The 48,913-nt window shown below is 62.4% G+C and carries 44 protein-coding genes and 2 pseudogenes; 26 read left to right on the top strand and 20 right to left on the bottom strand.

Going from position 1 to position 48,913, the window contains the following annotated elements; genetic code table 11:
* The first annotated feature begins 45 nt into the window (after window positions 1-45).
* The gene (locus M3461_05700) at window positions 46-960 is read left to right on the top strand and encodes a pirin family protein (protein ID MDQ3773879.1); all 915 of its coding nucleotides are present in this window, start codon (window positions 46-48) and stop codon (window positions 958-960) included.
* 613 nt (window positions 961-1,573) lie between these two features.
* On the opposite strand, the gene M3461_05695 is transcribed toward M3461_05700, so the two are convergent.
* The 3 genes from M3461_05695 to M3461_05685 all read right to left on the bottom strand — a co-directional run bounded on the left by M3461_05695 (window position 1,574) and on the right by M3461_05685 (window position 3,837).
* On the bottom strand, window positions 1,574-2,635 hold the full coding sequence (locus tag M3461_05695; GenBank protein ID MDQ3773878.1) for a Gfo/Idh/MocA family oxidoreductase: 1,062 nt from the start codon (window positions 2,633-2,635) through the stop codon (window positions 1,574-1,576).
* Window positions 2,636-2,829: 194 nt separating this feature from the next.
* Window positions 2,830-3,282, bottom strand: a complete 453-nt coding sequence (locus M3461_05690) for a DUF421 domain-containing protein (protein ID MDQ3773877.1) — start codon at window positions 3,280-3,282, stop codon at window positions 2,830-2,832.
* A 69-nt stretch (window positions 3,283-3,351) separates the two neighbouring features.
* Window positions 3,352-3,837, bottom strand: a complete 486-nt coding sequence (locus tag M3461_05685) for a hypothetical protein (GenBank protein ID MDQ3773876.1) — start codon at window positions 3,835-3,837, stop codon at window positions 3,352-3,354.
* Window positions 3,838-4,286: 449 nt separating this feature from the next.
* On the opposite strand from M3461_05685, the gene M3461_05680 reads away from it, so the two are divergent.
* From M3461_05680 to M3461_05660, 5 genes are all read left to right on the top strand, one after another.
* Window positions 4,287-4,619, top strand: coding sequence for a hypothetical protein (locus M3461_05680; protein MDQ3773875.1), 333 nt, complete (start codon window positions 4,287-4,289; stop codon window positions 4,617-4,619).
* 114 nt (window positions 4,620-4,733) lie between these two features.
* Window positions 4,734-5,294 carry a DUF4390 domain-containing protein gene (locus M3461_05675; protein ID MDQ3773874.1) on the top strand — a complete coding sequence of 187 codons (561 nt, stop codon included), beginning with the start codon at window positions 4,734-4,736 and terminating at the stop codon, window positions 5,292-5,294.
* Window positions 5,291-7,585 carry an ATP-binding protein gene (locus M3461_05670; GenBank protein ID MDQ3773873.1) on the top strand — a complete coding sequence of 765 codons (2,295 nt, stop codon included), beginning with the start codon at window positions 5,291-5,293 and terminating at the stop codon, window positions 7,583-7,585. Before M3461_05675 ends, M3461_05670 begins: the two co-directional genes overlap by 4 nt.
* Window positions 7,582-8,949: a sigma-54 dependent transcriptional regulator gene (locus M3461_05665; GenBank protein MDQ3773872.1), complete on the top strand. Its 1,368-nt coding sequence runs from the start codon at window positions 7,582-7,584 to the stop codon at window positions 8,947-8,949. Before M3461_05670 ends, M3461_05665 begins: the two co-directional genes overlap by 4 nt.
* Window positions 8,950-8,978: 29 nt before the next feature.
* Window positions 8,979-9,320 (top strand): tetratricopeptide repeat protein, encoded by a 342-nt coding sequence (locus M3461_05660; GenBank protein ID MDQ3773871.1) that lies wholly within the window; start codon window positions 8,979-8,981, stop codon window positions 9,318-9,320.
* 294 nt (window positions 9,321-9,614) lie between these two features.
* On the opposite strand, the gene M3461_05655 is transcribed toward M3461_05660, so the two are convergent.
* The 3 genes from M3461_05655 to M3461_05645 form a co-directional block, all read right to left on the bottom strand.
* Window positions 9,615-10,037 (bottom strand): hypothetical protein, encoded by a 423-nt coding sequence (locus M3461_05655; protein MDQ3773870.1) that lies wholly within the window; start codon window positions 10,035-10,037, stop codon window positions 9,615-9,617.
* 3 nt (window positions 10,038-10,040) lie between these two features.
* Entirely contained in the window at window positions 10,041-10,514 is a 474-nt protein-coding gene (locus tag M3461_05650) for a hypothetical protein (protein ID MDQ3773869.1), read from the bottom strand.
* A 119-nt stretch (window positions 10,515-10,633) separates the two neighbouring features.
* Window positions 10,634-11,455 (bottom strand): sulfite exporter TauE/SafE family protein, encoded by an 822-nt coding sequence (locus M3461_05645; GenBank protein ID MDQ3773868.1) that lies wholly within the window; start codon window positions 11,453-11,455, stop codon window positions 10,634-10,636.
* A 483-nt stretch (window positions 11,456-11,938) separates the two neighbouring features.
* On the opposite strand from M3461_05645, the gene M3461_05640 reads away from it, so the two are divergent.
* Entirely contained in the window at window positions 11,939-12,097 is a 159-nt protein-coding gene (locus M3461_05640; protein ID MDQ3773867.1) for a CHAT domain-containing protein, read from the top strand.
* A gap of 18 nt (window positions 12,098-12,115) precedes the next feature.
* Window positions 12,116-12,991 carry a zinc metallopeptidase gene (locus M3461_05635; GenBank protein ID MDQ3773866.1) on the top strand — a complete coding sequence of 292 codons (876 nt, stop codon included), beginning with the start codon at window positions 12,116-12,118 and terminating at the stop codon, window positions 12,989-12,991.
* Between the two features lie 90 nt (window positions 12,992-13,081).
* Here M3461_05635 and M3461_05630 read toward each other — a convergent pair whose 3' ends face one another.
* Window positions 13,082-14,047, bottom strand: a complete 966-nt coding sequence (locus tag M3461_05630) for a dihydroorotate dehydrogenase (GenBank protein MDQ3773865.1) — start codon at window positions 14,045-14,047, stop codon at window positions 13,082-13,084.
* A gap of 44 nt (window positions 14,048-14,091) precedes the next feature.
* Between M3461_05630 and trmL the strand changes: the two genes are divergently transcribed.
* The 7 genes and pseudogenes from trmL (at window position 14,092) to M3461_05595 (ending at window position 20,323) form a co-directional block, all read left to right on the top strand.
* Window positions 14,092-14,565, top strand: a complete 474-nt coding sequence (gene trmL, locus M3461_05625) for a tRNA (uridine(34)/cytosine(34)/5-carboxymethylaminomethyluridine(34)-2'-O)-methyltransferase TrmL (protein ID MDQ3773864.1) — start codon at window positions 14,092-14,094, stop codon at window positions 14,563-14,565.
* Window positions 14,566-15,031: 466 nt separating this feature from the next.
* On the top strand, window positions 15,032-15,496 hold the full coding sequence (locus tag M3461_05620) for a BON domain-containing protein (protein ID MDQ3773863.1): 465 nt from the start codon (window positions 15,032-15,034) through the stop codon (window positions 15,494-15,496).
* Between the two features lie 30 nt (window positions 15,497-15,526).
* Entirely contained in the window at window positions 15,527-16,042 is a 516-nt protein-coding gene (locus M3461_05615) for a hypothetical protein (GenBank protein ID MDQ3773862.1), read from the top strand.
* Between the two features lie 84 nt (window positions 16,043-16,126).
* Window positions 16,127-16,354 (top strand): hypothetical protein, encoded by a 228-nt coding sequence (locus M3461_05610; GenBank protein ID MDQ3773861.1) that lies wholly within the window; start codon window positions 16,127-16,129, stop codon window positions 16,352-16,354.
* A gap of 35 nt (window positions 16,355-16,389) precedes the next feature.
* Window positions 16,390-16,500 (top strand): annotated as a pseudogene (locus M3461_05605) (hypothetical protein).
* 414 nt (window positions 16,501-16,914) lie between these two features.
* Window positions 16,915-19,344 carry a catalase gene (locus M3461_05600; protein MDQ3773860.1) on the top strand — a complete coding sequence of 810 codons (2,430 nt, stop codon included), beginning with the start codon at window positions 16,915-16,917 and terminating at the stop codon, window positions 19,342-19,344.
* 556 nt (window positions 19,345-19,900) lie between these two features.
* Window positions 19,901-20,323 (top strand): hypothetical protein, encoded by a 423-nt coding sequence (locus tag M3461_05595; GenBank protein ID MDQ3773859.1) that lies wholly within the window; start codon window positions 19,901-19,903, stop codon window positions 20,321-20,323.
* 551 nt (window positions 20,324-20,874) lie between these two features.
* Here the strand turns inward: M3461_05595 and M3461_05590 are convergent.
* Both M3461_05590 and phaE read right to left on the bottom strand, forming a co-directional pair.
* On the bottom strand, window positions 20,875-21,939 hold the full coding sequence (locus M3461_05590; GenBank protein MDQ3773858.1) for a class III poly(R)-hydroxyalkanoic acid synthase subunit PhaC: 1,065 nt from the start codon (window positions 21,937-21,939) through the stop codon (window positions 20,875-20,877).
* A 31-nt stretch (window positions 21,940-21,970) separates the two neighbouring features.
* Complete coding sequence (gene phaE, locus M3461_05585) at window positions 21,971-23,158, bottom strand: class III poly(R)-hydroxyalkanoic acid synthase subunit PhaE (GenBank protein MDQ3773857.1); 1,188 nt, start codon at window positions 23,156-23,158, stop codon at window positions 21,971-21,973.
* A gap of 1,066 nt (window positions 23,159-24,224) precedes the next feature.
* On the opposite strand from phaE, the gene M3461_05580 reads away from it, so the two are divergent.
* Together M3461_05580 and M3461_05575 are read left to right on the top strand one after the other, a co-directional pair.
* Window positions 24,225-25,274 carry a PHB depolymerase family esterase gene (locus tag M3461_05580; GenBank protein MDQ3773856.1) on the top strand — a complete coding sequence of 350 codons (1,050 nt, stop codon included), beginning with the start codon at window positions 24,225-24,227 and terminating at the stop codon, window positions 25,272-25,274.
* 240 nt (window positions 25,275-25,514) lie between these two features.
* Window positions 25,515-27,458, top strand: coding sequence for an AsmA family protein (locus tag M3461_05575; protein MDQ3773855.1), 1,944 nt, complete (start codon window positions 25,515-25,517; stop codon window positions 27,456-27,458).
* A 226-nt stretch (window positions 27,459-27,684) separates the two neighbouring features.
* Here the strand turns inward: M3461_05575 and M3461_05570 are convergent, their stop codons facing one another.
* The 3 genes from M3461_05570 to M3461_05560 all read right to left on the bottom strand — a co-directional run bounded on the left by M3461_05570 (window position 27,685) and on the right by M3461_05560 (window position 29,597).
* Window positions 27,685-28,071 (bottom strand): urea carboxylase-associated family protein, encoded by a 387-nt coding sequence (locus M3461_05570; protein MDQ3773854.1) that lies wholly within the window; start codon window positions 28,069-28,071, stop codon window positions 27,685-27,687.
* A 712-nt stretch (window positions 28,072-28,783) separates the two neighbouring features.
* Window positions 28,784-29,218, bottom strand: a complete 435-nt coding sequence (locus M3461_05565; GenBank protein ID MDQ3773853.1) for a PA2169 family four-helix-bundle protein — start codon at window positions 29,216-29,218, stop codon at window positions 28,784-28,786.
* Between the two features lie 19 nt (window positions 29,219-29,237).
* Window positions 29,238-29,597 (bottom strand): BON domain-containing protein, encoded by a 360-nt coding sequence (locus M3461_05560; protein ID MDQ3773852.1) that lies wholly within the window; start codon window positions 29,595-29,597, stop codon window positions 29,238-29,240.
* A 614-nt stretch (window positions 29,598-30,211) separates the two neighbouring features.
* On the opposite strand from M3461_05560, the gene ligD reads away from it, so the two are divergent.
* From ligD to M3461_05545, 3 genes are all read left to right on the top strand, one after another.
* The gene (gene ligD, locus M3461_05555; protein ID MDQ3773851.1) at window positions 30,212-32,956 is read left to right on the top strand and encodes a non-homologous end-joining DNA ligase; all 2,745 of its coding nucleotides are present in this window, start codon (window positions 30,212-30,214) and stop codon (window positions 32,954-32,956) included.
* A 25-nt stretch (window positions 32,957-32,981) separates the two neighbouring features.
* Window positions 32,982-33,893: a Ku protein gene (locus tag M3461_05550; protein MDQ3773850.1), complete on the top strand. Its 912-nt coding sequence runs from the start codon at window positions 32,982-32,984 to the stop codon at window positions 33,891-33,893.
* 67 nt (window positions 33,894-33,960) lie between these two features.
* Window positions 33,961-34,773 carry a tetratricopeptide repeat protein gene (locus M3461_05545; protein ID MDQ3773849.1) on the top strand — a complete coding sequence of 271 codons (813 nt, stop codon included), beginning with the start codon at window positions 33,961-33,963 and terminating at the stop codon, window positions 34,771-34,773.
* Window positions 34,774-34,864: 91 nt separating this feature from the next.
* Here the strand turns inward: M3461_05545 and M3461_05540 are convergent, their stop codons facing one another.
* Window positions 34,865-36,799 carry an MBL fold metallo-hydrolase gene (locus M3461_05540; GenBank protein MDQ3773848.1) on the bottom strand — a complete coding sequence of 645 codons (1,935 nt, stop codon included), beginning with the start codon at window positions 36,797-36,799 and terminating at the stop codon, window positions 34,865-34,867.
* Between the two features lie 99 nt (window positions 36,800-36,898).
* Between M3461_05540 and M3461_05535 the strand changes: the two genes are divergently transcribed.
* Window positions 36,899-37,216: a helix-turn-helix transcriptional regulator gene (locus M3461_05535; GenBank protein MDQ3773847.1), complete on the top strand. Its 318-nt coding sequence runs from the start codon at window positions 36,899-36,901 to the stop codon at window positions 37,214-37,216.
* Window positions 37,217-37,393: 177 nt separating this feature from the next.
* Window positions 37,394-37,798: a DoxX family protein gene (locus M3461_05530; protein ID MDQ3773846.1), complete on the top strand. Its 405-nt coding sequence runs from the start codon at window positions 37,394-37,396 to the stop codon at window positions 37,796-37,798.
* A gap of 54 nt (window positions 37,799-37,852) precedes the next feature.
* Here M3461_05530 and M3461_05525 read toward each other — a convergent pair whose 3' ends face one another.
* Window positions 37,853-38,404: a Uma2 family endonuclease gene (locus tag M3461_05525; GenBank protein MDQ3773845.1), complete on the bottom strand. Its 552-nt coding sequence runs from the start codon at window positions 38,402-38,404 to the stop codon at window positions 37,853-37,855.
* 45 nt (window positions 38,405-38,449) lie between these two features.
* Here M3461_05525 and M3461_05520 point away from each other — a divergent pair, with 45 nt between their 5' ends.
* Complete coding sequence (locus M3461_05520; protein ID MDQ3773844.1) at window positions 38,450-41,041, top strand: FtsX-like permease family protein; 2,592 nt, start codon at window positions 38,450-38,452, stop codon at window positions 41,039-41,041.
* The gene (locus M3461_05515; GenBank protein MDQ3773843.1) at window positions 41,034-42,224 is read left to right on the top strand and encodes a carotenoid 1,2-hydratase; all 1,191 of its coding nucleotides are present in this window, start codon (window positions 41,034-41,036) and stop codon (window positions 42,222-42,224) included. The genes M3461_05520 and M3461_05515 overlap by 8 nt, the downstream gene beginning before the upstream one ends.
* Window positions 42,225-43,115: 891 nt before the next feature.
* Here M3461_05515 and M3461_05510 read toward each other — a convergent pair.
* A complete protein-coding gene (locus M3461_05510; protein MDQ3773842.1) occupies window positions 43,116-43,280 on the bottom strand; it encodes a hypothetical protein in 165 nt (54 codons plus the stop codon).
* A gap of 150 nt (window positions 43,281-43,430) precedes the next feature.
* Here M3461_05510 and M3461_05505 point away from each other — a divergent pair, with 150 nt between their 5' ends.
* The gene (locus M3461_05505; protein MDQ3773841.1) at window positions 43,431-44,171 is read left to right on the top strand and encodes a 1-acyl-sn-glycerol-3-phosphate acyltransferase; all 741 of its coding nucleotides are present in this window, start codon (window positions 43,431-43,433) and stop codon (window positions 44,169-44,171) included.
* Between the two features lie 48 nt (window positions 44,172-44,219).
* On the opposite strand, the gene M3461_05500 is transcribed toward M3461_05505, so the two are convergent.
* The 5 genes and pseudogenes from M3461_05500 to M3461_05480 all read right to left on the bottom strand — a co-directional run bounded on the left by M3461_05500 (window position 44,220) and on the right by M3461_05480 (window position 48,131).
* Complete coding sequence (locus M3461_05500) at window positions 44,220-44,906, bottom strand: ABC transporter ATP-binding protein (protein ID MDQ3773840.1); 687 nt, start codon at window positions 44,904-44,906, stop codon at window positions 44,220-44,222.
* The gene (locus M3461_05495) at window positions 44,903-46,168 is read right to left on the bottom strand and encodes an efflux RND transporter periplasmic adaptor subunit (GenBank protein MDQ3773839.1); all 1,266 of its coding nucleotides are present in this window, start codon (window positions 46,166-46,168) and stop codon (window positions 44,903-44,905) included. Before M3461_05495 ends, M3461_05500 begins: the two co-directional genes overlap by 4 nt.
* Window positions 46,169-46,905: 737 nt before the next feature.
* Window positions 46,906-47,139 carry a hypothetical protein gene (locus M3461_05490; GenBank protein MDQ3773838.1) on the bottom strand — a complete coding sequence of 78 codons (234 nt, stop codon included), beginning with the start codon at window positions 47,137-47,139 and terminating at the stop codon, window positions 46,906-46,908.
* 593 nt (window positions 47,140-47,732) lie between these two features.
* Entirely contained in the window at window positions 47,733-47,852 is a 120-nt protein-coding gene (locus M3461_05485; GenBank protein ID MDQ3773837.1) for a tyrosine-type recombinase/integrase, read from the bottom strand.
* Window positions 47,853-47,859: 7 nt separating this feature from the next.
* Window positions 47,860-48,131, bottom strand: a pseudogene (locus M3461_05480) (phage integrase N-terminal SAM-like domain-containing protein).
* Between the two features lie 279 nt (window positions 48,132-48,410).
* On the opposite strand from M3461_05480, the gene M3461_05475 reads away from it, so the two are divergent.
* On the top strand, window positions 48,411-48,752 hold the full coding sequence (locus M3461_05475) for a hypothetical protein (GenBank protein MDQ3773836.1): 342 nt from the start codon (window positions 48,411-48,413) through the stop codon (window positions 48,750-48,752).
* Window positions 48,753-48,913: the final 161 nt, after the last annotated feature.

Genomic DNA, 48,913 nt, shown 5'->3' with positions numbered 1-48,913 from the left:
TATCGGCGGTAAAATAGGTTTCGCAGCCCCCCTGGAGCGAGGACGATGAGTTGGACCGAAGCCGATGCCCCCATCTGCACGAGCTGTGCATCGACCCCCGCTATCGAGACGATCATCGAAGCGAGGAAGCGGGACCTCGGTGGTTTCACCGTGGCCCGGTTGCTGCCCTCTAGCGCTCGACGACTGGTCGGGCCCTTCATCTTCTTCGATCACATGGGGCCGGCCGAGCTGGCACCAGCGCAAGGGATCGACGTTCGCCCGCATCCGCACATCAACCTCGCTACGGTGACCTACCTCGTTGAAGGGGAGATCGTGCACCGGGATAGCCTCGGCTCGCATCAGCCGATCCGGCCTGGGGCCATCAACTGGATGACCGCTGGAAGAGGCATCGTGCACTCGGAGCGTACCGGGCCTGATCTGAGAAAGACCGGGTCGAGATTGCACGGCGTCCAGCTCTGGGTCGCGCTGCCGAAGGCCTACGAGGAACTGGAACCGGACTTCCGTCACTATGCAGGGCCTACGCTCCCAGCGCTCGAAGAGCAGGGCGTACGTATTCGGGTCCTCGCCGGCATGGCCTATGGCGCCACCTCGCCCGTCCAGACGCTCTCGCCGCTCTTGTATGTCGAGGTGACGATGCCCAAGGGAGGAGAGTTGCCACTGCCTACTGAGCACGAGGAGCGAGCGGCCTATGTCACCGAAGGTGTGATCTGGTGCGGCGAGGAGCGGGTCGAGGCATTGCGCATGGTCGTGTTTGCACCGGGCTCAATGCCCGTACTGCGGGCAGAATCACCCGCGCGCGTTATGCTCCTGGGCGGCGCTCCAATGGATGGAGAGCGACACATCTGGTGGAACTTCGTGTCCAGCTCGAAGGCAAGGATCGAGCAGGCCAAGCGCGACTGGAAGGAGGGCCGCTTTCCGAAGGTGCCCGGTGAGACGGAGTTTATTCCACTCCCTGAGTAGTACGAGGATAGGCGAACCTGGAGTCCGTTTGGATGCCCGTCTGGTCGAGGCCGAAACGTGATCCCGCACGCGCACTCGTAGCGCTCCAGGCCGAGCTGGCTTCGCTCGGGGCCGAGCCCGAGGTTCGCGTGCGCGTGCCCATCGCAGTTCCCAAGACGTCCGCCGAGAAGGTCAAGCTGTTCCGTTCGCTGTTTCGTGGGCGCGACGAGGTCTTCTCGACGCGGTTCGTAAGCAAGAGGACCGGGAAGCCCGGTTACGCGCGCGGTCCGAGCGGGGCTCGACGTTATATCTTGATGCGCCTTAGCAGATTCGTAGCCCGATGCAGCGTCACGAGATCCGCATGGAGTTCAAGGCGGGGCTAAAGGCGCCGGGATTAAAGGAGGATTAAAGGAGCCACCCTCGATTTGTTTCCTGCGCAGAGTGACCCGGGACATCGGTGGTTCACTCGATCGGAGTGATTCTCCGTAGCGCCTCAACTGCGTTGACGATCTCGATACCCTGGTGGCGTTTGAGATCGAACAGGTGTTTGTCGCCAACTCGATCCGCTAAGCCGGGACCGTTCATCCAGCTCCTGCTGAGCGCTTCGCTTGCTTTCGTGTATGAATGACACCAGTCACTTCTCCCGCGTTGGCGTTGCCGCGCGCACGAGCCGAGGCTTCTTGAGCGGCGGCTGGTGGATCTCCTGCTTGATCGTCGGTCTCTGGTCCCGGTCAAACTCGTCGAGCTTGACCGGTTCTCCGCTCGCCGCCGAATGATAGAGGGCCCGAATTATCCGCACGTCGGCGAGCCCTTCCCTGCCGGATGGTTCCGGCTCCTCTCCGTTGATGACGCAATCTGAAAAGTAGAGCAGCTCCGGCGCGAACTGGTCTCGCTTCGAGAACGTGCGCTCTCGCGTCTTGCCTTTGATTGTGAGCCGATGCTTCAGGTCACCCGCGAACTCATAGGCCGGATCGACGCGCAGATCCGCTTCGCTGCCGACTATCTGGTATGCCGATACGGCAGACCCTCCAAAGCTACTGGTAAACGACGCTAGGCGCTCGTCCGGGAAGCGGAGTATCGCACTGGTCATCTCGTCGACTTCTTCGAATCGCTTTTCACCGTTGTTCGCGCTCCAGGCGAAGACTTCGACAGGCTCGGCCTGGAAGATGTAGCGCGCCGCATTGATGCAATAGACGCCGATGTCGTATAGCGTTCCTCCGCCCAGGTCCTTTTGCAGCCTAATATCTCCTTCCTTGACCTGCATCGTGAACAAGGAGTTGAAAGCCCTCAGGTCACCCAGCTTCCCTGACCTGGCGATCTCGACCGCCTTCATGTTCGCTTCTTCAAAGTGGAGGCGGTAGGCGATCATCAGTCTGGTTCGATTCTCCTTGGCGGCGGCGATCATCGCCTCGCAGTCCGACTCCGTAACCGCCATCGGCTTCTCGCACAGCACATGGACCCGGGCGCGGCAAGCCCGAACCGTATATTCGCGATGCAAGTTGTTCGGCAGCGCGATGTAGACAGCATCAACCTCGCCGCTGCAGAGACACGCGTCGTACTCGTCATAGGAGTACCGGAAGGGAACGTTGTACTTCTTGCCGAGTTTCGCGAGCTTTTTTGGATCGTCTGAGACGAGCGCGACAAGCTCGGCGTTCTTCGCCTTGGCGAAGGCGGGCAGTACCGCGATCTGCGCGATATATCCAAGCCCGACTACCGCGTATCGGACCTTCTGGTTGCCGGCCGATGCCGAAGAGGTTCGCTTCGTCGTCCTTTCCCGTGGTGTCGCTTTTTCGCTCGATGGTGATGGCACGACTCTTACGCCTATCGTTGATAACCCGTTGCGCCCGACCGGAGCTAGCGATGGGACTTACGCAGGCCGACTGTACCGGCTTATCCGCTGCTTCGCTTTGGGATGATCGAGATGCTGCCGTTGCGTTCCAGCACCGCGTACTTGATCTGGTCCATCCGTTCCAATCCGTACCCTGTGCGCGCGGCCGACAAGATGTCCCGCTCATCGATCCGCGCCTTCTCCATCCTATCCTTGAGGGGACGACCGTCCTCGATAATGATACTGGGGACGCCATCTATCAATTTCGCGATGCGTGCCGATCGCCGTTTCAGCGCAGTGAGGGCGATCTCGATCCCGATCAGCGTGATGATCACCAGAAAGGCGTTCGTGACCGAGGAGTCATTGCCGAGAAGACCTTGCTGGGTAGCCTCTGCGACGATCAAGAGCAGCACGAAGTCGAACGTCGTCATCTCCGATAGCATACGCCGCCCAGCGATCCGGAAGAGCAGCAATAGAAAGAGATAAACAACCGTGGCACGCAGGACTGCATCCATCGTGATCTCCTTTAAACGTCGTTGGCCGAGACCCGTCGCTGCTCGCGCGGCGTGATCACAGGGACATGGTCAGGGGTAAATAAACTGATCGAAACGGAGCGGCTTGTGACCTGCGACGCCGATCTGGCCTGAAAGCGAACCGACCCGGTCTGGCTCTAGATGGATCGTCACGGCCGTGGGCCGGCCCGCATCCGAGACCCGCAACACATAGGTCAGGCGATCCGCTCCGGCCTCGACAGCGTCCGGCTGCGGGAGAATGTGCTGTACCTGAGCAGCTTCAATATAGTCCCGGTTAAGCCAGAGCGACACCCGGCCTTCGTGTATAACGTCCGGCCCCAGATGAATCCGAAGCGTCATCGGCGCCAGAAAGCGTCCAAAACGGCTGTACTCGAGACGCAGTGCCCCCTCCGGCGCGCCGACGCTGGCCTCGCTGAGCCAGCCGGACCCGAACAGCCCGAGCAGGGCGGCCAGGATCACCAGCGTGATGACCGTCCATCCGACGCGCTCGGCGATCCAGTGATGGCGTTGAGCATCCGGGTCTTGATCGATCTGCAAGTCGCCGGTTCGATGCGTATCCATGGTCTAAAGCCCTCGGGAACTTCCGGACCTATGGACCGTCTGTCCGCTGATAGACCCTTTCCGAGCACGTGGTGGCGGAAAACGGCGCCGTATCGTATCGACGAGCATAGGAATTTCAACGCGATTTTGCAACAGGCATTGTTGCATCGGACCGGCCGGCCGGTGATTGGGTGGTCCGCGCGGTGGCGGTTCTCCACGGGTACACCGGGACTGCGGGTTGCGCCGGTCCTCGAGCACGCGGTACACCACCGTTTTGCTCGGGCCGTCGGGACCGGAGACCGTGGTGGCGGGACGTGCGACGTGGGGAAGGCGCACGCCGGTATGGCCGACATCCGTGTCGCAGCTGTGAAGTGAGCGCCCGGCCGCAAATCCATCCCCGGCTGCAGTAGTGATAGGATAGGCCAACTCGGACGCTAGCGCACGGCGTGGCGATGCGGCTGGATCTCGTGCGGGCACAGGCCAAAAGCCACCATCACCTCACCGTAAAAGACCGCATCACGGTCGTGGTGATCTACCAGGTCTGGCAAGGACCTGGAGGTCGCGCGACCGCCGGTTCCGTTCTTCCCTCGAAAAATGTTCATCGCATCACGCCATTTCTGGACACACACCGGGACGCCCGGCTGGTGCCCATCGAGCCACCCTGGGGCCGCGATACCGGCGCCGGTCGGCAGATCCTCCCGGGCGAGGACGGGATGGACGGGTTTTTCTATGTCCCGCTGCAGAAGGCCGAAGGCCCCAACTTTTATTCTCATAGGTAGCTCCAGGCCGCGTCTCGCCGAGCAGCGGGACCTCGTGGCATGGCCATCGCTCGCCCAGGACGACCTGGACGCTGCCGGTTGCGTAGATGTGGTCCGGGCCGCGTGAACCGGGCGATGCCGCCTCGCTCCGCCACAGGCCTCTTCGCCCTGCTCCTGGTATTGGCCTCAGCGGCCCGGGCGGCGCCTTCCCTGATCACGATCGAAAATGCCACCTTGCGCCGCTCCCACGGCCTCTATGTGCTCGACGCGACGCTGCGCTTCGGTATCGCCGGCGAGCCGCTCAAGGCGCTCCGGAGCGGCGTGCCCGTGACGCTCCTCGTCGAGGTCGAGATAGAGGAGTTGCGCGAATTCCTCTGGGACAAACGCATCGGTAGGCTCCGGCAGCGCTATCGGGTCGAACACCATGCGCTCTCCGGCCGCTACCTCGTCACCAACGTGGTCACCGGTGAGCAGGACAGCTTTCCTTCCATCGAGGACGCCGCCGATGCCCTCGGCGAGCTCAAGGAGATCCCGGTGATCGACGAGCGTTCTCTCCGGCCCGGGTACCGCTACGAGGCGGCCGTCCGGGCGCGCCTCGACCTCGCTGCCCTGCCGGGCCCGTTACGCCTGGTCGCCTACCTGTCATCCGAGTGGCGGATCGGAACCCCCTGGCACCGGTGGGGATTGAAGCCATGAGCGGGCCTATGTCTTCTTTCCCTTCTGGCCGGCGCTCGCGCGGGACCCTGGCCGCGGGGATCGCGCTCACCCTGCTGTTGCTCGCCTCGCTGATCCTCCTGAGCGACGTCACCCACGACGCGGCGACCTTCGGCGAGCTGTACGTCGTCCTGCTCGCCATCAATGCGGTGGGACTGGTGCTCTTCGTCGTGCTCATCGGAGTACAGCTCCGGCGCCTGTATCGCGATCTGCGCGAGCACCAGCCGGGGGCGCGGTTGCGGGCCCGCCTCCTGGCCCTGTTCGTCGCGCTGGCGTTGCTGCCGGCGCTCGTCGTATTCGTGTTCTCCCGTGACTTTTTACGATGGGGCATCGACAGTTGGTTCGATCTGCGCATCGAGCGCGCCTTCGAAGAGGTCCTCAAGCTCAGCCGCAATACCATCGACCAGCGCACCCGCAAGCTCCTGCGCCAGACCGAGGAGCTGGCCGAACAACTGGCCGAAGGTCCCCCGGACGGCAACCGCCTCGACCTCCGCGAGCTGCGCGACCCGGACAGCACCATCGTCGCCAACCCGAGCCTGCCCATCGGCCTCGACCACCTGCGTGCGCAGCACGGCGCCGACGAGTTGCTCCTGCTGTCCCGGCGCGGCGCCATCGTCGCTATCAGCAGCGCCAGCCCCGAAATGATCCCCGAGGTCCCGAGCGCGTCCATCCTGCTCCAGCTTCGCCAGGGTCAGTCCTATATCGGGCTCGACCCGATCCGCAGCGGCAAACTGGCGGTAAGGGTCGTGGTGCCGGTCGAGGAGCTCGGTCCGGGCGGCGACCCGGGCTATCTGCAGGCACTCTACCCCGCGTCCCGCGATGTCAATGCGCTGGCCGAAAACGTGGAACGCGCCTATGACAAATACAAAGAGCTGGCCTATCTGCGCAAACAGCTCAAGCTGAGCTTCGCGATGACCCTCACCCTGGTCTTGGTGTTCACCATCCTGGCAGCGATCTTCGCGGCCTTGTACTGCGCCCGGCGCGTGACCGCCCCGATCCGCGATCTGGCCGAGGGCACCCGCAGCGTGGCGGCGGGCGACTACAGCCGGGAACTGCCGGTCGCGAGCCGCGACGAGCTCGGTTTTCTGGTCGGGTCCTTCAATGACATGACCCGCCAGATCGGGCGCGCGCGCGACGAGATCGAGGCCCAGCGCGCCTACCTGCAGGCGGTGCTGGGGCGCCTGTCCTCGGGCGTCCTGACCCTCGACAGGCAACTGCGGCTGCGCACCGCCAATGCCGCCGCGAGCAGGATACTGGGCATTGATCTCGATGCAGAGCGCGGCACCGCGCTGGCCGTGACGGCGGAACAGCATCCTCACCTGCGGCCGCTTTGCGAGGCGGTGCGAGCTGCGGCTCGCGCAGCGACGGCGGATTGGCGGGCAGAGGTCCAGCTCTTCGGTGCCGGCGGCCGCCAGGTGCTCATGTGCCGGGGCACGCCGCTCATGAGCGTGAGCGAAAGGGACAGCGGCTATGTCATCGTCTTCGACGACATCACGGCCCTCATCAAGGGCCAGCGCGACGCCGCCTGGAGCGAGGTGGCGCGCCGCCTCGCCCACGAGATCAAGAACCCCTTGACGCCCATCCAGCTCTCCGCCGAACGCCTGCGACGCAAGTACCTCGGGACCCTGCCCGGAGCGGAGGCCGAGGTCATGGACCGGCTCACCCACACCATCGTCCAGCAGGTCGAGACCATGAAACAGATGGTCAACAGCTTTTCCGACTACGCGCGCCCGCCAACCATGCAGGCACAGGAGTGCCGCATCAACGACCTCGTCACGGAGGTGCTGGACCTGTACCGAAGCATCGATCGCAAGGCCGTGGTCGAGACCGATCTGGACCCGGAGCTGCCTCTCGTGGTGGCGGACGCCGGGCGCCTGCGGCAGGTGTTGAACAACCTCATCAAGAACGCCATCGAGGCCACCGAGCCCGGCGCGGCACCGCACCTCAGGGTCACGACCCGCCACATCGGCGACGACGGCCACCATTCCCTGGAGCTGCGGATCGGCGACCGGGGTCGGGGGGTTCCCGAGACGTCGCTGGACCGGATCTTCGAGCCCTATGTGACCCACAAACCCAAGGGCACCGGCCTCGGCCTCGCGATCGTCAAAAAGATCATCGAGGAGCACGCCGGGGTGGTGTGGATCGAGAACAACCCGGGGGGCGGGGCCTCGGCGGTGATCCGGCTGCCGATCACGGGGGTTGGGTATAATGTCAGGAACGCGGTCGAAAGCAGACAGCCGTTGAACAGCGGTCTCGAGAAGAAAGTCGTATGAGCGCCGGCCAGATCCTGGTCGTGGATGACGAACCGGACATTCTGGGGCTGTTGCGCGAGATCCTGGGCGACGAAGGCTTCGAGGTCTCGACAGCCCACAACGCCGCGGAGGCCCGCGCGGCACGCCGCGCGCGCCGGCCGGACCTCATCCTGCTCGACATCTGGATGCCGGACGAGGACGGCATCTCGCTCCTCAAGGAGTGGTCACGCGACAATGCCGAGGACAGCCCCGTGGTCATGATGTCCGGTCACGCCACCGTCGAGACCGCCGTCGAGGCCACCCGCCTCGGGGCCTACGACTTCATCGAGAAGCCTCTGTCGACGGCCAAGCTGCTCCTGACCATCCGGCGGGCCCTCGAAGCAGCGGTGCTGCGCCGCGAGAACATCGGGCTCCGGGCGCATGCCGCGCTGGCCGCCGAGCCCATCGGGAGCGGCCCGGCGATGTCGCTCCTGCGCGAGCAGTTGCGGCGCATCGCCTCGCACCCGACCTCGGTCTTCCTCGCCGGCGAGCCGGGCACCGGCAAGGAAGTCCTGGCGCGCTATCTCCACGAGCAGAGCCCGAGGGCGGCGGCGCCGTTCGTCACCGTGGCCGTGGCCGGGCTCGCCACCGAGAACCCCGGCGCCGAGCTCTTCGGGAGCGAGGACCGCGGCACGGTCCACTTCGGCTCTCTCGAGAAGGCCAACGGCGGGACCCTGCTCCTCAAGGACATCGCCGATCTCGATCTGGGCCTGCAGGCGCGGCTCTTGAGCGCCCTCGAGCACCAGTCCTTCTTGCGCGTCGAAGGGCGCGACCCCGTCCATGTCGATGTCCGCATCGTGGCGGCCACCCGCCACAACCTGCTGGAATTCGTCCAGGGCGGGCGGATCCGCGACGACCTCTACTACCATCTCAACGTGGTCTCGCTCCGGATCCCCCCGCTGCGCGACCACCCCGAGGACGTCGCGGACCTCCTCGACTACTACGCGGAGCGCTTCCCGTCACAGGAGGGACTGCCGCGCCGGCGCTTCAGCCTGGCGGCCCAGAAGCGCTTGCGCGCCTATGGCTGGCCCGGCAATGTGCGGGAGCTCAAGAACCTCGTGCAGCGCCTGCTCATCCTGGGCAGCGGGGCGCTCATAGAAGCCCCCGAGATCGACGCGGCCCTGGGCGTGCGGCCCAGTACACCAAGCGTCGAGCCGGTGCCGAGCTTCGACCGCCCGCTCCGAGAGGCGCGCGAGCAGTTCGAGCGCGCCTATTTCGAGTATCAACTGCAAGTCACCGGGGGCAGCATCAGCCGCGTCGCGAACCGCGTCGGGCTGGAGCGCACCCACCTCTACCGCAAGCTGCGCGCCCTCGGGATCGATCCCAAACAGGTCTCGGCGAGTTAGGCGCCGATGTCGCTTTTCATGAGAGATCTATGGCCGGCAACCGCTTGGAGGTCCTGGAGAAACTGCTGAAGCAGGGGCAGGACAGCGCCCTCCTGCGTTTCGGTCTCGGGCGGGCATATCTCGAGACCGGGCGGATCCAAGAGGCTGCCCAACATCTGGAGGCCGCCGTCACGCTCGATCCCGGCTATTCCGCCGCCTGGAAATATTACGCCCAGGCCTTGGTCCGCAGCGGCCGGATCGAGGAGGCGGCGGGGGCCTACGAGCGAGGCATCGCAGCGGCGGAGGGCCGGGGCGATCTGCAAGCAGCTAAGGAGATGACGGTGTTCCTGAAACGGCTGCGGCGCGCGGAGGAGAAAAACGCGCCGACATAGCCTCAGATGTAGGGTGGGTTAGCCGCGCTGTTTGCGGCGTAACCCACCAACCGGTCGGCCGCAGGCCGACACCTTAGGTGCACAGCTTGTAAAGGAGGCCCGCTACGGGGGTCCAGCAAGCTTCAAGTGACGATCCCCAAAGCGGTCAGTCCCTAGCACACTCTATGTTGGATGTCGATAACGACTCGATCGCAGAAGGGGAACCAGAGATGGTGTTTTTTTCGCCACGTCGTTAGGTCTTTTTTGCATAGCTGAGCAAACGATCGACGTTGTTCTTGAAATTATCCTTGTACGTTAGCCTGTTGTCATGTTTGTATCGTTTACCCTTTCAACACCTTCGCCGTGGTGAGGTACGTATTGCCAATAGATCTCAAGGTCCGCACCAAGATGATAGATGCGCCACGCGCGGTCGAAGAGCCATCGTTTGTGGATCGGCACGTTTGGCCGGAATTTTCTAACAGCGGCTTGAAGTAACGGAAATCGTTCTTCAAGCATATACACGATTGCGCCTTTATCAGAGGGCCAGTTCTTTGGAATCGGGTATAGACCAGAAAAGGCGTCAAGAACTGCGGCGTTGAAGTCGACACATGCTTTAGCACGACGCGCGTGACGGTCTCTTCGTGTAGCAAGCATGTGGCTGACAATGGCGATACAAAGAAATGCCAACAGGCCAAAAGCCCATCGCTCGGCATCGGAGAGGTTGGAAAGCCAGGACACCTCTCATTCACCCTTCGTTTGTGAAACGACGTAGTGCCACTCAAGCCGTGCTTTGGGTTTGAGGGTGCCCCCAAGATATACGGAGTCCTCAAAGTCCCGGGCTTGGCCAGGGGGAACGCTGAGATAAACAGTCTCCCTACTCTCTCCAATGGTGACGCAGTTCTTTGAAGGCGACTCGCCGGTACAGTCTTGCATAGTGACGATATAAGTCACTTCTTTGAGAGCGAACTGCGCGGAGGTGTTTTTTATGCGCCCAGAGATCTTGTAGCCACTGTAATCCGGTGTGAGCATGACGTTTTCAAAAGTTAGCTGGGAGACAGGAATGCGGGAAAGAGAACGACTGTCTTCACGCTCATTTATGAGATAGACGACACCACCCACAGCAGCACCAAGCGCGACTAAACCTAAAACGAACTTGCGGAAGCGCACCGAAACTACTAGCAGAACAAGAACAACGATGCCAAACAACCACTTCATATTCGCCTCGGAGAACCCGCCATGAGACAAAACTCTACCACACCCTATGTAGGGTGTCGATAACGAGTCGGATCGTAGACTTCAAGGGACCAGAGATGGTCCCCCTTTCTTTTTGTGACCTATCTTCTTGATGTAGCCGAGCAGTGGATGGTCTTGACCGCAGCCAGTAAGAGAACCGATCCCAGCACGACCTTGAGGAATTCGGTAGGCGCTACGGCCACGGCGAGGCCGCCCAGAGCAGCACCAATCAGCGAGCCAGCGCTCATTGACATGGCGATGCGCCGCGGACCGCCTGTCATGGGCAGTGCGCCCACCCTATGGTAATGCCACACGCCCGTCGCCACGATGGCGAGTGAGATAAGCAGACTGGCGCTGCCCGCAACCCTGATATCGGCGCCGAAAACAAAGACCAGTGCTGGTATGAGCAGCTCGCCGCCCGCCACGCCGAGCATGCTGCTGACGACGCCGACGACGAGGCCGATCAGAACACCTGTAAGGGCGCGGACGAGCAGTGACTCCGCACCGAGCGTGCTTTTGTCGAATGGTACGAAGGCCTCGATGAGCAACAGCACGCCCAGGGCAGCAAGGAGCATGGCCATCGCAATAGCCAAACGGCGATAGGTCATCCGCAGAACGAGGTGGGTCCCGTAGATGGCACTGAAGAGGCCGCCCACCGTCAGGCCCGCCATCTCCGGCACGTGTGCCATGACGCCCGACACCGGGACCACGTGATTGCGCGCTGCCAGTGCAAACGAAAGCGTCACCAGGCTAATGAGGAGGTTGAGCGGGATCGCTGCTCGTGCTGGGAAGCCGATGAACTGCGTGAGCACCGGCAGGCGGAACTCTCCGCCGCCCAGCCCGATCAGGCCTGCAAGCCCGCCGATCGGCACGGACCAGAAGAAAGCGCGTTGGAAGTACCGGCAGTAGAACGTGGTGAGCATTGAGCCCCTAACGAAACAAGATCACCGTCGGCCACGAAAGCCTAGTCGCACGTGGTCTTTAATTGGAACGATCGACCGTTCACCTTTTCTTTCAATAACACGTAACCATCGTGGAACGTTTCTCGTTAATATGTAGCCACTATCTCTTGCCCTCTGTCTGTTCTGGTCTCGTGCACTAGCAACTCGGTCAAATGTTAACTTCGACTTTTCACGTGCAGCAACCATCGTTCCGCTTTCCTCCGAGTGACGTCACACCAAGGACGGGATTCTACAGCAGCGCTCTCACGACTAATGCAACCAACGTCGCCTAACCAGTAAGGATTGAGACGATCTTGGGTGGACGTCCCCTTACCGTCAGTTGCCCGAAACGGACGGTTAGCATATCCGGGGCTTTGGGGCGCATTCATCCTCGTCGGTAAGACCGACCCGATCGCTTGAGCGCTGCGGCTTTCAGACTGGCGCGCGTATACCGCCGGGCTGGTGATGAGCCTCTGGCCGGTCGATGACCTGGCCACCTGCATCTTCATGACCCGGTTCTACGAAAGCCTCTATAATCTATGCATCTCAGACATCAACATCCGGGCGAGGATGGTGCGCGGCAGAGCGCCCGACACCAACGCTCGCCCGATGCTGGAAACATGACAAGCAGGTGCGATCGATATGCGTTGGAGACGCGCTGAACGCAGCGCCAATCTGGAAGACCGGCGCGGCGAGGGCGTGCCGGGAGGCGGCCGATACGGGGCAGGCACCCGCTTGGGTCTCGGCGGGGTGGTCATACTCTTGGTCGTTAGTCTCATCACGGGACAAGACTTCCTGGCCCTGCTCGACCAGGGTCCCGAGAGTCCCTTGCCGGGCGAGACAGTGACTCCGCACCACACCTCACCCGAGGAGGAGAAGCTCGTCGACTTCGTGTCATTCGTCCTCGATGATGTACAAGGCACCTGGCATACGGGGTTTCCCCAGGGCGGCAAACGCTATCGGGACGCCAAGCTCGTGCTCTTCACCGACGCCGTGCAGTCGAATTGCGGCTTTGCCGAGTCGGCCATGGGCCCTTTCTATTGCCCGCTCGATCAGAAGGTCTACATCGACCTGGGATTTTACCGCGATCTCAAACAACGCTTCGGCGCCCCCGGCGACTTCGCTCAGGCCTGTGTGATCGCTCACGAGATCGGACATCATGTGCAGCACCTGCTCGGCATCGATGCCGAGGTCAGGCGCGTGCAGCAAAGCCGGCCGGAACAAGCCGCGGCGCTCTCGGTGCGCCTCGAGCTACAGGCGGACTGCCTGGCCGGCGTGTGGGGAAATGCAACCAGGCAGCGCGGCATCCTCGAACAGGGTGACGTGGAAGAGGCCCTGGGTGCAGCGGCCGCGATTGGCGACGATCGCATCCGGAGACAGAGCGACGGTTCCGTCAACCCGGAGACCTGGACGCATGGATCTTCGAAGCAACGCGTGGCCTGGTTCCGCCGCGGGTTTCAGTCCGGCCGCATGCAAGCCTGCGAGACCTTCAGTGAACGCCTGGCCGAAGACGGTTAATTCTCGTCGGATTGGGCAGCATGCGGATGGACGAGGTGGAGCAGTCCGTACCTCGGCCACCCGGCTTTCGACCCGACACCGAGCGATGTGTTACCCGGTGCACCACGCCGACAGCGAGGGTGGTTCCAGCAGCGATCCCACGAGCTCCGAGACCGACGTGGAGCCGTGGCGTTCGAGGTAGTCCCGGATCCCGGCATTGATCTTGGGACAAATGAGCGGATCGTAGAAGAGCGCCGTGCCGATGCCGACGGCCGTCGCGCCCGCGAGCAGGAACTCGATGGCGTCCGCGGGGCTCGCGATCCCGCCCTGGCCGATGATGGGCACCCCATGGGGCCTGCACACCTCGTAGATCTGATGGACCTTGAGGAGCGCGATGGGCTTGATGGCCGGGCCCGAGAGACCGCCCTGATGGTTCCCGAGGATAGGTCGGCGCGACTCGATATCGATGGCCATGCCCATGATCGTGTTGATGACGGCGAAGGCGTCGGTGCCGGCCTCCAGGCAGCGCCGGGCGTTGTCCGCGATATCCGTCTGGTTGGGCGAGAGCTTGGTGATGAGGGGCTTCTGCGTGACGGCCCGGCAGGCCGCGACGACCCGCGCCGACATCGCGGGATCGTTCCCGAACGTGACCCCGCCCTCCTTCACGTTGGGACACGAGATGTTGATCTCGATGGCGTCGATCCGCGAATCGTCGAAGATCCGAGTGACCTCCCGATACTCCTCGACCGTCGACCCGGAGACGTTGGCGATAAAACGGGTCTCGGTGAAATCGAGCCGGGGCAGGATGTCATCGACGACGGTCCGGGCGCCCGGGTTCTGGAGCCCGATGGCGTTCAGCATGCCGGCGGGGGTCTCGGCGATCCGATGCGCGGGGTTACCGAGACGCGGCGCCAGGGTGGTACCCTTGAGGCACACGGCCCCGGCATCCCGGTTCGAGAAACCGACCACGCGGGTGTACTCCTCACCGAAGCCCACGCAACCAGAAAGCAGTACCAGCGGGGTGTTGAACTCAAGCCCGCAGAAATCGACCGCCAGCATTCGGCTCCCGTCACCCATCACAGCGCGTGCCCCCACGTCGTTCCCAAGTCGTGCCTCAAGTAATTCTCCAAGTCGTTCTATTCCAACCCGAGATCCCGCCCAATACCGGCAATGTTATCAGGCTTTGCGCCAACACCGGCGCCGCCCTGCACCTCATCGCACCGCTCGGCTTCGCGCTGAATGACGCAAAGGTCCGGCGGGCCGGCCTCGACTATCGGGAATGGGCCCGGGTAGAGTGCCATGACTCCCTGGAGAGCTTCATGGCCGCAGCCCTCCCGGCGCGCCTCCTGGCGTTCTCGACCCGAGGCGCGCGCCGCTACACGGCCGTGCAATACCAGCCCGGAGACGCCTTGCTGTTCGGCCCCGAGACCCGCGGCCTGCCCGAAGACGTCCTCGCCGAGCTCGGACCCGACCGGGTACTCCGCATCCCGATGACAGCACAAAGCCGGAGCCTCAACCTCTCGAACGCGGTCGCCGTGGTCGTCTACGAGGCCTGGCGGCAACTTGGGTTTCCGGGCGCGGGCCGGGACGATTGAGGGACGGGCGACGGCTCACCTCGCGGCGCCCCTTGCGGTCTCCGCCGAGCGGAAGCGCCGAGCGGTTAATCAGTGGTCGGTCACGTCCCGGGCCGCGTGCTCCCGTAGGCCTTCATAGCGCATCCGGCAGCCACGGCAGTCTTCCCGCCAATCACCACCTTGGGGCGGATTCAGCCGCATGCCGCCGTCGCTTGCGCAGATTTAGGGTCACAACTCCGGCATTCGCTGTAAGGTTTACAAGGGCAACGGTAATCTTTACTCGACCTCCTCGCAAAAACGGTAATTTTATTCTGTTCACACTAGCCCCAAGTGCCTGATCGCTACGGCAATACCAGGGAACAGGCGCCTATGGCATATCCATTGCCACCCCCTGAGCCGAGCGGGTGATGTAGCGCCAGCGTCTCTAACGGCAAGGCGTAACTAATGGTTATCCGCCCTGCGTTTTGTTAACTGCCGGAGCACACTCATGCAATCACTACTAATCGCGTTCATTATTGTGTTGAGCCACGGAGTTGTCTTAGCAGAGACTACTAAAACTCCATCCTCGGAAACCATGCGCGACACTACGCCAGGCTCCTCGGCTCCGAATGCGGAAAAGCAAGGAGCTGGGGGTGCGGAGGAGGGAAGAGCTCGGGATGCGGAGAACACTGGAGTAAATGTCCGTGACAGGGGCGACGTTACTGTTACGCCAGAGGAACAGGGCGGGGAAGCAGGTGACCGTGAGCTCACTGCGGCGATCCGCCGCGCGATAGTGAAAGACGACTCGCTCTCCCTCAATGCCCATAACGTGAAGATCATTACCCGCGATGGAATCGTCACCCTGAGGGGACCGGTAGAGAACACTGCTGAGCGAACGACGATTGCCCAACTCGCAGAAAAAACTGCGGGCGTAAAACGAGTTGACAACCAACTGGAAATCAATGCTGACTGAACACAATGCTGATTGAGCAGGAGAACCGTCATGAAAAAAGCCGTTTACTGTATCGCGCAGACCGCCGTCCAGGCGGATCGGATCGTGGACCAACTGCAGGTCGCGGGGTTCGCCAATAACGATATCTCGGTACTATTCCCCGATAAATCAAGCACCAAGGATTTCGCACACGAGAAGGCGACTAAAGCCCCCGAGGGTGCTACTACAGGCGGGACGGTGGGTGCTGGGGTAGGCGCTGCTTTGGGTTGGCTAGCCGGAATCGGCAGCTTGGCCATTCCAGGAGTGGGGCCCTTCATTGCCGCCGGTCCGATTATGGGCGCCTTAGGGGGTGCCGCGGTCGGAGGAGCTGCCGGGGGAATCGTCGGGGCGCTGGTGGGGATGGGCATCCCGGAGTATGAGGCGAAGCGCTACGAAGGAAAAGTACGCGGGGGAAATATCCTGCTCTCGGTGCATACAGATGATGCAGGTCAGCGGACACGCGCCAAAGAGATATTTAAACAAGCGAATGCCGAGGATATCTCAGCGACCGGTGAAGCGAGTGTGTAGCGTGATGATTTCCTAGGCCGCCTGGGTACCGCACAGCGATCAATCAATGCAGATACGTCTGCGTCACTTATAGAGGAGGAACCTATGACGACACTGATACTCGTGGGCATCGGCGCTGCGCTGATGTATTTCTTTGACCCGGATTCGGGCCGGCGCCGCCGCGAGCGTTTGCGCGACCAATGCACGAGCGCCACTAGAAAACTCCAGGGCTCGGCCCACACCCGTGCGCCAGATCTCACTAATGGTAGACCCGGCGTGATCCCGGAAACACCACCGGGGGCTTCGGACGACCAGCCGCCGACGAAGTTCTAGCGAACCGGGGAGATAGAGATGGGGCGCTGTGTCGCATCGCCGCCGGTGCCGTGGGGATCGCTCGAGCCCTATTTTGGATCTTCTTAGTCGTATTCGCCGCTAGCCTCCTGATGGGATTGCGCCGGAGTTCGTGGCGATGGTGGTAGATGCCTTGGTCGATAGGGAGTGAATCGACTCGGGGGCGGTCCTTGATTCCCGAAGGACAATTCTATGCATCCGCTTGAATTGCTGAGAAAGCATCACATGGCGGATCTTTCCGAGGCGTGGCGGGTGTTTCTGGCGCGGGTCAAGTCTACGCAGGACGCTAGCAGTCATAGAAGACTATTCGAGCAGATTCACAGGGATGGTTCATTTTCACATCGAGGAGACGATTCTGTATCCTGCGGTTCGAGGGAAGAAGAGTAATGATGTGTTTCCTCAAATCACGAAGCATTGGCAGACGAGGACTTGAACCATATGGGGAAGGAGCTGGATGAGCTGGATGCCGCCAGGATGGTGTTCCGCAGTTCCGCAGAGGATCACGCGCACAAGCAGCGTAGGGAACTATGGAGAAGATCGCCATGGCAAGAAGAGACAAGTCAAGCTACAGAAACAATCCCGGTCGCCCGGGTGGGTCGTCGTCCGAGTCGAGCGCGCGTTCGACGGTAAGCGGCCCTGCGCGGGCGGATCTGGATGTTTCGGCGGCCTCGGACGCACATGCTGTCAAGAGTGCGGCAACCCAGTCGCTCGCGGCGGCGGTGCCCTACAACGCAAACAAGGAGAGAGAGCACGGCGATCTCGCGCGCAATACGCCCACCGGAGTCGCGGTGGCACCCTCCGATCCGTCCGCGACAGGGAGCACGCTCACCGAGGTCAACGCGACCGACAAGGTAGGGGGCGGGGTTCCGCCGACCGGTGTCAATCCCGCAAGCGGTCCGCTCGACCGCGTTCGCGTGGACTCGGGCGGCCGCGTGCTGACAACGAACCAGGGTGTTCCGGTTGCCGACAACCAGAACTCGCTCAAGGCCGGTTTCCGCGGGCCAGCGCTCCTCGAGGACTTCATCCTCCGCGAGAAGATCACCCATTTCGATCACGAGCGCATTCCCGAGCGGGTGGTGCACGCGCGCGGATCGGGCGCGCACGGTTATTTTGAATGCTACCAGCCGCTCTCGAGGGTGACGAGCGCCTCCCTGTTCGCAGAAGCCGGCAAGCGCACGCCGGTGTTTGTACGCTTTTCGACGGTAGTCGGAGAACGCGGCTCCACCGATCTCGCCCGCGACATCCGTGGCTTCGCCGTCAAGTTCTACACCGATGAAGGCAACTTCGACCTCGTCGGCAACAACATCCCGGTGTTCTTCATCCAGGACGCGATGAAATTCCCCGACCTCATCCATGCCGCGAAGCCCGAGCCGCACTTCCAGATGCCCCAAGCGGGGACCGCGCACGACACGTTCTGGGACTTCATCTCGCTCACGCCGGAATCGACGCACGTGATCATGTGGGTGATGTCCGACCGCGGCCTCCCGCGAAGCTTCCGGATGATGCAGGGCTTCGGCGTCCATACGTTCAGGCTGGTGAACGCCGCCGGCGAGTCGCGGTTCGTGAAATTCCATTGGTCACCGGTGGCCGGCACCCATTCGGTCGACTGGGACGAGGCGCTCAAGATCTCGGGTGCCGATCCCGACTTCCATCGGCGGGACCTGTGGGAAGCGATCGAAGCGGGCGCCTACCCCGAATGGGAACTCGGCCTGCAGATCTTCACCGAGGAGGAGGCTAAAGGATTCAGCTTCGACGTGCTCGACGCGACCAAGATCGTCCCCGAGGAATTGATGCCGGTAACGCCGGTCGGCCGGATGGTGCTCAACCGCAACCCCGACAATTTTTTCGCGGAGACCGAGCAGGTCGCGTTCTGCGCCGCGCACATCGTGCCCGGCATCGACTTTTCCAACGACCCGCTGCTCGCCGGGCGCATCCACTCCTATATCGATACGCAGATCTCGCGGCTCGGCGGGCCCAACTTCCACGAGATTCCAGTGAATGCCCCGGTGGCGCAGGTCCACAACAACCAGCGCGACGGTATGCATCGCCAGGCGATCCCGCGGGGCCGGGTGGCATACGAGCCGAATTCGCTCGCCGGCGGGTGCCCGTTCCAGGCGGGCATGAAGGGCTTCACGTCGTTTCCCGAGCCGCTGCACGAAGACAAGGTCCGGGGCAAGCCGGAGAAGTTTGCGGATCACTATTCGCAAGCGACGCTGTTCTGGAACAGCCAGACCCCGGTGGAAAAGGCCCACATCATCCGCGCTTTCCGCTTCGAGTTGACGAAGGTGCAGGTGCGCGCGGTGCGCGAGCGCGTCGTGGCCATGATCGGAAACGTCGCCGACGAGCTCGCCGAAGCCGTGGCGGCCGGGCTGGGCATGGACGAGGTGCCTCGACCGCTGCCGCTGGCGCTCGGCGAGCCGCCACAGCCGGAAGTGAAAGTCTCGCCGGCGCTATCGCTATTCGCTCGACCCGGCGACGGCAGCATTCGCACTCGCCACGTCGCTATCCTGGTGGCGGAGGGCGTCGACAGCGTGGGCGCAAAGGCAATCCATGCAGGATTGACCGAGCTCGGCGCCGTCGCGCGCTACGTCGGCGGGCGGCTTGGCCGCGTCCAGAGCGAAGACGGCGATCCGCTCGAAGTCGAAGTGACGATGGAGACGATGCCGTCGGTACTGTTCGACGCGGTTGCAGTGCCGGGTGGCGATGCCGCAGCCAAGGCCCTCGGTGGCCTCGGTCACGCCGCTGAATTCATCGTTGGCGCGTACCGTCATTGCAAGCCGATCTTGGCCCTCGGCGCCGGACGACACTTCGTCGAGAACGTCGGTGTGCCGGCGACGTTGCCTTCGGGCGATCCCGACCCGGGCCTGCTGCTGTTCGACGACGCACAGCTGAAAAGCGCGCTGCCAGCGTTCGTCGAGGCGATCGCGAGGCATCGCCACAACGCGCGGGAAATGGATCCGCCACCGGTTTGACCGGCGGCATGTCGATCGGGATCCCTGCTCGAGGGGCGTGCCGCAGCTCGGCGCGGCTTTTCCCGTGCCCCATGGCGAACCACGTTGTAGGGCTACTCGGGCGGGTGACGCGGCTGTGGTAGGCCAACGGGTCGAACGGTGATACAAACCGGCGAGGGGGGGCCAACTTCGGGCGGTAGCCCATGCCCGATGATACCCTGGTGGGGTGCCGCGAAGCTTCCTGGTGAGGGCATATCGCTCGTAAACGACCGCGCACAGGTTCAGCGAAGACCTGATCCCGCTCTGTATTGCGCGCATCCTAAGGCGATCTGAAGCGGCCGGGCGAAGCGATATCGAGGCAGGGCAGCGCTTTACGCGCGATAAATTGGGGGTAGTGTCCCATTAGAACCCTTTCGAGGCGGACGTGTCCTTATATCGTTTGGGCAAGGGACAAACTGAGACCACTACCTGGCGGCGAAAGGACTTGCTGCAGAGCAGCAAATCCTGTACAATGCTTCTGTGTTTCATGAACAGGAACGCACGTAAACCCCCATTAACCCACAACAGGACAGAACTTATGTATAACCTCTTACAACCGGTAACGCAGCTCACCAACGCGAACATTGAAACGTTTTCACGTCTCGCCAATTCGCGCGAGGTCACTGAACTCGCTAAAGACAGCGCGAGCAAGTATTTGGAGCTTGTGAAAGACAACATGGCAAAGATTGCTGGATCCGATGCCTTCGCTACTTGCCTACAGACGACAATTGACAATTACCTCCGCTTTGCCAACGAGTACACGAAAAACATGTACGGTATCGTATCGCAGGGTCAGGAATTCGTGACCCGGCAGGTTGAAGACGGCAATAGACGCTTCGCTGAAGTTGCCGACATTTCGGGCCGCGCCGTTAAAGCCGGCACTGAGTCGATGAAAGCGGCAGGTGAGGAAGCCTTGAATGAGGCCGATCCGGCCGGCCGCGCGCGTAACCGCGCCAAGTAAAGGTTACTTGGTCAGAACCAGCCGCCTTCGGGCGGCTTTTTTTGGAAGTTGGAAGCGCGCACGAGACCGCCGGTGGCCAACGGCAGGTCCAGAGCATGAATGACCTTTTAGGAGAGTGCAAGAACCAGCTCAGGGTGTGGGCTGAAGGTATGGAGAAGGCCGTAACCAGTTTACGCCGATACCGGGACAATGATCGTGTAACTATTTGACTATTTAAGAGAAATAGCTATGCAACCTGAATATATTCTAATGAGTGGACTCATTTCACCAATTCAACCTTTAATTCGGTCAACAGTTCGACCTTATAAGTAACTGTCTGGACACCGGTGTTAAGCAGTTAACCTTTTTAGTGAAGTTAAGGGCTATACAGATTCCACCCAGACTAAGCTTGCTCGCAAGACAACTCACATCTTCTCTGAAAGTTAAAGATGAGATGGCCGCCTGGAAAAGTCCCCTTTCAACTTATTGATCGTTCAATCCCCTACCTATGGGGGAGGGGACAGAGGGAAGGACGACCAACAAATTGGTTAAATGTCCGTAGTACCTTGAACCTAAGTCCGCTTGGCAAGCCAATCTACCACAGAGGGTGGGATCAGCTTTTGCGCCTTGCTGCTGACATAGATCCCAACATGCCCTCCTGGGAATTCAAGTTCAGTATAATCTTTGGTGCCGACGTAGTCTCTCAGCGCCCTGGAGGCGTCCGGTGGCACCAGATGGTCTTGGGCCGCATAGATGTTGAGCACCGGCATGGTGATCTTTTTTAGATCAATGCGGTGTTCACCGATCGTGACATCGCCCTTGATTAAGCCATTGTTTTGATAGAACTGTTTGGTGAACTGACGAAACGTCTCGCCGACTTGATCGGGACTGTCAAAGATCCATTTCTCCATGCGCATGAAGTTCTTAGCCTGCACCGGATCATCCAGGGTGTTCACCATGTCGAGATATTTCTGGCCCAAGAGCCTAAAAGGCTTGAGCGAGAGGAAGATCAGATTCATCATCTCACCGGGAATATTACCCATGGTATCGACTAAGAGGTCCACATTGATCTTACGCATCCAGTGACTGAGCAGGTTATCCGGGGTATGGAAATCAACGGGTGTGACCGTAGTGATGAGGTTTTTAACCTTGTCGGGATGAAGGGCGCTGTAACAGAGGCTGAATGTGCCGCCTTGACAGATCCCCAGGATATTGATCTGGTCCAATTTATGCCGAGCACAGATCACATCCACACAGCGATCGATGTAGCCATTGATATAATCATTGAGCGTCAGAAACCGATCGGCGCTATCTGGGTAGCCCCAGTCAATCAGATACATATCCAGCCCACCCGAAAGTAGGCCCCGCACCAGAGAGCGATTCTTCTGAAGGTCGGCCATATAGGGACGATTCACCAAGGCGTACACGATCAGCAGCGGTACGGGATTGAGCTTATCGACCATCGGTTTAAACCGGTATAAAACCATCTTGTCCTCGGTATAGACGGCGTCCTTCTCAGTCGCGCCGACATCGATATCGCCGATCTCGCTCAAGGTCTTAAGCCCATGGCTCAATTTGGTCCCAAACTCGCGGATCTCGTCAAAGGCTTGGTCAGGCCTAATATTGATGGGAAACATGGACTTCTTTTCTCCTGTGATATTGGCACGTTTACGGTGCGGGTGTTTTGCGTCGGGTCGTACTCGCCGGTTCTGCCAAGCCTTTTACTTTGACAGGGCTTCTAAACTGGTCTCTTCCAGCACCCAGCTCCGGAGGTAAGGCTTTCAACTCCTGCTGCATGGCGAGCAGCTTGTTGAGATCGGTCCGCAGGGCGTCAAGCTCCGTTTGCATACCTTTGAGAACAGCCTTTGAGACATGTTCGCCTAGCCGTGAACGGATATCCCTGAGCTCGCGCCGCAACTCCTGTTGCCGGCATTGCAGGGTAGTGACGCCTTTATGGGTGGGCATATTGAGGGCGCCCATGAATTGATCTATCATACTCTGACCGTGATGCTTGAGCGCCATCAAGGCGTTGATCAGATGTCCATAAGCATCCTGATACTGTTCGGTAAAGACGATGTCGTTGTGAGCCTCTTCGCAACAATCCACCCACAGATCGTAAATCTCTCGCACGGTTTTGATCTCTTGGCGCTTTTCAGCGCGTTCGATGACCTTCTTCGACAGACGTTCCAGGGTGTCTATACCGGCTTTACTGTGGAGCTGCGTGTATTCTTGTAAGGCCCGCTCGTAGTCGAGCAAGAGGCGTGCGCCGCGTTGGGCCTGTTCCTGCCACTCACGGGTGTAGCCCACACCGGGCACCGACAAGAACCGGCCGATCCGGTCATGCAGATCATCGGCTAAACCCTCGGGTTTTAGGACCTGGAGAAAGTCGCCTGGCAAAGGCGAAGCGCTGGAGAAGGTTCGGGTCCAGGTATCCATGGGCATCTCAAAGAAAGGGAACAGACCACGCATGGCTTTCGCCGCCCCTTCCGTGCTGGCTTGGGAAAGCGTCGTCTTCAACTCACCGATCCTGGCCAGGAACAGCCCTTGCCAATTGCCGCATGACTTGGCGGGCTCAGACAGGTTGCCTAAAAAGCGCGTGAATTCCTCGCTTATCCCAAAAAAGCTTTTGCCCGGCTCCATCATCTTCTGGATGAGATCCTGATTCTCTTGAGGCACGCCTGGAGCTACGGCCTTCCACCAATGATCCAATGCCTGAGCCCAGGGATTAGGGAGATCGGTTGGTAGGAGGTTTGAAGTAAGCGTTTGCTGGCATAGCTGAGACCAAGCATCCCAGTACTTGCGCTGCAAAACTATCCATTCATTGCTCCCGGAAGGGGAGGGGGTTGTCTCGGTCATGGTGCAATCTTCCTCATGTTTCGTATGGCGGTAGTACGGCTAAGCTGTCAACGCCTAGCGCCCTTGGCCTCAAACCCGCGACCCACTCATGCGCGCCAAGTCAGCAAGCGTTCCAGCACGTAATCGCCGGGGGCAGGCGCCAACTGTGGATGATGTTGGATTGCCCAAGGTCGGCGGCGTCCGTGGATCCCCGCAGCGCGGCTTAAGCCACCCACCCGTCGGTCCACAGAGTTCGACACTTTTTCAACCTGCGCACGGCACCGTCCGGATCGTTACGGCCGGCGACGGCATCCCCCATCAGTACCGGCGCTTCGGCGACTCGACCGGCGGACTCAGTACACCCCTAGTGTGCCCCGACGTTGCAGGCACAAAACGTACTGGCCCCTACGCCCATAGATTTTAAACGGGCGCGATATGCCCCTGCTCGGTGCCGGCCGCTTGGATGGGGCCGTAACGCGACCCTGCGAAGGGGCCCCTGCATTGCGCGGTTAGTCTGGTCACCCAACCGTACGCAAAATGGCGTCCAGGGCACGCGTGAGCTGAGCCGCGCATACGCGGCGTGCCGAGCCTAACTCGGCAAAGCGCTCGAAGACCTTTGATAGTCTAAGTAACGGCCTCATTGGCGTGCAAAGCGCACTTCGCCGTTCTCCTCCCCCCAGACGAGGCGGACGGGCAGTCCTCGGCGCCGTTCCCCGCGGGCAGCCTCGAGCTCGCTTAGGTAAAACATGCAACGCGCGTGTAAGGGTTACCGTTACGCCAGACCGGTTTCAATTATGACACCGGTCGCAGAGAAACCCGGTACAGAGGAGATTTCGTGCCTCGTCTTTATCCCACAAAACCGAACCGTAACGCCCCTGTAGGGCCATGCTAGGCTAAATAGCTGCCCTGATATCTACTCCGCGTTTCGCTTGATGAAAGATCCAGCGCAATAGCATGGCACAGGCCTTGCGGTCGCACCTGAGTTCACAGAATGCCATCTTCCTCACAGGCCTACCAGAGCATTAATCTACGACTTCCCGGGAGAAGGCAATATGTGGGAAGCTCATCTAAAGAAAGGTAACTGCGCATGGCAATCCTGTTTGTGTTGCCCCTGGTGCTACTCTCCGGTACCGCCCGGGCAGGCGAGCGGTTGCCGCCGCTCAATGCTGATATCACTCAAACTTCAGTTTCAGGGATATCTTCCGGTGGCGCTATGGCCGTACAGTTCCACGTTGCCTATTCTAGCCTGGTGAAAGGCGCCGGCGTGCTCGCGGGTGTGCCTTTCGCGTGCGCTGGAAATAGCGCCTCCAAGGCGGTTCGCAACTGCATGCAGCCTGATTCATCTCATCCTGTCCCGCCGCTGAATGAACTAGTCTCGCTTACGGATCAACTAGTGGGTTCAGGTGCCATCGACGCAACTACCTACCTGGCTGGGGATCGCGTCTGGCTCTTTTCCGGCACTAATGACGCCATTGTCAAACGGCCAGTGATGGACAGGCTGTACCAGTATTATCAGTACTATATTCCCACGCGCCATATTAGTTATGAAAAGGCGATCAAGGCGGGACACGCGATGATAGTAAGTGGTGAAGGTAGCCCCTGTTCTTACAACGGCAAACCGTTTATCAATGATTGCCAGTATGATGCCGCGGGTTTTTTGCTAACCCAGGTCTACGGTTCGCTCAAGCCACGTGGCGCGCCATTAAGCGGATCGGTGATTGAGTACGATCAACGGGAGTTTTTCGGCACAGGAGACCATGCCGCCTATGTCCACAGCATGAGCGATTCGGGGTTTGCGTATATACCTGCCCCATGCAGTACGAGACCGTGCCGCGTTCATGTCGCTTTCCACGGCTGTAAGCAGAACTATGAGGCCGTCGGAGACCAGTTCTATACCCGCTCGGGCTTCAACGAATGGGCCGATGCCAACGACCTCATTGTCCTCTACCCGCAGACAATTGCTCGTTATGGATGGAACTGGAGGGAATTTTGGACATTAAAATACATTGTAAACCCCGAGGCATGCTGGGATTGGTGGGGTTACGATACTCCAAACTACTACACGCAACATGGTCCACAGACGAGATCAATCAAATCGATGTTGGACCGACTGGCTTCCCCTAGGCCAACAAGATAAAAGAGGATAGGTGGCGCATTCCTCCTGCGCTCAACATACGGCCTGCTGTTGTGTGCCCCAGATTGCATGCCTCGCGCCGTTAGACGGCTTGCCGTCGCATACAGGCTGGTCGCCTCGGGAGCGCGGGGGGGCGGTACTGGACCCCCATCCCCGGGGGCCGAGCACTAATTAAGATAAGAAAACTAGTTATGCGCATAAATCCCCTCTCCCTCCGGGACAGGGCTAGGGTGAGGGGAACAAATGATTTCACAGCTTTTGAAATGGATCGGAATCGTTCTCGGGGCGGTGATCCTTGCCGTCGTTCTGTTCCTAGCTTTTTTCGACTTAAACAGGCTCCGCGGCCCCCTATCGACGATGGTCAGCGACAAGTTGGAACGCCCATTCGCCATTCGGGGCGATCTGGACGTAGATTGGTCATGGACTCCGAAGATCACCATCAACGAGATCGAGCTGGGTAATACTTCCTGGGGCAGCCGGCCCGAAATGTTCACCGTCGATCGCGCCGAAGTTTCCCTGGGGATTCCCGATCTGTTCAAGGGCCACCTGGTGCTCCCGGAGATCCGGGTTTCTAAACCCCAGCTGCTTCTGGAAAAAAATGCCGAAGGCAAGGCCAATTGGGATTTCGGCGTTCCACCCGAGGACGCGGAGAAAAGATCGGCCGGGCCGCCGATCAGCCGGCGGTGGTTTCCCAAAATCGACCGTCTCGCCATCGATGACGGCAAGCTCGTGTTCCGCGATCCCACCTCTCATACCGAGCTGGACATGAACGTTTCCAACGTGGTGGGCGCTGTCAACGAGCAGGCCCTGCAGTTGACCGGCCAGGGGCGTCTTCAGAAAGAACAGTTCACGCTGGACGTGCGGGGCGGTTCGATCCTGACTCTTTGGCAGCAGGGCAAGCCCTTTCCCGTCAACGTCAAAGTCGCTTATGGAGACACCGAGGCCAAGGTTTCGGGCACCGTCGCCGAGCTCCTGCAACTTGAAGGCCCCGACCTTCGCTTTGAAACCCACGGGCCGGACCTGGCCATGCTGCGCCCCTTCACCCGGGCCTGGGTACCCGAGACCCCGCCCTACCGCTTCACCGGGAACATTAGCCGCGAGGGCGAGCGCTGGCGAATAAATGGCTTCGAGGGCAAGCTTGGCAGCAGCGATCTTTCCGGCGACCTCATGTTCACGATGCGGAACGAGCGCCCGTTCATGGACGGCGACTTGATCTCGCGCAAGCTCGATCTGCGGGATTTCGCGGGTTTCATAGGCGCGAGCCCCAAACCGGACGCTCCTCCGCGCCCGCGGCTGCTACCGGACCAGCCTTTCGACCTCGAAGGGTTGCGGGTCGCCGATGCGGACATCCGGTTCCGGAGCGACAATATCGTGACACCCATGATGCCGGTCGACGAACTGGTTACTCGTGTCAAGCTCGATCACGGCGTCGTGACGCTTCAGCCCTTGAAGTTTGTTATAGGCTTCGGCCGGATCACGTCCGACATCATGCTCGACGCCAAGGGTGAGAAGATACTCACCAAAGTGGACACCAAAATCGACAAAGTGCCCTTCAAGCGTCTCGTGTCCAAAACGCCCTTCGCCGACGAAACCGCCGGGACCTTTCTCGGCCGCGTGGATATCGCCACCGCCGGCAACTCGGTGGCGAAAATGGCCGCCGCCGCGGACGGCGGAATCACGGTGATCATGGAGGACGGCCGCGTCAGCGGATTGATGATGGAACTGGCCGGCGCGGACATTCTCGAATCACTCGGCATCGCGTTGTCCGGTGATCCGAGCATCCCGGTCCGCTGTATGATCTCCGATTTCATCATCAGCGACGGCGTCCTCAAAACCAAGCTGTTCCTGATGGATAACACCGATACCAACCTTTTGGGCAACGGCAGCATCAACCTGCGCGACGAGACGATCGATTTCCGCCTCACCGCCCATCCCAAGGACATCAGCCTGCTTAGCGCACGGACCCCCGTCATTATCCGCGGGACTCTGAAGGAGCCCGCCCCCCGTCCCGAAGTGACCACGCTGGCGGCGAAGGGCGCGGCGTCCGTGGCCCTAGGTGCTTTGCTCACTCCGGTCGCCGCAATCCTGCCGTGGGTGGAGCTCGGCTTGGGCGAGGACAGCCCGTGCCGCGGCCTGCTCGACGCCGCCACGAAGAAAGAAGAGCTTCGCAAGCCTAGAGCCAAATAGGACTTACGCAAACGTGAATCCTTGGGCACTGAAGACACCATCGGCGCACTTCGAGGGATCGTGTTGCAAAGGCATGTGCGGCCGGCCGAGCTCGACCATCGGCTTCCAGCGCCATTTCACCCCGATGCTCCAGCTCAGTGAAGACACCTTCTTGCCGCCGGGCGAAATCGGCAGCAGCTCGTTCTCCCAACGACGGCGCCTTCGCTGGGCTGCTAGACACTGGCGGTCAGGGCTCGATCGTGTAGGCGATCGGCTTGAAGCTCCAGTTGTTCGAGAGCTCCGCCGAGCAGGCCGTCAGCCCGACGATCAGGTCCATCTCAGCGCGCAGCTTGATGTAATCGCCGGGCTTCGAAGCCGGCGGATGGATCTTCAGCTCGCCGCTCGTCATGACCTCGACATTCATGAAAATGTTGAAGGTGGTCGGCACCTGGTCGTCCTCGATGCCAAACGCTTTGAGGTTGTCCGCAAGATTGCGGAAGCAGCTAGGATGGTCGAGGCCATAGCCGTACAGGGCCTGGAACATCTCCGGACTGCATGGCGCGTAGAGGAAGTCGTGAACGGCGACCAAGTCCTCGACGATCGTGAACATCTTGTTGCTTCGGTTCGAGTACAGTACATGATCTGTCGTTAGGGCGATCGTGTTGTTGTAGTCGATGCTGCGGCCGGCGTTGCTTTCGTTATGTCAAAGGGCTCCACCCTAACCGTCATCGACCACGATCACCTCGAGATGCTGCGAGAGCGCTTCGAGATAGGCGCCAAGCTCCGACAGGTCCTCCGTCGCGTATGCTGCCGACCGCCGCCGGCGCCCGGGTGACACGACTAACGAGCTCCGTGTTGACGACTATCGAAGTCGAGGGCCACGACCCGGCCCGGTCGGGCCGACGCGCTGTTGGATTCAGCGGCACATAGGTGCCGTTCGAGACAACCTCGCTGGAAGCCCGCTAAGGCCAGCATGGCCTCGTACTCCGGCCGGCATGCCTCGAAAAGTGGCGGTCGAGTCAGTCGGAGTCGCTCAGGACATGGTTCGCGGCAGTGCGGTGTCGGTTCGTCAAGCTACCTCTTCCGCTCAGAGCGAACTGGGAACGATAAGATCAATGGCCCGGGGGCTCCGGGGCCGACGTCCTGAACGGTGGGCGTGGCCGCGAAGGCCGACAAGTGCGATGGGGTGCGAATGGCCGTGCGCGGGACAGAGCCGTCAACTGCGAACGGGTGAGCAATGCGTTGACAGATTTGAGAATCTCGGCGTACCTACGATCCAACGTCTCGCCAGAATAAATCTGTCCCCTTTTTCCTTTCCTTGGTTTGATCTCCTCTCGTTTTAACTACTAAAGTTTCGCCATCAGGCCGTCTAGGGTTCGTATATGCGCCTGCTGCTTCGGCAGCAGGCTATTGAGCACGGTCTTTACCTCACTGGGCGTGGTAGTATCGTGCAGAGCCTCCTGATATTCCTTGAGTCCGCTCTCCTCGCCTTCCTTCAAGGCCTTGAGCGCAGCTTTATCGCCCATCAGCTTGGCCGTTCCCATGACCATCTTGGACCACATGCCCCACGCGCCGGAGTCCTGTACCGGCGTTCCCCCCAGCTGCTGGATCTGCGTCGTGAGTTGAGATGCAGCCTGTTGATGCTCGGCCAGGATAGCGTTTAATTGTTGAAACTCCGTTTCATTCCCAAATTTCTCCCGCTCTTTGTCCAGAGCTTGTTGATAGGTCTCGACCGCCGACAATTCGCTGCGCAACAGCTGATTCATTTCATCGCACGTCATGTTAACCTCCAAAATAAATTTAACATATAATAAACGTAGTCCGGTTGCTGCCGCTCTTACCTGGAGCGTGGCTTATCGGCAGTCGACGGGCTCCCCCCTCCAAGGCAGGGGCATCAATGGTGTCGGACTGATGTGGCGTCGCCGGCATACCGGTCTTACTCTCGCGCACCAGCTTGTCCTCTACACCCTTCACGCCTTCGACGCTCTCGACTACTTGGACTGCCCGTTTGGCCTGGGCTGTATTCTCAACCAATCCGCTCAGTGTGACTGCGCCCTCAGTAACCCGGACCGTGAGATCGGGTGCGTTCTCAAATGCTGGATCGGCGCGCAATCTAGCCTCCACCCGGGCGGCAAGCACCTGATCCTCACTACTCCCCATCGGCGCCCCTTGATCGGCGACTGAGGGTGGACCGCCTTCCTCGCCTGCGGCGTAGCTTGCTGAGGCCAGCCCTAAACACATGGATAGAAAAACGCTTTGCTGTACCGAATGCATAATCTATCCCCATAAAAAGGTTTGGGTATATCTTTGCCCTGGCGCTTGCATTTGCCTACCGCCCAGCGGCGCGATTGATAGAGAGTACGGCAGCATCCATACCAGACTCTGCTATTTTAGCGATAAGAATTTATATTCAATGACATAAATGATCTCAGCCGCATGCTTGAGCAGCACTCGAGGAAGCGGCGCCGGTAAGGATTACCGCCTCCTCTGTACGCTTTACTCTAAGGTAGGATCTTTAAAGTGATTGAAATATGGAGAACCACGGCCGGGAACGTTCAGGGCTCCGCCCGATCTGAGCGTTTGTTGTAGAACCGATCAGGAGACTTCGGTATACTGTGACAAAGTGCACAGCTCGCGCCGACTTTGGCGCCCTGGGTGATGTCGATCGTGGCGTCCACCGTTACTGAACAAGCGGGTCCTGACCGCGTGGGCGCACATCCCCCCAGAGAATTGCGCCGCGCCTGCCCGGTCTATCGGTCAGGACCGGGTTTCCCATGGCCACCAACGCCTTGACGTCCACCGAGGGGCTCGGCCCCTATACCGCCAAGCGGTCCTTCAAGGACACGCCCGAGCCCGCCCCGGCGGAGCGCAAGGACGCGCGCGGGCCGCTACTCTTCGTCATCCAGCAACACGCGGCGCGGCGCGTGCACTTTGACTTCCGCCTCGAGCTGGACGGCGTGCTCAAGTCCTGGGCCATCCCGAAGGGCCTCGCAATCGCGCCGGGCGATAAGCGCCTCGCGGTGATGGTTGAGGACCATCCGTTCGACTATGGCTCGTTCGAGGGCGTGATTCCGCCGAAGCAGTACGGCGCGGGGCCGGTGATCGTGTGGGACTGCGGCCTGTATTCGCCCGACGATAAGGGGAAGCATTCCTTCGAAGACCGCCTGGAAGCCGAGCGTCGCATGCGCGCGGAGCTGGCGAAGGGGAAGCTCAGCTTCTTTCTCCTGGGCGGCAAGCTGAAGGGCTCTTTTGCACTGGTGCGCACTAGAGAAGGAAAGGACTGGCTCCTCATCAAGCACCGCGACCGCTTCACCGAGCTGGTCCTCGCGGCCGAGGACAACCACGGCTCGATCCTCTCTGGCCTCACCGTCGATGAAATGAAATCGGCGCCGCCGCCGCCGCGGCTGCGCGGCGAGCAGCTCGCACCCTTCGGCCCGGCGGAGGCGATGCCGCAGAAGCTCTTGCCGATGCTCGCGATGCCCGTCGAAAAGCCCCCGGCCGGCTCGGACTGGGTGTTCGAGCCCAAGCTCGACGGCTACCGCTTGATCGCCTTCGTCGGGCCCGAGGGCGTGATGCTGAAATCCCGCCGCGGCCTCGACATGACTCGGCTCTTCCCGGAGATCGCCCGCGAGCTGAAGGAGGCCGCGATGGTGTCGATGGTGCTCGACGGCGAGCTGATCGGACTGGGATCGGACGGCAAGCCTTCCTTCAACGCGCTGCAGAACCGCGCGCAGTCGAAAGGCGACACCGAGATCGAGCGGGCGACTGGGGCGTCGCCCTGCATCTTCGCCTGTTTCGATCTGCTGCACTTCGCCGGCATGAACCTGCGCAGGGCCGCCTACAGGGACCGCACGCGCTACCTCGCGCAAGCGCTCCTGCCGACGCCGCATATCCAGCGCATCGAGGCGAGCGACGACGGCGAAGCGCTCTACCGTGCCTCGCTCGATCTTGGCTTCGAAGGCGTGGTCGCGAAGCGCCTGCCGTCCCCCTACGAGCCGGGCAGACGCTCGGCCAACTGGGCGAAGGTGAAGGCGGTACAGTCGGAGGAGTTCTACATCGGCGGCTATACCGAAGGAAAGGGCAGCCGTGCCGAGCGCTTCGGATCGCTGCTCGTCGGTACACAAGCGGGCCGCGGCAAGCGGGTCGGCAAGCTCGAGTACGCAGGCCGCGTGGGCTCGGGGTTCGATGAGCAACTGCTCGGCGAGCTGCGCAAGCGCTTCGACGAGCTTAAGACCGGCAAGCACCCCTTCACCGAGAAGCCGCCCATCGACCGCCCCACCACGTGGTTGAAACCGAAGCTCGTCGCCGAGGTCGAGTTCGCCGAGTGGACGGCCGACGGCCACCTGCGCGCGCCCGTGTTCCTGCGCCTGCGCGAGGACGCGAAGCCCAAGCCCGCCGAGCCCAGGTCGCGGCAATCGAGGGCGCGCCCCACGCCGAGCCAGGACGAAGCAGACACCGCCACCTTGCTCGCGGCGCTCGAAGGCAGGGACGAGAAGGCGCTCGTTCCGATCCGCGGCGAGCGCGTCTCGCTTACCAACCTGAACAAGGTCCTGTGGCCCGCGGAAGAGAACGCGGGGCTTCGCGCCTACACGAAGCGCGAGCTCCTGCGCTACCTGCTGCAGATCTCGCCCTGGCTCATGCCGCACATCGCGGACCGGCCCCTCACCATGATCCGCATACCCGACGGCATCCACGGCGAGCGCTTCTTCCAGAAGCATTGGGAGCGGTCGTTTCCCTCGTTCGTCGAGACCATCACGCTCTTTTCGGAAAGCAAGGAGGAGGCGCACACCTATCTCCTCTGCAATAACGTGCCGACGCTCTTGTGGCTGGGGCAAGCGGGGACGCTCGAGCTCCACGTCTGGCACTCGCGCGCCAGTACGTACCCGGAGGCCGCGGGCGCGAGCACCGACTATGCAAGCTCGCTTCAAAGCCTCGAGGCCTCGATCCTCAACCGCCCCGACTGGGTGGTGTTCGACATCGACCCGTATATCTACTCGGGCAAGGAAGCGAAGGGTGCCGAGCCCGAGTACAACGTGCAGGCCTTCGACAAGGGAAAGGCAGTCGCCTTCTGGCTGAAGGAGCTGCTGGAGAGCATCGGCTTGAAGGCGATCGTGAAGACCTCGGGTAAGACCGGGCTGCACATCTTCGTGCCCGTCGTTCGCACGCTCGACTTCGACGCGGTGCGCTCGATCAGCCAGGCGGTCAGCGAGCACCTCCGGCGCCAGCACCCCAAGGAGATCACCACCGAGTGGGCCACCACCAATCGCACCGGCAAGATCTTCATGGACTACAACATGAACGTGCGTGCCAAAACGCTCAACGTGGCGTATTCTCCCCGGGGAGTGCCGGGGGCGCCGGTGTCCATGCCGCTCACCTGGGAGGCGCTGGAGAAGGCCCACCCGATGGACTTCACCATGGAAAACGCGCTCACAAGGCTCGAGAAGACGGGCGACGCATGGAAAGACGCCCTGCGCTTCAAGCAGAACATCGAAGCGCTGATCGATTTCTGGAAAGGCTAAACTTTCAATTTAAACGGAGGCCTCCATGGCAGCCCGCTCCATCGCATCTCTTACCGTCACCTTCGGACTGGTGTCGATCCCCGTGAAGCTCTACTCCGCCACCCAGGCACGCGCGGGCATCTCGTTCAACCTCATCCACAAGGACTGCGGCTCGCGCCTGCGGCAGCAATACTTCTGCATCAAGGAAGACGTGCCGGTGGAGCGCGCCGACATGGTGAAGGGCTACGAGTTCGCCAAGGACCAGTACGTCACCTTCTCTCCCGAGGAGCTGAAGGAGCTGGAGGAGAAGGGCACCGGCACGGTCGAGATCACGCAGTTCGTGCCGGAGGAGAAGATCGACCCGATCTACTACGACAAGGCATACTACCTTGCGCCCGACAAGGGCGGCCCGAAGCCCTACGCGCTGCTCTCCCAAGCGATGAAGAGTACCGGCCGCTGCGCGCTCGCGCGCTGGGCCGCGCGCGGCAAGCAGTACATCGTCCAGCTTCGCCCGCTGGACGGGGGGCTGGTGATGCAGCAGCTTCTCTATGCCGACGAAGTGCGGTCGATCTCAGAAATCGAGATCCCACGCGCGGAGGCGAAGGAGCCGGAGCTCAAGCTCGCCGAGCAGCTGATCGAGCAGATCGCCGTCGAGGACTTCGACCCGAGCCAGTACGAGGACGAGGTGAAGAAGCGCATCGAGGCCGCAGTGGAGAAGAAAGTGGAAGGCGAGGAAATCTCCCTCTCGCCCGAGCCGGAGAAAGGCGGCGCGCAGATCATCGATCTCATGGCCGCGTTGCGCGAAAGCCTCAACAAGGCGCCGAAGAAACCCACACCCGCACGCGCGGCGCCACCCGCAACGCCTGCGAAGGCCGCCGAGCGCAAGCCCGCGAAGCGCGCCACCACCGCCCGGCCCACCGCCCGCGCCAAGGCCGGCCGCACATCGAAGGATGCGTAGGGTGGAGCAGGCGGACCCGTGATCCGCCAGGCGCCTGCGCACTGGTTTATATATACATCCGGCGCCGATGACTTACTACAGCTCTAAACAGGTCCGCGAAATCCTGGGCCTGTCCTCGTCCATCGTCGCGCGCCTCTGCGACGCCGGCTTCGTCATGCCGGAGCGCGGCCCCCGCCGCGAATTGAGATACACCTTCCAGGATCTGGTCGTTCTCCGCGCCGCCAAAGGCCTCGCCGACGCGCGCCTACCCGCCCGGCGCATCTCGGTGTCCCTGAAGAAGCTCAGGCAGCAGCTCCCTCAGGAGCTCCCCGCCACAGGCCTCCGGATCGCAGCCGTCGGCAATTCGGTAGCGGTGATGGAAGCCGAGGACAAATGGCGCACCGCCGACGGCCAATACCTGCTCGCGTTCGAAGTCCTGGCGCCCCAGGGCCACGTCGTCGTCCTCGATCGAACGAATCGCGAAGTAGCGAAGTCTGCTGAAGAATGGTTCGAGGAAGGCTGCCGGCTGGAAGAGACCGACGGTGCCAATGCCATCGCGCACTATCGCGAGGCGCTCGCCGCGAAGATCTGTCAATCAGGCATTTACATCAACCTGGCGTTGCTGCTGCATGGAAGTGGCCAATTGAGCGACGCCGAAGAGGTATACCGGGAAGGAATAAAGGCCTGCCCCGATGATGCGCTGCTGTTTTTCAACTACGGGGTGCTGCTGGACGAGCAGTCAAGAGCCGAAGAAGCGATCGCCAGCTACCGCCAAGCGCTAGCCAAGGACCCGAGTTTCATGGACGCTCACTACAACTTAGCTCTTCTCTACGAAGCGGCAGGAAAACATCAGGAGGCGCTGCGGCATCTGAATGCATGCCGGAAATTGGAAAAAGTATGAAGCGATTCGCTACCCCCAGTAGTTGGGAACGACGACGTGGTGTGGCTCAAGTGTTCGAATTCGGCGGCGCCGGCATGGTATGCGCCCCGGGCTATGGTACCGGCATGCTCGTCGCTGCCACCAGCGGCGCGTTGATCTGGGGGGTGAATTCCTCGATCTCCCCCGAGTACAGGATGAACTTGAACGGGTTGAACTCCTGGTACTTCTCCATCAGCCTGAGATAAGCCAGCTTGCGTACCGCGTCCAGTCGTGCGCTGTTCCCAAAACGTGGTTGCGCCCATCGCAGCACCGCGGCCGCGAGCTCGTGCTTGCCGTCGGCGACCATGCGCTCGGCAGCCGAAGCGAGCTGCGTGTCCGAGACGCCAAGATAGTCCACCAGCGCTTCGCCGCGTTCGGCATCGGTCAAGGCATCGAGTCCCTGCAGGCCGTTCTGCCAATAGCCGCTGTTCTGGTCGAACAGGCGATTGATCATGTTCTCTCGCAACACCAGGTACGCCAGGTGAACGTTCGAGTCGCTTCGCTCAAGTGTCGGCGGCACCAGGTTCGCTGCGTGGATTGCGCCACGCTCTCTTCCGTCTTTCACCGCATGCAGAACCTCGCCACGCAGCCAGACGAGTTGAACCTGCAGGTCGTTCAACATGGCGGTCGACGAGAAGATGCGTGTGAGCGGTTCATGGCCGTGAAGCAGATGGCGCGGCTTGAGTGCATGGACCTGATCGATGGCGGCTAGCAACCCGTCGACGCTTCCTTCCTCCACAAACGGCGCGCCCAAGTACGGCATCAGGATGTCGCCGACGAAGAGCACTCCCTGCTCCGGCATGTGAATCAGAAGCGCATCGTCGGTCTCCCCGCCACGGGTGGGCAGCAGCTCGAAGCGTGTGCCACCGACGATCAGCTCGGTGGGCCGATCAATAACGACATCCGCTCGGTAGCTCAGCACATCGGCCAGATGAAATTCCTTGCCGAAGAAACGCTGCAATGTGGCCGGATTCGCCATCGCATCGTGGGCAAGCTCGTCCTTGTAGTTGGCGCGACCAATGAATCGCGGGGACGGGTTGAGGCTTCGAAAGTAGCGCTGTCCCCCCACATGGTCCCAGTGCGCGTGGGTGACCAACACGGTGGTCAGCGGGGGAAGTGATTGAACGCGGGCGCGCAACGCTTCGTGGGCCGCGCGCGCCGTGTCGGACCGGGTGCCCGCATCGATCGCGATCAATTCGCGCCGGTCCGCCGAGATTACGAAGTAGTACTCTGTGAATTCGAAGCCGGACAGGAGATACACCGTGCCGGGCACGACTTCGCGGATGGCGCGTGGCGAGAACGTGTGCCCCGCGGCGGCATCTTCCGCGAACGGGGTGGTGAATGTGGCCGGCTTGTTGTCGGTGTCGAAGCCACTCAGCGCCTGGTAGCGCCGCGCGGCAACGTCTTCCCCTCTTTGGCGGTGCAGGGCTGCCAGATGGAAGTACACCTCGCGCATCCAGCCCAAGTGCGGAGCCTTGTCGGCATGTGCGACGCACCAGACGAGGTCCTGCATCGCGGCGACGCGCTCACCAAAGAAGCCTGGCACCTGTGCCCGGACCAGACCCGACATCCAGCGGGTGATGAACACCTCGCCTGCAGTGAGTTGCTTGGCCTCGTCAAGCAGCTTCAAAGTGTCACGCACCCAGCCGATCCGCCCGAGCAGAAAGACATCGTTCGCGTGGCCCGCTCGCAACGACGCCACCGCCGTGAGGTACAGGGCCTTATGCGTGTCGTCCAGCTCGGCTTCGAAGCGCTTGAGCACGCCGTTGAAATAGTCGATGCCTTCGGCATGGCGGCCTGCGTTGGCGAACTGGGCCATCAGCAGAAACAACAATTGCGGATCGGATGGCGGCCGCCACCGGTTCACCTGCTTCAGGTACGCAAGCTCCGGGCGCTGCCCGTCCGTTGATGCAGCCCCTTGCAACGGGGCGCCGCCGAGCAGCGCGAGCGGCGCCAGGATCACGGCGCAACAAGCGCCGACTATCAGGAATCGAAGGAGGCGAGTCATGGCGGTTACTCCTTGGTGTGCGACTCACTTGCAACATACAAGTGATTTGCTAAAGTGTAGGCACTTGCCAAGACGAAGTCAACTCGCTAAGCTGTGCCAATGGCGAAGACTTACGAAATCAGCGACTGCCCTGTGGCGAGGACGCTGGACCTGATCGGCGAGCGATGGACGATCCTGCTGATGCGCGACCTGTTGCTGCAGGGGCCTCGGCGGTTTCAGGATTTCCTGACCTCGTTGCCAGGGATCGCGCCCAACACCCTCTCCGCACGCCTGAAGTCCCTCGAAGACAACGGCCTCGTGCGCCGACAGCTCTACAACGACCGCCCGCCGCGACTCGAGTACGTTCTCACCGACAAGGGAAAGAGCCTGGGTCCGATCGTGAAGGCCATGCGCGAGTGGGGCGCTAAGCACACTTGAGGAGCAGACCGCGGCTTGGGTAGGCGCAAAGGACGATCTTGCTGGCATCATGGACGCCAACCGGCGCCGTCGTGTCCGGATCGCGTATCATGACCCCCGCACCGGTCCCGCCGGGCGCCTAGCCGCCGGCGCAAGAGGTGCGCGGTGCGGACTCCACATGACCGAAGAGAGGCCATCATGGAATACCTGAACCGTTTCGGCCCTCTCGTGGGGCGCATCTTGTTGGCGACCATATTCGTGTTGTCGGGCATCGGTAAAGTCACGGGCTTCGACGCCACGGTGGGACATATCGCGGCCAAGGCACTGCCCATGCCGCAGATCTTTGCCATCGCGGCCATCGTCGTCGAGTTGGGCGCAGGACTGATGCTCGTCGCCGGCTGGAAGGCCCGCGCCGCGGCCGCAGCGCTGTTGGTTTTTACCGGGGTCGCGGCCTTCCTCTTCCACGCCTTCTGGGCCGTGCCGCCGGCGGAGGCAGCGATGCAGCGGATCCTGTTTCTCAAGAACCTCGCCATCATGGGCGGGCTGCTCTATGTCATGGTGTACGGAAGCGGGCCGGTCTCCGCGAGTGGCGATCGCGAATGACCGCAGGCGCGGCGCATGCGGTTCTCCGAACCCCGCCGTAGCACACGTTGCCCGCTACTGGAACACGTCCTCGACCGGCAAGGACCAGCCCGGAATGATCTCGGGCGCGGCGATGCTTGCCCCGAGGCCCAGCACGGTGATCTGTACGAGCGATCGGTATAGCGTCACGACCTGCTTGCGGGGGTTGACGACCACCACCGACCGCATCCCGGCGCCGAGCCAATCGAATACCTTGTCCTCGACATCCGCATAGCGATCGGCGGGCGAGATGACCTCGACGACCAGATCGGGGGCGCCCGGCCAATATCCTTCCACCTCTCCCTGCCGCGCCAGGCGCTCGCGGGAGACGAAGGCCACGTCGGGAGCACGCACCGTGTCGGGCGTGGTGGCCAGCAGGAAGCCGGTCTCGGCGGCGTACACGACGCCCAGCCGCTGGGCCCGGACCGATGCGTTGAGCGATGTCGCGACGTTCATCGCGATCCGGCCGTGCCTCTGTCCCGCAGGTGCCATTCGGGTCACCTCTCCCCTCACAAGCTCGTAGCGAGCGCCGTCGTTCGGCATGCGCAACAGCTCGTCGGCGGTGACTGCTGAGGTCTGGGTCGCCACGGATTAGAATTCTAGCCCGGATTTCGGCAACGCCGCAAAGCTCGTTTGGACACCATTCTCTCGAAGGCCAGCCGGCGTTTCCTCCTGGCGGAGCCGCTGCAGCTCGGCCTCGCGATCCTCGGCATCGCGCTCGGGGTGGCGGTGGTCACCTCGGTGGACATCGCCCGGGTGAGCGCGGAGCGCGCCTTCGATGTGAGCTTCGAGGCCGTAGCGGGCCGGGCCACCCACCAGATCCTCGGCGGGCCTAACGGCCTGGACGAAGCGCTGTATGTGCGGTTGCGCACCCGGGCGGGGATCTATCCCGCGGCCCCGATCGTCGAAGGCCAGGTGACACAAGTCGGGAAACGGGGAACGACGCTCCGCATCCTCGGTGTCGATCCCTACGCGGAGTCCCCGTTCCGCGATCACTTGCGTTCGCGGGGACGGCGGGATCGCGACCGCCGCGCGAACGGCGAGCTCATACGCAGACTGGTCACGGAGCCCGGCACTACCGTTCTGAGCCCGGCCACGGCACACCGGCTCGGGGTCCGGCCCGGCGAGGACCTGGCGCTCCAGATCGGGACCCGGCTCGGGACCCTCCGGCCCATCGGCCTCATCGAGGCTGAGGGCGGGGAGGGCCAAAGCGGTCTCGACGATCTCTTGATCGCCGACATCGCCACGGCGCAGACCCTCCTCGGGATGGCCGGCAGGATCTCCCGCATCGACCTCGAGCTCGCCGAAGGCGCGGCGGGTGACGTCGCAGAGCGGCGTATCCGTGGCCTCCTTCCCCCGGGGGCGGAGCTCACCCCCTCCGGGAGGCGTAGCGCGGCGACCAAGGGCATGACCCGCGCCTTCGAGGCCAACCTCGTGGCCATGAGCCTCCTCGCGCTGCTCGTGGGGGCCTTCCTCATCTACAGCACCATGAACCTCGCCGTGGTACAGCGCCGGGAGCTATTCGGCGGGCTGCGGGCGCTCGGGGTCACGGGCGGGCAGGTCTATCGGATGGTGATCCTGGAGGCATGCGCGATCGGCGCGCTGGCATCGGTGCTGGGGTTGGGGATCGGCGCCCTGCTCGGACACGGCCTCGTGGGGCTGGTCGCGCGCACCATCAACGATCTGTATTTCACGGTGACGGTGCGCGAGTTCTCCGTTACACCGCAGCTCCTGCTCAAGGGTCTGGCCCTCGGCCTCTGCACGACGCTCCTGGCGGCCCAGGGCGCGGCCCTCGAGGCGGCGCGCGTCCCCCCCCGGGTCAGCCTGTCGCGCGCAGACCTGGAGGCGCGCTTCCGCCGCACCCTCGCGCGCGCCGCGTGGCTCGGGGGTCTCTGCCTGGTGCTCTCGGGGACGATGTTCCTGGCCTCGGGGAAGAACCTCGATCTCGGGTTCGCCGCGGAGTTCGCTTTGATCGGCGGCGCGGCGCTCCTGACCCCGGCCCTCATGTTCGGCGGACTCCGGTTGCTCGATCTTCTGATAGCAAGATGGCCCCTGATCGCACGATGGCTCGGCAGCCACGGCCGTATGGCGGTTCGCAACGTGGGCGCCGGTTTGAGCCGCACCGCCGTGGCCACGGCCGCGCTCATGGTGGCGATCGCGACGACCATCGGGGTGGGGATCCTGATCGAGAGCTTCCGGATCGCGGTGGGGGATTGGCTCTACGCCGTCCTGCGCGCCGATCTGTATATCACCACACCCGGACCCGATGCCACCGCCCCCCCCTTCGAGCTGGATCGCGCCTTCCGGGATCATATCGTGGCGCTACCCGAGGTCGAGGCGGTGAGCACGGTGCGGCGCTTCCGCGTGGAGGTCGCGGGGCAGCCTACGGACATCGCGGTCTATGAGATGGCCCCGGGATCGTACCGGGGTTTTCGCTTCAAGGAAGGCGCGGCCAGAGACCTATGGCGGGCCTTCGAGGAACAAGGGGTGGTGCTGGTTTCCGAGCCCCTGGCCTATCATCGCGATCTGCAACGGGGGGACAGTGTCACGCTGCGCACCGATCGCGGGCCGCAGGCCTTGCGCATCGCCGGGGTCTATTACGATTACAGCTCCGACCGCGGCTGGGTGGCGATGAGCCGGCGCACTTATGAACGCTACTGGCGGGGCGGGGGGTACAGCAGCATCGGGGTCTATGCCCGCCCCGGGATCGGTGACCCTCGACTGCGCGCGGCCGTCGAGGCGCGCCTCCCGGAGGGCCTCGGGGTCGGGATCACACAGAGTCGCACCATCCGCGCGGAGTCCATGAGGCTCTTCGACCGGACCTTCGCCATCACCCGTGTGCTGCGGCTGCTCGCCGCGTTGATCGCCTTCGCGGGGGTGTTCTCCGCACTCATGGCATTGGAGCTGGAACGCACCCGCGAGCTCGGCCTCTTGCGGGCGCTCGGCATGACACAAGCGGGGCTCTTTGGCCTCTTGCTGGTCGAGACGGGGCTCACGGGTCTCATCGCCGGCCTCCTCTCGGTGCCGGTCGGTATCGGGATCGCCGCGACGCTCGTGTATGTCATCTACGAGCGCTGTTTCGGCTGGAGCATGGACCTCCACGTGGATCCGGTGATCGTGGCGCAAGGGATCGCCCTCGCGGTCGGGGCGGCGCTCCTGGCCGGCATCTACCCCGCCCGCCGGGCCGCCCGGAGTTCGCCGGCGGCGGTCCTGCGGAATGACTGAACGCCGTCTCGCGCGCTCCTCGACGGCCAGGGCCGTGATCATCGCCGTGCTCATCGGGGGGACGGCCCTCGCCTTGTGGGCCACCTTGCCCCATCGTCCTCGGCCGGAGGAGGGAGCCGCGGGCCCCGTCTCCGCGAGCGCGGCGCTCCGCGGCGACCCCGCGGCGAACGAGGGCTACGCCCGCGTCCACACCCCGCGACCCTTCCGTTTCCCCGACGACCACGGCCCGCACCCCGAATTCCGTACCGAGTGGTGGTACTTCACCGGCAATCTGGACGGCGCCGACGGCCGACCCTTCGGGTATCAACTGACCTTTTTCCGGATCGCTCAGAGCCCGAAGCCGGTGTCCCCCGATTCCCCATGGCGCGCCAACACGCTCTATATGGCGCACTTCACCGTCTCCGACATCGCCCAGGGTGCCTTCCACGACCATGAGCGCCTGAGCCGGGGGGCCATGGGGCTTGCCGGTGCCGAGCCCGGCACCCTGCGCCTCTGGCTGGATGACTGGTCGGCCACACCGACCGCCCCAGAAGGGCTGCCGGTGCGGCTACGCGCCGCCGAGGGCGAGGTGGCCATAGACCTCCGGCTGGCTCGGGGCAAGCCGCCCGTGCCCCACGGCGATCGCGGCCTCTCCCGCAAGAGCGCGGAAGCCGGCAACGCCTCGTACTACTATTCGCTGACGCGCATGCCGACCGACGGCGTCGTCACCGTCGGCCGGGAGCGTTTCACGGTCTCGGGCCTCTCCTGGATGGATCGGGAGTGGAGCACGAGTGCCCTGGGCCCGGATCAGATCGGGTGGGATTGGTACGCTCTGCAACTCTCGAACGGACAGGAGCTGATGTTCTACCGCTTGCGGCGCCGGGACGGCAGCACCGATCCGCACAGCGCCGGGACGATCGTGCGCCACGACGGGACGCCCCTGGCGCTCATGGCCGGGGAGGTCGTCATCGACACGCTGTCCACCTGGGTGAGCCCGCACGGCGGACACCGCTATCCGGCCCGCACCCGATTGCAGGTCCCGAAGGCCGACCTGGAGCTCGAGGTCACGCCCCGGCTCCCCGACCAGGAGTTGGAGGTCTCGGTCCGTTACTGGGAGGGGGCCGTCGAGGCGCGCGGCACGGCGCGCGGGCTGCCCGTGACGGGCAGGGGATATCTGGAGCTCACCGGCTATGCCGACGGGTAGCGCGGATTTCTCACCACCACCCTGCTGCGACCGCCGATCCGCTCGGTCTGGGGTAGTATACAAGCGCTGTTCAGCGTCTTGGTGTTGTTCAGCCTGCCAGCAACGGGTTTCACCAATTCCGACATGCGAGCCTTGCTGGCTCAACTGCTGAGTCTCGACCCGGCCCATTACCCTCTCGGCAGGATGAGCTACGACCTACGCCGCTTGCGGTTGTACGGACTCATCGCGCGGATTCCACACAGCGGTTGTTCTTCTCGCGCACCTACACCCAGCTCTTGCGCCTGAGCCGATATATATTGGCAGCATGCAAAGAGGTTTGTGATGAACCGAGCCAACCTCCTCAATATGCGGCGGCGGAACAGGGCTCGGCCGTCCGCAACTGGTTTTTCATTCCGCGCGGCGCGGCGGCGTACGTCTATTCATCCAGGCCGCCAAACCAGGAATCGATCTTCCCACAGGAACAACTGGCACACGCGAGGTGACGATCGGGACGACGTGATGAGGTCGTCGGTCATGTCGTTTTGCCCGGCCAGGGCGTGGGCTGGCGACGCCGCCTTATGACTCAGGCGCCCGGTCGTTTTCACGCGACCTGACCGTGGGATCGAGTTTTCCGGCTGAGTCGCCGCTTCGCTCGACGTGCAAAAAATCGTATTGCCCGCCGTGCTGAGATACCACCAGGGACCTCGCTTTCACGCCGTCTTGTGGTGCAGCGATGCCGCACCGGGCTACGCCGCATAGTCGATCGAAGCGGGGATGTCCCCGCAGGCGGCGGAGAGCATGTCTTCATTCCGAACACCCCCCGACGCTGGGAGCTGTTCCTCTCCCCGACGCTTGGATGGCCGACTACCGGCCTCATCCAGCACGCGCTACTCGCGTTCATCCTCGCCGTGGTCACAGGATCAAGGGCGGGGCGAGCGCGCCGAGCAGGGGCAGCACGAGCTGTCCGGGCAGCATCAAGCCCGCGGCATCGGGGCCGAGCCAAACGCCGACGACGACGCCCAGACCCAGCGCCACGGCGATCTGCACGTACAACGGCGCCCCGAGGGCGCGCGCCACGACCGCCCGCACTCTCGCGACGATCGCCCGGGGCGGGACACCATGGCCCCCTCCGCGTCACTCTGCGGGACCGTCACGGCGTCGCACCCTTCTGGCCGGGCACATACCTGCCGTATATTGCGAAACGCCCCATCATCATCGCCCCCCTGCATGACCCCATCGGTCCTACTGTACCTGCGCGCCCTCGTGTTTTACACCGGCGTCTTGACGACGCTGTGCGTATTCGCGCCGCTCGCTTTGATCATCCGGCCCCTGCCCTACCGCACACGCTACCACCTCATCATCCAGACCTGGGCGCATCTCAACATCCGGTGGCTCGAGAAGAGCTGCAGGCTAGGTTTCCGCGTGACGGGCGCCGAGCATCTGCCCGAGGGTCCCGCGATCATCTTCTGCAAACACCAGTCGGCCTGGGAGACCTTCGCGCTCCAGGAGGTGTTCCCACCCTATGTCTGGGTCCTGAAGCGCGAGGTCCTGTGGCTGCCGCTGTTCGGGTGGGGCCTCGCGACGCTCGATCCCATCGCCATCGACCGTAAGGCCGGCACCGCGGCCCTGCGCCAGATCCTGCGCACCGGCAGCGCGCGGCTTCGAAGCGGCCTCGGGGTCATCATCTTCCCCGAGGGCACGCGCGTGCGTCTCGGCGAGCGCCGCCGCTATGAGCCGGGCGGCGGCATGCTGGCGGCGCGCAGCGGGTTTCCGGTCGTACCCGTGGCGCACAACTCCGGCCTGTTCTGGCCGCGCCAGAGTTTGATCAAATATCCGGGGACCATCGATGTCGTGATCGGTCCGCTGATCGATCCGGCGGGCAAGTCCGCCACCGAGATCACGGCCATCGCGGAAAACTGGATCGAGGCCACCTGCGAGCGCCTCGCGATGTCGCCCGCGCGGGCATAGCAGCCGGACACGGACCTATTTTATTTTATCCGGCGTCGAGAGGGTTTCCTACCCTTTTCCATCGCTCAAGACCCCCTTGTCCAGGTGCCGGATGCGGTGCGCCCGGGACGCCGCCGACGGGTCGTGGGTGACCATGACGATCGTCTTGGCGATCGCCCCGTTCAGGGTCTCCATCAGGGCCAGGACCTCGCCGGCCGAGCCCCGATCCAGATCGCCGGTCGGCTCGTCGGCAACGATGATGCGCGGATCGGTCACCACTGCCCGGGCGATGGCGACGCGCTGCTGCTCGCCGCCCGAGAGCTCGGCGGGATAATGCCGGCGACGCGGGGTAAGGCCCACCAGCTCCAGCACCAGGTCGACGTGCTCCTGTCGTTCGCGGCCCGAGAGCCCCGTCAAGAGGAGCGGCAGCTCCACGTTCTCGAAGGCCGTGAGGACCGGCATGAGGTTGTAGAACTGAAACACGAAACCGACGTTGGCAGCCCGCCACGCCGACAGCGCGGCATCGGACAGGGTCGCGATCTCGGTGCCCGCGACGCGCAATAGTCCCGCATCGGGCCGGTCGATCCCGGCGATTAAATTGAGCAGCGTGCTCTTGCCCGATCCCGAAGGCCCCATGAGGGCCAAAAACTCGCCCTCTTTCACCACGAGATTGATATCGTCGAGGACCGGAACCGTGGTGCCGCCACGGTGGTAGGACTTCGAGACGTGCGCGACCTCGACGGCGGCCTCTCTCATGGCGCCTGGATCGCGACCTCGGCACCACTGGAAAGCCCCTCAGGCGGGTCGATGACCACTCGATCCCCGCTCGCGACGCCGCGCACGACCACCACGTGATCACCGAGCCGCGCACCCGTCTCGATGGCGACCTCGGCGACGCGCCCCTCGCGCAATACGAACACGATCGCCTTGCCCTCGCGTGAGACCACCGCCCCAACCGGTACCGAGACCCCCGCCTGAAGTTCCTCCGGCGTGGGCTGTTGCGACAGAAAAGCGACCTTGGCGCTCATGTCGGGCAGGATGCGCGGATCCAGGTCGATGAATCGGATCTTGACGAGCACCGTGGCCTTGCTGCGGTCCACCCTGGGCACGATGCTCGCCACCGCGCCGCGCAGGCGCGCACCGGGTAAGGCATCGAGCTCCACCTCGCAGGGCTGGCCGATCTCGGTCTTCGCGAGATTGGATTCCGACACATCGGCCTCGACCTCCAGCGAGCCCATGTCCGCGAGCGACACCACCGCGCCCTTGGACTGCGAGGTCGTCGCGAAGGGCGCGACCATGTCCCCCATGTCGGCGTACTTGCTCAGGATCACGCCATCGAAGGGCGCACGGATCAGCGTGTACTCCACCGCCACCTGGGCCTCCAGGCGCGCCGCCTCGGCCGCGGCGACGGCCGCTCGCGCGCGCTCCACCCCGGCGGCCGCCTTCTCAAAGCGCGCCACGGCGGCATCGTGGACCTCGGAGGAAACGAAGCGCTTGTCGACCAGGGTCTTGGAGCGCGTGAGCGCGAGGCGCGCCTCGGTGAGTGCCGCCCGGGCCTCGACGACCTCGGCGCGTGCCAGCGCCACGTTGGCGGCGGCGCGCTCGGCGGCGGCCACGAGGTCGCCGTTCTCCAGGCGCGCGATGACCTGGCCTTGCACGACCCGGGTGCCCTCCTTGACCTCCAAGGCCTCGAGCCGGCCGGTGGCCTTCGAGGCCACATCGGCCTTGCGCTGGGGTACCACATAACCGGTGGCGTTGAAGAGCATGTAGGCCTGCGCGGGATATGCAATCACGGCCGTGCCGACCGCCACCGACAGGCGCGGGTCGAGGAGCGTGCGCGCGGCCAAGTACACGACGAGCACGGCCGTGATGGCGCCGAGCGCATAGCGACCCAACCGCCGGCGCGCCGCACCACGACTCACCTCCGGCTTCGCGCCGCGCTCGATGCGTAACCGCGCGAGATTATCGTCCATGCGGATCGGGGACGGGGGCGACGTACAGGTGCACCCCGTGTTCATAGATTCTCACATATCCACGCCTTACAGAAGTACTTCCGGAAGTCTGGGAGTCCTTCTCCCCGAGGGAGAAGGATAGAATGAGGGGAATCAAATCAAACGCTTCGTCGATGATTTCCCCTCACCCCAACCTTTGTTGTGTTGTGATTGGTGGAGTATACCCATCGCCTTCAGGTTTTCGGTATGCCCTGGCAAGGGAGGCAACGATTTTCGATCGCCCACCCCTCAATCCCCTCCCGTTGGGAGGAGAAGAAGTATCGGCTGTCCAATGACTTATTCCCCCTCCCGACGGGAGGGGGCGAGGGGTGGGCGATCCAATTCAGCCCTCCCCCTGTTCCAGCACCGATATTCTGTACGCGATGGGTATATATGAGAATTGTTGGGGTTATGGAGGCTGTGGGCAAAGAGGCGCGCACCTGTCGCCTATCCTGCGGTCTTCTCAGAGGTTGTGAAAAAACCTACTGCGCTCGGGATCTCGCATTCCGGCGGTGCTCGGAATCCTCATGTATTTCAACATACACTCCGGTTCCTGCGCTCCGGCGGAACGCGACCTCCCTTCGCTCGCGACGGTTTTTTCACAACCTCTCAGTATAGGGGAACTGTCCGGCATGGATCGGCTGTATCGCACCCGTAAAAGGTGGGGAATGGAAAAGGGGCACGCGGGGCACAGCGTCCCTATCAAAAAAAGCGACCGGGTCGATGCTCAACCCGGTCGTCTGAACGGACGGAGACGGCGCGGCTCAGGCCGCCTTCTTGAGGGCAGCCGTGCGGCGCAGACCGCTCTTGCGTTCACTCTTCGGCACGTAACCCAGCGCCTTGTAGAGCGCGCTGTCCTCGCCGTATTCGATGTCGCCGCGCACGGCGTTGACCACCTTGGCGCAGACATCGGCCGAGGTGGCGTCGCACTCCTGGCGCTTTTTGATGGCCGCTTCAAGCTGGCGCCGCAGGCTGGCGATCTTCTCTCGGCAATCCACAAAGATGGCTTCACCTTCGCCTTGAACTGGTCCAGCGTCATCTCGGCGAACTTGGCGTCCTCCGCATGCTCTTCCCACGCCTCGGTCGTGCGGGTGATCTTGCCAGTCACTTGCTTTTCAGAATAGGACATTTTCCTTCACCTCCTTTCCATTTCGGCATTGGACTGATTACCCAGTCACGCCTGTGGGCGCACGGGGAACTGTGGTCTCGCCGCCATGCACTGCAATCCATCGGGATCTTCGCGCGTCGCGAGGATTTTCAGAGCCGGTGGCCCCGCCGACCGGTGTCCTCTTGCCGCCGACACGATGGCTCACCCGCGCTTCCGAGGCCCGAATGCCGGCCACCGGACCGTTCACGCCGCCTTCCAGGCCGTGGAAGCGCCGTTCAGGACCTCTACTGCCGGGTCCGGAAGCCCTGGACCGTGCTTGAGGCCGTCTCTTGCCCGCTTCAGAGCCATGGAAAGGCGTTTCAGGGATCGTAAAGCCCGTGAGGAAAGAAGTGGGACGCGGAACATCGCGTTCGGAACCCGAAAAGACGGTTCCGACCTACGCGGGCAGGCTCGCACCGGGGCGGTGGTAACGAAGAAGACGGGCTAGACCCCGACGCCGTCCCGCGGGCTGCGCACTCCGCGCCCGCCGCGGTTCAGGACATGGGTATAGATCATCGTGGTCGACACGTCCTTGTGGCCGAGGAGTTCCTGCACCGTCCTGATGTCGTAGCCGGTACAGGAACACGATCGCGTTGAGCGCCTGGCTCTGTGTGGACGCCGCGACCTTGCCCTGCACGGCCAGATGGGTGAGAAACGCTTCCACCTCGGGCGCCCCCATCTCCGCGGAATGCCGCTTCCCATGGGACAGATGAAGCGCCGGATCCAATCGACGTAAGCGTGCTCGGTGCGGATGCTGTAGCGCAGCCGCCGGATCACGTCGCGGACCTGATCGAGCAGCCTGGGCTGGCCCCGCGTCGGTGCCGGATCCTCATGTCTGTCCATGCCGTGTTTCCCTACGGTGGGGTGCGCCCCCTTGTACAATCCCCTTCGTCTTCAAGGCCTTGCCAGCCTCGCCGCCGCCTACGATATAATACGGCGCCCCCCCGCCCGCTTGAACGCCCTGCGGTCCCGCAGCCTTGTCCGGGGCACGTCCGGGACGAAGCCGGTGCTAAGTCCTTGACACGGCGCATGCTACACTTTGCGAGTGGGGTGGTCGCCGTCTTGTAACACGATGGATCGGCCGTCCATTTCGTTGAGCGCATCCCATAAACTCTCTAGAGTATGAAGCCAGCTGATTTCTTTATTGGCAGTCGCGAGTTTTTCGGTTCCCTTATACCCGGATTGCTGTGGTTGCTTGCCATGGCGCTTCTGCTTGTAAATGCCAGCATCCATAATCTACTAGAGTTCGCGGCAGATGCAAACTGGATAGAGGCGCTTTCCTTTATTGGGCTCAGCCTTCTGATTGGAACGCTGCTCCAACACATTTCATTTAATTTCTCGCGCAAGACGCTTACCCTAGTCTCGAGGGCGTCCATTTCGATCCAGCAGATCGGCTTTATCAAGGAGAACGGCAGGTTTTCACAGCCTGCAAGCGTTCTGTTCTCGCCCGCTCGCAAGAGTTAGGGCGAGCTCTGAAAGAAAAAGAGGCCGAAATAAATCTACCCTCCAGTTGCATAAATATCCATGCGGGTCGTCAGGAAAGGGCGTAGAATACAGGGTTGCAGAGAGTTTGTAGCGTTGCGCTGGACATCACCACCGGTGATATCCAGCCTTTAAGCAAAAGA

The sequence above is a fragment of the Pseudomonadota bacterium genome (assembly GCA_030860485.1).
Taxonomy (GTDB): domain Bacteria; phylum Pseudomonadota; class Gammaproteobacteria; order JACCXJ01; family JACCXJ01; genus JACCXJ01.
The sequence above is the reverse complement of the archived record's forward strand: the minus strand, read 5'-3'. Positions and strand labels throughout refer to the sequence as shown.

What these genes read in the sequence shown, in the direction of transcription:
- M3461_05700 (MDQ3773879.1), top strand. Translation starts at nt 46, where the DNA reads ATGAGTTGGACCGAAGCCGATGCCCCCATCTGCACGAGCTGTGCATCG.
- M3461_05690 (MDQ3773877.1), bottom strand. Translation starts at nt 3,282, where the DNA reads ATGGATGCAGTCCTGCGTGCCACGGTTGTTTATCTCTTTCTATTGCTG.
- M3461_05675 (MDQ3773874.1), top strand. Translation starts at nt 4,734, where the DNA reads ATGCCGCCTCGCTCCGCCACAGGCCTCTTCGCCCTGCTCCTGGTATTG.
- M3461_05670 (MDQ3773873.1), top strand. Translation starts at nt 5,291, where the DNA reads ATGAGCGGGCCTATGTCTTCTTTCCCTTCTGGCCGGCGCTCGCGCGGG.
- M3461_05665 (MDQ3773872.1), top strand. Translation starts at nt 7,582, where the DNA reads ATGAGCGCCGGCCAGATCCTGGTCGTGGATGACGAACCGGACATTCTG.
- M3461_05660 (MDQ3773871.1), top strand. Translation starts at nt 8,979, where the DNA reads ATGGCCGGCAACCGCTTGGAGGTCCTGGAGAAACTGCTGAAGCAGGGG.
- M3461_05650 (MDQ3773869.1), bottom strand. Translation starts at nt 10,514, where the DNA reads ATGAAGTGGTTGTTTGGCATCGTTGTTCTTGTTCTGCTAGTAGTTTCG.
- M3461_05645 (MDQ3773868.1), bottom strand. Translation starts at nt 11,455, where the DNA reads ATGCTCACCACGTTCTACTGCCGGTACTTCCAACGCGCTTTCTTCTGG.
- M3461_05640 (MDQ3773867.1), top strand. Translation starts at nt 11,939, where the DNA reads ATGAGCCTCTGGCCGGTCGATGACCTGGCCACCTGCATCTTCATGACC.
- M3461_05635 (MDQ3773866.1), top strand. Translation starts at nt 12,116, where the DNA reads ATGCGTTGGAGACGCGCTGAACGCAGCGCCAATCTGGAAGACCGGCGC.
- M3461_05630 (MDQ3773865.1), bottom strand. Translation starts at nt 14,047, where the DNA reads ATGGGTGACGGGAGCCGAATGCTGGCGGTCGATTTCTGCGGGCTTGAG.
- M3461_05620 (MDQ3773863.1), top strand. Translation starts at nt 15,032, where the DNA reads ATGCAATCACTACTAATCGCGTTCATTATTGTGTTGAGCCACGGAGTT.
- M3461_05615 (MDQ3773862.1), top strand. Translation starts at nt 15,527, where the DNA reads ATGAAAAAAGCCGTTTACTGTATCGCGCAGACCGCCGTCCAGGCGGAT.
- M3461_05610 (MDQ3773861.1), top strand. Translation starts at nt 16,127, where the DNA reads ATGACGACACTGATACTCGTGGGCATCGGCGCTGCGCTGATGTATTTC.
- M3461_05600 (MDQ3773860.1), top strand. Translation starts at nt 16,915, where the DNA reads ATGGCAAGAAGAGACAAGTCAAGCTACAGAAACAATCCCGGTCGCCCG.
- M3461_05595 (MDQ3773859.1), top strand. Translation starts at nt 19,901, where the DNA reads ATGTATAACCTCTTACAACCGGTAACGCAGCTCACCAACGCGAACATT.
- M3461_05590 (MDQ3773858.1), bottom strand. Translation starts at nt 21,939, where the DNA reads ATGTTTCCCATCAATATTAGGCCTGACCAAGCCTTTGACGAGATCCGC.
- phaE (MDQ3773857.1), bottom strand. Translation starts at nt 23,158, where the DNA reads ATGACCGAGACAACCCCCTCCCCTTCCGGGAGCAATGAATGGATAGTT.
- M3461_05580 (MDQ3773856.1), top strand. Translation starts at nt 24,225, where the DNA reads ATGGCAATCCTGTTTGTGTTGCCCCTGGTGCTACTCTCCGGTACCGCC.
- M3461_05575 (MDQ3773855.1), top strand. Translation starts at nt 25,515, where the DNA reads ATGATTTCACAGCTTTTGAAATGGATCGGAATCGTTCTCGGGGCGGTG.
- M3461_05565 (MDQ3773853.1), bottom strand. Translation starts at nt 29,218, where the DNA reads ATGACGTGCGATGAAATGAATCAGCTGTTGCGCAGCGAATTGTCGGCG.
- M3461_05560 (MDQ3773852.1), bottom strand. Translation starts at nt 29,597, where the DNA reads ATGGGGAGTAGTGAGGATCAGGTGCTTGCCGCCCGGGTGGAGGCTAGA.
- ligD (MDQ3773851.1), top strand. Translation starts at nt 30,212, where the DNA reads ATGGCCACCAACGCCTTGACGTCCACCGAGGGGCTCGGCCCCTATACC.
- M3461_05550 (MDQ3773850.1), top strand. Translation starts at nt 32,982, where the DNA reads ATGGCAGCCCGCTCCATCGCATCTCTTACCGTCACCTTCGGACTGGTG.
- M3461_05545 (MDQ3773849.1), top strand. Translation starts at nt 33,961, where the DNA reads ATGACTTACTACAGCTCTAAACAGGTCCGCGAAATCCTGGGCCTGTCC.
- M3461_05540 (MDQ3773848.1), bottom strand. Translation starts at nt 36,799, where the DNA reads ATGACTCGCCTCCTTCGATTCCTGATAGTCGGCGCTTGTTGCGCCGTG.
- M3461_05535 (MDQ3773847.1), top strand. Translation starts at nt 36,899, where the DNA reads ATGGCGAAGACTTACGAAATCAGCGACTGCCCTGTGGCGAGGACGCTG.
- M3461_05530 (MDQ3773846.1), top strand. Translation starts at nt 37,394, where the DNA reads ATGGAATACCTGAACCGTTTCGGCCCTCTCGTGGGGCGCATCTTGTTG.
- M3461_05515 (MDQ3773843.1), top strand. Translation starts at nt 41,034, where the DNA reads ATGACTGAACGCCGTCTCGCGCGCTCCTCGACGGCCAGGGCCGTGATC.
- M3461_05505 (MDQ3773841.1), top strand. Translation starts at nt 43,431, where the DNA reads ATGACCCCATCGGTCCTACTGTACCTGCGCGCCCTCGTGTTTTACACC.
- M3461_05500 (MDQ3773840.1), bottom strand. Translation starts at nt 44,906, where the DNA reads ATGAGAGAGGCCGCCGTCGAGGTCGCGCACGTCTCGAAGTCCTACCAC.
- M3461_05495 (MDQ3773839.1), bottom strand. Translation starts at nt 46,168, where the DNA reads ATGAACACGGGGTGCACCTGTACGTCGCCCCCGTCCCCGATCCGCATG.
- M3461_05475 (MDQ3773836.1), top strand. Translation starts at nt 48,411, where the DNA reads ATGAAGCCAGCTGATTTCTTTATTGGCAGTCGCGAGTTTTTCGGTTCC.